This is a genomic window from Acinetobacter sp. C26M, from assembly GCF_023702675.1.
GTDB lineage: Bacteria > Pseudomonadota > Gammaproteobacteria > Pseudomonadales > Moraxellaceae > Acinetobacter.
On the sequence record NZ_CP098478.1, the window covers coordinates 2,189,362 to 2,247,032 of the forward strand.

At 40.1% G+C, this 57,671-nt stretch carries 54 protein-coding genes and 1 pseudogene (2 of these 55 only partly in view); 23 read left to right on the forward strand and 32 right to left on the reverse strand.

Annotation, left to right across the window (positions count from 1 at the left end; translation table 11 throughout):
* Positions 1-333: the 5' portion of an NAD-dependent epimerase/dehydratase family protein gene (locus tag NDN11_RS09990; RefSeq protein ID WP_251109518.1), read on the reverse strand. The gene continues 675 nt to the left of window position 1, outside the view; the window shows 333 of its 1,008 coding nt (coding positions 1-333); its start codon is at positions 331-333; its stop codon lies beyond the left edge, outside the window.
* A 67-nt stretch (positions 334-400) separates the two neighbouring features.
* Between NDN11_RS09990 and tusD the strand changes: the two genes are divergently transcribed.
* The 4 genes from tusD to NDN11_RS10010 are packed head-to-tail and all read left to right on the forward strand — an operon-like array spanning position 401 to position 1,801.
* A complete protein-coding gene (gene tusD / locus NDN11_RS09995; protein WP_251109519.1) occupies positions 401-769 on the forward strand; it encodes a sulfurtransferase complex subunit TusD in 369 nt (122 codons plus the stop codon).
* Between the two features lie 43 nt (positions 770-812).
* Positions 813-1,163 carry a hypothetical protein gene (locus NDN11_RS10000; RefSeq protein WP_167247485.1) on the forward strand — a complete coding sequence of 117 codons (351 nt, stop codon included), beginning with the start codon at positions 813-815 and terminating at the stop codon, positions 1,161-1,163.
* A 9-nt stretch (positions 1,164-1,172) separates the two neighbouring features.
* On the forward strand, positions 1,173-1,448 hold the full coding sequence (locus NDN11_RS10005; RefSeq protein WP_251109520.1) for a hypothetical protein: 276 nt from the start codon (positions 1,173-1,175) through the stop codon (positions 1,446-1,448).
* Between the two features lie 41 nt (positions 1,449-1,489).
* Positions 1,490-1,801: a TusE/DsrC/DsvC family sulfur relay protein gene (locus NDN11_RS10010; protein ID WP_167247489.1), complete on the forward strand. Its 312-nt coding sequence runs from the start codon at positions 1,490-1,492 to the stop codon at positions 1,799-1,801.
* Between the two features lie 9 nt (positions 1,802-1,810).
* On the opposite strand, the gene NDN11_RS10015 is transcribed toward NDN11_RS10010, so the two are convergent.
* Positions 1,811-2,674, reverse strand: coding sequence for a DMT family transporter (locus tag NDN11_RS10015; RefSeq protein WP_251109521.1), 864 nt, complete (start codon positions 2,672-2,674; stop codon positions 1,811-1,813).
* Positions 2,675-2,799: 125 nt separating this feature from the next.
* Here NDN11_RS10015 and NDN11_RS10020 point away from each other — a divergent pair, with 125 nt between their 5' ends.
* Complete coding sequence (locus NDN11_RS10020; protein ID WP_251109522.1) at positions 2,800-4,188, forward strand: aminotransferase-like domain-containing protein; 1,389 nt, start codon at positions 2,800-2,802, stop codon at positions 4,186-4,188.
* 10 nt (positions 4,189-4,198) lie between these two features.
* On the opposite strand, the gene NDN11_RS10025 is transcribed toward NDN11_RS10020, so the two are convergent.
* From NDN11_RS10025 to NDN11_RS10060, 8 genes are all read right to left on the reverse strand, one after another.
* Positions 4,199-4,681 (reverse strand): winged helix-turn-helix transcriptional regulator, encoded by a 483-nt coding sequence (locus NDN11_RS10025; RefSeq protein WP_005315815.1) that lies wholly within the window; start codon positions 4,679-4,681, stop codon positions 4,199-4,201.
* Positions 4,682-4,862: 181 nt separating this feature from the next.
* Positions 4,863-6,092, reverse strand: a complete 1,230-nt coding sequence (locus tag NDN11_RS10030; RefSeq protein ID WP_251109523.1) for a molybdopterin molybdotransferase MoeA — start codon at positions 6,090-6,092, stop codon at positions 4,863-4,865.
* Complete coding sequence (moaCB, locus tag NDN11_RS10035) at positions 6,092-7,015, reverse strand: bifunctional molybdenum cofactor biosynthesis protein MoaC/MoaB (RefSeq protein ID WP_251109524.1); 924 nt, start codon at positions 7,013-7,015, stop codon at positions 6,092-6,094. Before moaCB ends, NDN11_RS10030 begins: the two co-directional genes overlap by 1 nt.
* A gap of 17 nt (positions 7,016-7,032) precedes the next feature.
* The gene (locus tag NDN11_RS10040; RefSeq protein WP_251109525.1) at positions 7,033-7,572 is read right to left on the reverse strand and encodes a molybdenum cofactor biosynthesis protein MoaE; all 540 of its coding nucleotides are present in this window, start codon (positions 7,570-7,572) and stop codon (positions 7,033-7,035) included.
* Positions 7,573-7,574: 2 nt separating this feature from the next.
* The gene (locus NDN11_RS10045; RefSeq protein WP_251109526.1) at positions 7,575-7,826 is read right to left on the reverse strand and encodes a MoaD/ThiS family protein; all 252 of its coding nucleotides are present in this window, start codon (positions 7,824-7,826) and stop codon (positions 7,575-7,577) included.
* Positions 7,827-7,850: 24 nt separating this feature from the next.
* A complete protein-coding gene (moaA, locus tag NDN11_RS10050) occupies positions 7,851-8,882 on the reverse strand; it encodes a GTP 3',8-cyclase MoaA (RefSeq protein WP_251109527.1) in 1,032 nt (343 codons plus the stop codon).
* 292 nt (positions 8,883-9,174) lie between these two features.
* Positions 9,175-11,454: a molybdopterin-dependent oxidoreductase gene (locus NDN11_RS10055; RefSeq protein WP_251109528.1), complete on the reverse strand. Its 2,280-nt coding sequence runs from the start codon at positions 11,452-11,454 to the stop codon at positions 9,175-9,177.
* Positions 11,455-11,472: 18 nt separating this feature from the next.
* Positions 11,473-12,351, reverse strand: a complete 879-nt coding sequence (locus NDN11_RS10060; protein WP_251109529.1) for a MaoC family dehydratase — start codon at positions 12,349-12,351, stop codon at positions 11,473-11,475.
* 326 nt (positions 12,352-12,677) lie between these two features.
* Between NDN11_RS10060 and dsdA the strand changes: the two genes are divergently transcribed.
* Complete coding sequence (dsdA, locus tag NDN11_RS10065) at positions 12,678-14,003, forward strand: D-serine ammonia-lyase (protein WP_251109530.1); 1,326 nt, start codon at positions 12,678-12,680, stop codon at positions 14,001-14,003.
* Between the two features lie 73 nt (positions 14,004-14,076).
* On the opposite strand, the gene NDN11_RS10070 is transcribed toward dsdA, so the two are convergent.
* Positions 14,077-14,955 (reverse strand): LysR family transcriptional regulator, encoded by an 879-nt coding sequence (locus NDN11_RS10070; protein ID WP_251111531.1) that lies wholly within the window; start codon positions 14,953-14,955, stop codon positions 14,077-14,079.
* A gap of 102 nt (positions 14,956-15,057) precedes the next feature.
* Here NDN11_RS10070 and NDN11_RS18210 point away from each other — a divergent pair, with 102 nt between their 5' ends.
* Both NDN11_RS18210 and NDN11_RS10075 read left to right on the forward strand, forming a co-directional pair.
* Positions 15,058-15,183 (forward strand): hypothetical protein, encoded by a 126-nt coding sequence (locus tag NDN11_RS18210; protein WP_285292124.1) that lies wholly within the window; start codon positions 15,058-15,060, stop codon positions 15,181-15,183.
* Positions 15,184-15,202: 19 nt separating this feature from the next.
* A complete protein-coding gene (locus NDN11_RS10075) occupies positions 15,203-16,360 on the forward strand; it encodes a YbfB/YjiJ family MFS transporter (protein WP_251109531.1) in 1,158 nt (385 codons plus the stop codon).
* On the opposite strand, the gene NDN11_RS10080 is transcribed toward NDN11_RS10075, so the two are convergent.
* From NDN11_RS10080 to NDN11_RS10100, 5 genes are all read right to left on the reverse strand, one after another.
* Positions 16,357-16,983, reverse strand: coding sequence for an NTP transferase domain-containing protein (locus tag NDN11_RS10080; RefSeq protein WP_251109532.1), 627 nt, complete (start codon positions 16,981-16,983; stop codon positions 16,357-16,359). The genes NDN11_RS10075 and NDN11_RS10080 overlap by 4 nt on opposite strands.
* A complete protein-coding gene (locus NDN11_RS10085) occupies positions 16,980-19,760 on the reverse strand; it encodes a nitrate reductase (protein ID WP_251109533.1) in 2,781 nt (926 codons plus the stop codon). The genes NDN11_RS10080 and NDN11_RS10085 overlap by 4 nt, the downstream gene beginning before the upstream one ends.
* A 184-nt stretch (positions 19,761-19,944) precedes the next feature.
* Positions 19,945-21,564: a nitrite reductase small subunit NirD gene (gene nirD, locus NDN11_RS10090; protein ID WP_251109534.1), complete on the reverse strand. Its 1,620-nt coding sequence runs from the start codon at positions 21,562-21,564 to the stop codon at positions 19,945-19,947.
* Positions 21,565-21,575: 11 nt separating this feature from the next.
* A complete protein-coding gene (gene nirB / locus NDN11_RS10095; RefSeq protein WP_251109535.1) occupies positions 21,576-24,122 on the reverse strand; it encodes a nitrite reductase large subunit NirB in 2,547 nt (848 codons plus the stop codon).
* 28 nt (positions 24,123-24,150) lie between these two features.
* Entirely contained in the window at positions 24,151-25,503 is a 1,353-nt protein-coding gene (locus NDN11_RS10100; RefSeq protein WP_502801318.1) for an MFS transporter, read from the reverse strand.
* 531 nt (positions 25,504-26,034) lie between these two features.
* Between NDN11_RS10100 and NDN11_RS10105 the strand changes: the two genes are divergently transcribed.
* From NDN11_RS10105 to accC, 5 genes are all read left to right on the forward strand, one after another.
* Positions 26,035-26,625 (forward strand): ANTAR domain-containing response regulator, encoded by a 591-nt coding sequence (locus tag NDN11_RS10105; protein ID WP_004807526.1) that lies wholly within the window; start codon positions 26,035-26,037, stop codon positions 26,623-26,625.
* Positions 26,626-27,660: an ABC transporter substrate-binding protein gene (locus NDN11_RS10110; protein ID WP_251109537.1), complete on the forward strand. Its 1,035-nt coding sequence runs from the start codon at positions 26,626-26,628 to the stop codon at positions 27,658-27,660.
* 725 nt (positions 27,661-28,385) lie between these two features.
* Positions 28,386-28,835, forward strand: coding sequence for a type II 3-dehydroquinate dehydratase (gene aroQ / locus NDN11_RS10115; RefSeq protein ID WP_251109538.1), 450 nt, complete (start codon positions 28,386-28,388; stop codon positions 28,833-28,835).
* 26 nt (positions 28,836-28,861) lie between these two features.
* Positions 28,862-29,281 carry an acetyl-CoA carboxylase biotin carboxyl carrier protein gene (gene accB / locus NDN11_RS10120; protein WP_167247525.1) on the forward strand — a complete coding sequence of 140 codons (420 nt, stop codon included), beginning with the start codon at positions 28,862-28,864 and terminating at the stop codon, positions 29,279-29,281.
* Between the two features lie 17 nt (positions 29,282-29,298).
* Positions 29,299-30,663, forward strand: coding sequence for an acetyl-CoA carboxylase biotin carboxylase subunit (accC, locus tag NDN11_RS10125; protein ID WP_167247527.1), 1,365 nt, complete (start codon positions 29,299-29,301; stop codon positions 30,661-30,663).
* A gap of 52 nt (positions 30,664-30,715) precedes the next feature.
* Here the strand turns inward: accC and NDN11_RS10130 are convergent, their stop codons facing one another.
* Positions 30,716-31,195 (reverse strand): hypothetical protein, encoded by a 480-nt coding sequence (locus NDN11_RS10130; protein WP_167247529.1) that lies wholly within the window; start codon positions 31,193-31,195, stop codon positions 30,716-30,718.
* Positions 31,196-31,399: 204 nt separating this feature from the next.
* On the opposite strand from NDN11_RS10130, the gene NDN11_RS10135 reads away from it, so the two are divergent.
* On the forward strand, positions 31,400-32,890 hold the full coding sequence (locus NDN11_RS10135; protein WP_251109539.1) for an amidase: 1,491 nt from the start codon (positions 31,400-31,402) through the stop codon (positions 32,888-32,890).
* Position 32,891: 1 nt separating this feature from the next.
* On the opposite strand, the gene NDN11_RS10140 is transcribed toward NDN11_RS10135, so the two are convergent.
* Together NDN11_RS10140 and NDN11_RS10145 are read right to left on the reverse strand one after the other, a co-directional pair.
* Entirely contained in the window at positions 32,892-34,064 is a 1,173-nt protein-coding gene (locus NDN11_RS10140) for an MFS transporter (protein ID WP_251109540.1), read from the reverse strand.
* Between the two features lie 170 nt (positions 34,065-34,234).
* Positions 34,235-35,623: an amino acid permease gene (locus tag NDN11_RS10145; protein WP_251109541.1), complete on the reverse strand. Its 1,389-nt coding sequence runs from the start codon at positions 35,621-35,623 to the stop codon at positions 34,235-34,237.
* Positions 35,624-35,979: 356 nt separating this feature from the next.
* On the opposite strand from NDN11_RS10145, the gene fahA reads away from it, so the two are divergent.
* The 4 genes from fahA to NDN11_RS10165 all read left to right on the forward strand — a co-directional run bounded on the left by fahA (position 35,980) and on the right by NDN11_RS10165 (position 39,533).
* Positions 35,980-37,284 (forward strand): fumarylacetoacetase, encoded by a 1,305-nt coding sequence (gene fahA, locus NDN11_RS10150; RefSeq protein ID WP_251109542.1) that lies wholly within the window; start codon positions 35,980-35,982, stop codon positions 37,282-37,284.
* Positions 37,271-37,903 (forward strand): maleylacetoacetate isomerase, encoded by a 633-nt coding sequence (maiA, locus tag NDN11_RS10155; RefSeq protein ID WP_251109543.1) that lies wholly within the window; start codon positions 37,271-37,273, stop codon positions 37,901-37,903. Before fahA ends, maiA begins: the two co-directional genes overlap by 14 nt.
* A gap of 19 nt (positions 37,904-37,922) precedes the next feature.
* Entirely contained in the window at positions 37,923-38,471 is a 549-nt protein-coding gene (locus NDN11_RS10160) for a VOC family protein (protein WP_251109544.1), read from the forward strand.
* Between the two features lie 282 nt (positions 38,472-38,753).
* The gene (locus tag NDN11_RS10165) at positions 38,754-39,533 is read left to right on the forward strand and encodes an IclR family transcriptional regulator (protein ID WP_167247538.1); all 780 of its coding nucleotides are present in this window, start codon (positions 38,754-38,756) and stop codon (positions 39,531-39,533) included.
* Between the two features lie 68 nt (positions 39,534-39,601).
* Here NDN11_RS10165 and hppD read toward each other — a convergent pair whose 3' ends face one another.
* Positions 39,602-40,657, reverse strand: a complete 1,056-nt coding sequence (gene hppD / locus NDN11_RS10170) for a 4-hydroxyphenylpyruvate dioxygenase (RefSeq protein WP_005189102.1) — start codon at positions 40,655-40,657, stop codon at positions 39,602-39,604.
* 467 nt (positions 40,658-41,124) lie between these two features.
* On the opposite strand from hppD, the gene NDN11_RS10175 reads away from it, so the two are divergent.
* Both NDN11_RS10175 and NDN11_RS10180 read left to right on the forward strand, forming a co-directional pair.
* Positions 41,125-41,358 carry a hypothetical protein gene (locus NDN11_RS10175; RefSeq protein ID WP_004653215.1) on the forward strand — a complete coding sequence of 78 codons (234 nt, stop codon included), beginning with the start codon at positions 41,125-41,127 and terminating at the stop codon, positions 41,356-41,358.
* Positions 41,359-41,467: 109 nt separating this feature from the next.
* Positions 41,468-43,138 (forward strand): FMN-binding glutamate synthase family protein, encoded by a 1,671-nt coding sequence (locus NDN11_RS10180; protein ID WP_167247540.1) that lies wholly within the window; start codon positions 41,468-41,470, stop codon positions 43,136-43,138.
* 51 nt (positions 43,139-43,189) lie between these two features.
* Here the strand turns inward: NDN11_RS10180 and NDN11_RS10185 are convergent, their stop codons facing one another.
* The 8 genes from NDN11_RS10185 to NDN11_RS10220 form a co-directional block, all read right to left on the reverse strand.
* Positions 43,190-43,771 carry a hypothetical protein gene (locus NDN11_RS10185; protein ID WP_502801373.1) on the reverse strand — a complete coding sequence of 194 codons (582 nt, stop codon included), beginning with the start codon at positions 43,769-43,771 and terminating at the stop codon, positions 43,190-43,192.
* A gap of 71 nt (positions 43,772-43,842) precedes the next feature.
* On the reverse strand, positions 43,843-44,571 hold the full coding sequence (locus tag NDN11_RS10190; protein WP_251109546.1) for a hypothetical protein: 729 nt from the start codon (positions 44,569-44,571) through the stop codon (positions 43,843-43,845).
* A gap of 49 nt (positions 44,572-44,620) precedes the next feature.
* On the reverse strand, positions 44,621-45,139 hold the full coding sequence (locus NDN11_RS10195; protein WP_167247546.1) for a DUF4124 domain-containing protein: 519 nt from the start codon (positions 45,137-45,139) through the stop codon (positions 44,621-44,623).
* A gap of 84 nt (positions 45,140-45,223) precedes the next feature.
* On the reverse strand, positions 45,224-46,252 hold the full coding sequence (locus NDN11_RS10200; RefSeq protein ID WP_167247548.1) for an alpha/beta hydrolase: 1,029 nt from the start codon (positions 46,250-46,252) through the stop codon (positions 45,224-45,226).
* Positions 46,252-47,388, reverse strand: coding sequence for a YdcF family protein (locus NDN11_RS10205; RefSeq protein WP_167247550.1), 1,137 nt, complete (start codon positions 47,386-47,388; stop codon positions 46,252-46,254). Before NDN11_RS10205 ends, NDN11_RS10200 begins: the two co-directional genes overlap by 1 nt.
* 8 nt (positions 47,389-47,396) lie before the next feature.
* On the reverse strand, positions 47,397-48,431 hold the full coding sequence (murB, locus tag NDN11_RS10210; protein ID WP_251109547.1) for a UDP-N-acetylmuramate dehydrogenase: 1,035 nt from the start codon (positions 48,429-48,431) through the stop codon (positions 47,397-47,399).
* A gap of 13 nt (positions 48,432-48,444) precedes the next feature.
* Entirely contained in the window at positions 48,445-48,954 is a 510-nt protein-coding gene (locus tag NDN11_RS10215; RefSeq protein ID WP_251109548.1) for a low molecular weight protein-tyrosine-phosphatase, read from the reverse strand.
* Positions 48,955-49,318: 364 nt separating this feature from the next.
* Positions 49,319-50,266, reverse strand: a complete 948-nt coding sequence (locus NDN11_RS10220; RefSeq protein ID WP_251109549.1) for a bifunctional helix-turn-helix transcriptional regulator/GNAT family N-acetyltransferase — start codon at positions 50,264-50,266, stop codon at positions 49,319-49,321.
* 672 nt (positions 50,267-50,938) lie between these two features.
* On the opposite strand from NDN11_RS10220, the gene NDN11_RS10225 reads away from it, so the two are divergent.
* Positions 50,939-52,000, forward strand: a complete 1,062-nt coding sequence (locus tag NDN11_RS10225) for a NucA/NucB deoxyribonuclease domain-containing protein (protein WP_251109550.1) — start codon at positions 50,939-50,941, stop codon at positions 51,998-52,000.
* 53 nt (positions 52,001-52,053) lie between these two features.
* Positions 52,054-53,460, forward strand: a complete 1,407-nt coding sequence (locus NDN11_RS10230) for a molybdopterin-binding domain-containing protein (RefSeq protein ID WP_251109551.1) — start codon at positions 52,054-52,056, stop codon at positions 53,458-53,460.
* A 53-nt stretch (positions 53,461-53,513) separates the two neighbouring features.
* On the opposite strand, the pseudogene NDN11_RS10235 reads toward NDN11_RS10230, so the two are convergent.
* The 4 genes and pseudogenes from NDN11_RS10235 to NDN11_RS10250 all read right to left on the reverse strand — a co-directional run.
* Positions 53,514-53,868: pseudogene (locus NDN11_RS10235) on the reverse strand (TonB-dependent siderophore receptor); the annotation flags it as partial.
* A gap of 137 nt (positions 53,869-54,005) precedes the next feature.
* Positions 54,006-54,863: a class A beta-lactamase gene (gene bla / locus NDN11_RS10240; protein ID WP_353050837.1), complete on the reverse strand. Its 858-nt coding sequence runs from the start codon at positions 54,861-54,863 to the stop codon at positions 54,006-54,008.
* 357 nt (positions 54,864-55,220) lie between these two features.
* A complete protein-coding gene (locus NDN11_RS10245) occupies positions 55,221-55,682 on the reverse strand; it encodes a hypothetical protein (RefSeq protein ID WP_167247560.1) in 462 nt (153 codons plus the stop codon).
* 230 nt (positions 55,683-55,912) lie between these two features.
* Positions 55,913-56,113: a hypothetical protein gene (locus NDN11_RS10250; protein WP_167247561.1), complete on the reverse strand. Its 201-nt coding sequence runs from the start codon at positions 56,111-56,113 to the stop codon at positions 55,913-55,915.
* A gap of 652 nt (positions 56,114-56,765) precedes the next feature.
* On the opposite strand from NDN11_RS10250, the gene NDN11_RS10255 reads away from it, so the two are divergent.
* Positions 56,766-57,671, forward strand: the 5' portion of a protein-coding gene (locus NDN11_RS10255; RefSeq protein WP_167247563.1) for an iron-containing alcohol dehydrogenase. The gene runs 255 nt beyond the window's last position; 906 of the gene's 1,161 nt are visible here — the first part of the coding sequence; the start codon lies at positions 56,766-56,768; its stop codon lies beyond the right edge, outside the window.

Genomic DNA, 57,671 nt, shown 5'->3' on the forward strand with positions numbered 1-57,671 from the left:
TTGCATCGCCCTTAACAGGCTCATGATACTACTCACATTATCATTATAATATTCGAGCGGTTTTAAAGCAGACTCTTCTAAAGATTTAAAACTAGCAGTATGGATTACAGTGTCGATTGAATATTGTTCAAAAACTTTATTTAAAGCGGGTGTATTTCGAACATCAAGTTTTGCAAATGGGATATACATCCCTGAGATATATTCTAAACGTTCTAAAGTTTGTAAGGTTGAATTGGCTAAATTATCCACAATGACGATTTCTTGCCCATGAGCCAAAAGGCTCAAAGCAATATGTGAACCAATAAAGCCTAAACCACCTGTCAGCAAAATCATTGTATAATTACCTTCCTTTATATCTGTCCATCATTTTTTTGCCAACTATGACCATAGTGAATATTCAATGAGCACACTATTACTAATAACTTCTTCGCCTACTTCAATTGTGGCTTGGCATGCTTTTGGTTTAGCTCAAGCTTTACAAAAAAGGCATGAAGAAATTCGTGTCTTCTTTTACCAAGATGGTGTTCAGGTTGCGAATGATTTACAGTGGTTTCCCGATGATCAACGCAACCTAAAACAAGAATGGCAAAAGCTCGGCATTCGACTCCCTGTCTGTGTCAGTGCAGCCCTTGCTCGGGGCATCACTGATGCGGACAATGCAAAACGTCATTCACTTCAACACTACAACTTAGCCAGTGGCTTTGAACTTGTCGGTCTCGGAGAGCTTGCTGACGCAGTACAAAGCTGTTCTCGTTTAATTCAATTTTAATTAAAGTTCTTTACTAGAGTGTTGCTTTGAAAAGGTAAATTGTGTGAAATCTGTACTCGTCATTCTAACCCAACCTAACTTAACAAGTTTGCAAATCAATGAAAGCTTGTCCGCAACTATGGTTTTAGCAACCTTTGGTATTTCTGTCAAAGTATTATTAAAATGTGCTGCAATTAACTTATTGGAAAATAAATTAGAATTTAATCAACTTTTACACGAATTTAAAATTGCAGCCAATATGGTTGAAAGTTTTGAGTTCTATGATTTAACCCCAATTTTAATTGAGTCTAAGAATCAAGAGCTTAGTATAATTAAAAATACAGATCAGGAACTTGAATTTATTGATCTCTGTCCTGAGTTTATCCAATCATTTGATCATATACTGTACTGGTAAGGCGACCTCATGCAAGCGACAACACTGTTCCTCGTGCAATCTAATGCTGACGAAATCTGGTCGGATTTAATTAAAATGGCACAATCTGATGACTGTATTGTGATTATGGGTAATGCAGCGGTGCTCGTGCCTATATCAATTACAGAGACTTACCATAACATTTACTGTTTAAGTAATGAGTACAACCTGCTTAATGACGAAGCTAAAACTCAAATTCAGGCGATCGATTATGCACAGTTTGCTGATTTGATCCTCAAATTCAAACGTTGTATTTCTTTGAAGTAAAATCATTTCGATTCATTTTCTAAAATTTTTTAGGCTATTTTATGCAGTTAGAGTTAGACCAAGACGGCCATTTAATTGATTACACCATCTGGAATCAAGACGTTGCACAAGAATTAGCCGAGTCTTTAGATGTGCAGTTAACCGATTGGCATTTTGAGATTCTTTATGCAGTACGTCAGTTTTATCAACAGTTTGGACATTCACCTGCAACACGTCCGCTGATTAAGTTTTTAATGAAAACCGTTAGTCCTGAGATTGATAATGCAGTATTGCAGCAAAAATTTAATACAGGTTTAGTCGCTCGACATTTAAGTCGCTTGGCTGGCGTCCCTAAACCTGCTAATTGCTTATAATGATTTGCACTATGCAAATTTTTTAGCACATGCGACACAGGCAATCACTGCGATGGTCACAACAAACATCGCAGCACTAACCTGTTCATGCAATAGCACAGCGGCAATGACAAGACCAAAAATCGGCTGTAGAAGCTGTAATTGTCCAACTGTTGCAATTCCCCCTTGTGCCAAACCCTTATACCAAAAGAAAAAACCAATCAGCATACTAAACAAAGAAACGTAAGCTAATCCAAGTTTTGCTGATGTTGAAATTTGTGTAAAGCTCACAGGCATATACAGATATGAAATGAGTAGCATAATCGGCAACGTAATAATCAAAGCCCAGCAAATTACTTGCCAGCCACCTAAATGCTTAGATAATTTTCCACCCTCGGCATAACCAAAACCACAGAATACGATTGCCAATAGCATGAAAATGTCACCATAGTTAAATGCCCAACTCCCCGTTTGGACTAACATATAACCAAAAACCAGTGAAGCGCCTAAAACTGCAAATAGCCAAAATACTAGATTTGGTCTTTCCCTACCTCTTAATACACCAAAAATAGCAGTTGCCAAAGGCAATAAACCGACAAAGACAATCGTATGTGCAGCACTGACGTACTGAAGTGCTAATGCTGTAAATAACGGAAAGCCAACCACGACCCCAATCGCAACATAAAATAATGGCAACCAATCTTTTCTTTCAGGAAGTTGCTGACGTGATAATAAGATCAATGCCAAACCAAGAAGACCCGCAATTGCGGCACGAGCAGCAGTTAAAAAGGTAGGGCTGAAATCCATAACCGCAACGCGCGTGGCTGGTAGTGAACCAGCAAAAATAATCACACCGATCAGACCATTCATCCAGCCACGACTTAAAGTTTTCATTTAAATTCTCCGAATCTATATGAAGAATTTAAACTGTGATATGGTTTAAGCACCATACACAGTACAGTACAATTCCAAATAACTGTATTGGCTTATTTACCCATACAGTTTAAAGGTAGATCGTGATGAAAAGTACAAAAATTGATTTCGTGATACAGCACATTCATGAACAAATCAAAACTCGTTCATTGCTACCAGGCTCTCGCCTACCTTCAGTTCGTGCTTTAGCTACCGTACTTCACTTATCAGTTTCAACTATTGTTGAAGCTTATGAACGTCTTGCCTCTCAAGGGATTATTGAAGCGAAGACTGGTTCGGGCTTTTTTGTTGCAGGACCGCTTGCACCCTTGTCTATCTCTGAAATCCATCCAAAAATTGATCGAAGCATCGATCCCTTATGGATTTCAAGACAAGCCTTGGAAGCAAAACAAGGTGTTCTAAAACCGGGATGTGGTTGGTTACCTGATGACTGGCTGCCACATGAAAATATTCGCAAAGCGATTCGTAAACTATCCAAAGCTTCTCCAAACATTTTGACTGATTACTCAACACCCTTAGGTCTAGCACCTTTACGTGAATTACTTTCAAGAAGAATCTTAAGCAAAGGCATTGAAGCGCGTCCAAATCAGATCTTATTGACCGATTCAGGTACGCAGGCCATCGATTTAATTTGTCGCTATTTCCTTAAACCAAATGATGTGGTTTTGGTTGATGACCCCTGTTATTTCAACTTTCATGCCCTACTCAAAGTTCATCAGATACAAATCATCGGCGTGCCTTATACATCAACTGGACCTGATCTTGAAGCATTTTCACAGGCGATCCAAAACTACAATCCACGTCTCTACATTACCAACTCAGGCATTCATAACCCGACTGGTGCTGTGTTAACGGCATCAACAGCTTATCAGGTGTTAAAACTGGTTGAGCAATCCAATTTGATCGTGATTGAAGATGATATTTTTGCAGATTTAGAATTGCATAATGCTCCACGTCTCGCAGCTTTGGATGGTTTATCTCGTGTCATTCATATCGGCAGTTTTTCTAAAACTTTGTCTGGCTCAGTCCGTACAGGCTATATTGCAACCAAAACGGAATGGATTGAGGATTTAACGGATATCAAAATTGCGACTTGCTTTGGAGGGAGTAATTTATCTTCAGAAATTTTATATGCCGCTTTAACAGATGGAAATTATCGTAAATACCTAGAAGAATTGAAGGTACGTTTATCTAAAGCTATGGATGCAACAATCAAACAACTTGAGAAACTGGAAATCAAAATCTGGGTTAAACCCACTGCAGGGATATTTGTATGGTGTGAATTACCACATCACTTTGATACAGCACGTATTGCACAGCGCTGCTTAGACAATGGCGTGATTTTGGCTCCAGGAAATGCATTTAGCCAAAGCCAGAATTTCAAAAACTTTATTCGTTTTAATGTTGCACAATCACTACAACCCAAAGTTTTTGAGGTTCTGTCTCATGCCATTCAACAAGAGACAGAACGATAAAATTTATAAATCAGGCACTTTGCTTTTTTTGCTCTATAAATGCGAAATAACCAGGCCCCGCCGCGACACGAACATCTTTGGCTTTAATCGGTTCATCACACTCAGAACACACCACTTTGGGGTTGATTTTCCGACCACAACTTTTATGGGTAAATTCAACAGGTTTACCCAGTCCCATATCCATCCATTTATCGGCCCATTGCACCATTGAGAGAATGATTGGATAGAGATCTAAACCTTTATCTGTGAGTTGATATTCAAAGCGCTCTTGACGATCAACATACGGTACTTTAGTCAAAATTCCATGCTCAACCAAACGTTTTAAACGCTCTGAAAGTACATGGCGTGTAAGCCCTAAACTACGCTGAAAATCATCAAAGCGGCGTATACCCATAAATGCATTACGTAAGATGAGCATTGTCCAACGATCACCTAATACAGAAAGCGTCCTCGCCACTGAACATGGCTGGTCGCCAATTTCGTCCCATTTCATTATTATCACCTAATCATTTTTTTAAAGTTTTATTTGAAAGACATCTATGTCTTGAACCGTCTTGTTTAGAAACTAAACAATATAAAATATACACTAAACCACCTTATCCATCAGATGCAATATTGGTACTTGGCTAAAAATACCAATATTCAGCAATTTTACATAAACTCATCAAAACAATTTAGTTGTAAATGAATAGCCCTGAAAGGATTTGCCCTGCTTCCAATTTCGTATTGGCTGGGATACGTATCAGACTATTTGCTTGCATTAAGTTGCTCAGCATATGCGATTGTTGTTTCGCCAAGCTTTGTAACTTGAGCTGCCCTTGATCAAAATAAGCATGCATTCTTAAAAAACGTTCCCGCGCATCCGATTTTAAATCATGTGTTAGTACACCGCTCAACCATTGCAAGGGTTGACGCTGGTTCTGCATGGCATCTAACAATGCTTTGCCATAGACTTGCATACACACATATACAGCGGCAGGATTACCAGGTAATCCTAACAAATAGCAACGATGATCATGCTGTGTATATTCGGCAAAGAAAAGTGGCTTTCCTGGTTTTTGCTTCACTTTCCAGAAAATTTGTTCGAAGCCTGTTTCAAAGGCACACGGACGAACAAAATCATAATCGCCAACAGAAACACCACCCGTGGTAATAATCAGATCATATTGTTGTTTTAAGCGATCAAAACACTGCGTTACCACTGCAGCTTCATCTGCAATATGTAAGATTCCTGCATCTACTCCATAGTCTTGCAACCAAGCTTTCAGTAATGGGCCATTGGCATCAAAAACTTTCCCTGCCTGCAAGTCTTCAGGGGTTTCAGCAACTTCATCCCCTGTAATGACCACAACCACTTTAGGTGCTGGAAAAACATCAATACTTTGTACACCTGCCATACTCAGTGCGGCCAGTGCACCAATATTGATTCGTTGTCCAACATCCGCCAATTGCTGACCACGTTGCACTTCCTCACCAACAAAACGGATATCTGCTTGGGCTGAAATATGCTCAGTCAGTCGAATGGTTTGATTAGCTTCAACGACGACAATTTCTTGTCGAGCAACATGCGTTGTTCCTTCAGGTACTTTCCCACCAGTAAAGATACGAATGGCTTGCCCGTCTTTAAGCAGATACTCAGATTCACTCCCCGCTTTAATTTCACCAACGACATCAAAGACAGCATCTTGCAGATGATCAGCAGCACTATTCAGCGCATAACCATCGACTGCACTTTGCGAGAAGCTCGGTAGATCCACATTGGAACAGACAGCTTTGGCTAAATAGCGATTAAGACTATTGGCTAAGGCCAATGTCTCAACTTTTAAAGCTTTCGGTTGGGTTTGCACCAACGCTAATGCCTCATCAATACTGATCAAACCTTTTTCAGCACCACATCCTGACATTATTCATAACCTCCCGGATGTGGTAAGTCCCGACATACATCAAAAATATGAACCAAGGCTGGTAGGATTGCCGCCATTGATTCGCTCGCCCCGCCACGGCTTCCCGGTAGAGTCACCAACAAAGAGCGATCAATAAAGCCTGCAACACCACGCGACATCGCTGCATATGGGGTTCGTTTTTGTCCAAAAGAACGTGCCGCTTCCATTAAGCCGTCGAGTTTGCGTTCTAATAATGGTTCTAGGGTATCCACAGTGATATCACGCTTACCAATACCCGTACCTCCGACCGTCATAATACATGCATAAGATTTGGTCAGCTCTAACACTAAATCTTTAAGCTGATCTGCTTCATCAGGCACAATTTGATAATGAATCGGATCAAAGCCTGCTTCCGTCAAGGTATCCACCACAGACTTACCTGCAGTATCGGGTTTACGACCCGCTGCAACTGTATCTGACAGTACAATTACAGCCGCTGAAACAGGTTGGCGTAAAGTCCGTTTAAAGTGTGATTTCCCACCCTTTTTCTTCAGTAATTTACATTGATCTAAACACAGCTCTTCTGGCTCACAATGCGGTTTAAGCATGTCATATAACGTTAAGCCCGCTAGGCTCGCAGCCGTTAGAGCTTCCATTTCCACGCCTGTTGGGCCAATGGTTTCAACTGTGGTCAGAATTACCACATGGTCATCATGCAGTTCATAATCAACATCAGCGCGGTAGATCGGTAATGGATGGCAGAGTGGAATCAGTTCATCGGTACGTTTAGCTGCCAAAATACCTGCGATACGTGCAGTTTTTAAGGCATCACCTTTTTCGGTATTACCGTCTCGCAATAACTGAATGCAATGTGCGGGTGCATGTAAAATCGCTTGCGCTTCTGCAACACGATAACTTTCGGGTTTCATCCCAACATTTTTCATTTTAACTTCCTGACGCTTTATTCGTGTGTATGCTCATGGCTACAATTTTCATGATGATGCTCGGGTAGATCCCTCTTTAATAAAGGGGGACTTAGGGGAATTTTCGCTTTAACATTATCGGTTTGATCTTTGCGAATACAGCAACCCTCGACATATTGACTGGTACCATCCATAAAAAACTCTTCTTTCCAGATCGGTACTTCATGTTTGACCCGCTCCACCGCTTCTTCACAGGCTTGAAAGGCTTCACGGCGATGTGCTGCATAGGCAATCGCGATAATCGCGGTTTCACTGACATCCAAATAGCCAATCCGATGCATGACACGTACATAAGAAACCTGATATTTATCTTTGATTTCCTGTTCAATTGCGCGAATCATCTTTTCTGCGACAGGCGTATAAGAGGTATATTTCAGTGCTTTAACCGCTTTCCCTTCGTGGTGATTACGGACAGTTCCAATAAAAATATCAACCCCACCACATTCAGGAAAAGATTGAATCGGATCAAAGCGATCGAGGCTTAAAGCCTGATCTTGAATACGGGCAAATTCACGCATGTTTACCCTCCCGCCACTGGCGATAACAAGACCAAAGTACAGGATCTATCTAATGCGGTTTGACGTGTCACAATATCCTCACCAATTGCACAGGCACATTTTTCCATCGCGAGGTTAGCATCTGGATAAAGACTCGTAATATGTGATAGTACATCTTTGACCATTTGATCTTTTGCAAACTCAAATGCTAGTGCTTGGGGCAATAACCGTTCAATTGCGCCAAAGGCTTCTATTTTTATCTCAATGGTTTGCATATCGTCTCCAAACAACTTTGCTCTCTAACCACCAAGCATGTGCATACTAATTTTACGTGCTTGCTGATGTTGTATTGCATGATAACCCTGCGCCTTATTCCAAATATAAGGCTTAATTTTTTGATCAAGTTGATGAAATGCTAACGGTTTGAGTTCAGCTTTTTGTTTGATTGCCTGTTGTAGATCAGGTTTTATATTTAGACCTTGTCTTGCAAATAAACAATTATATAACTCACCTTGGGCCGTCAGTCGAATTCGATCACAGTCCCCACAAAATGAATGGGTAATGGTTGAAATAATACCGAGTTTATATTGGCCATCAAGCTGATAAAGGCGCGCAGGTTCATGCTGTTGTTCTAAGACCTGAATGTCATAATGCGCTGAGAGATGCTTTAAGATTTCCGCTTCACTGACCACGGCTTGATCTGTCCAGTGCTGATCACCATCCAACGGCATAAACTCAATAAAACGCAACGGAATATTATGCTGTTTGGCCCATTTCACCATCGGTACAATTTGGTCATCATTCTGACCTTGCATCAATACACAATTAATTTTGAACGGCAGACCAACTTTTGTTGCGGCTTCAATACCGGCAAATACAGGGGCAAGCTCTTTTTTTGTGAGTTGTTTAAATTGAAGCGGATCAAGACTATCCAGACTAATATTGAGGTCGTCCAAACCTGCCTGCTTCAATGGCTCAGCATACCTCGCCAAATAATGAGCATTGGTTGTGATTGAAATACGTTTCAGCCCCAAAGCTCTTAAACTGTGTAAATCACGAATAAAATGCACCACACCTTGGCGCATCAAAGGCTCACCACCCGTGATACGAATATTCTCAATGCCCTGTCCAACCATATATTGACAGAAAATAAACAGTGCCTCGAAACTGAGTAGATCTTGTTTTTTCATCCATTCGGGATGTTCAGGCATACAGTAAATGCATTTGAAATTGCAACGGTCTGTCACGGAAATCCGTAACTTACGCTTAATACGACCATACTGATCTTGTAAGATCGGTATACTCGTGTCGTCTATTTCATGCTTCATCATATGCACTCATATTGTGAATCTTTGAACTGGGTTTAGCACAAGTTCTGTGCGTCCTTGTTTGACTCATCACAGTGAATTGTTTTTATTACAGCAATAATTATTCCAGTTTTAGCCTATCAGTGTTGCCGATGCTGCTTATTCATTCAAACCAGCAACTCTTTCAATCTATAAACAAAAATAGGTTTTGTCCTGAGTATTTTTGTTCAAATTACTTTGCACCATCCCATGGCATGTTTTATTTAATATGCAATAAAATGGTGCAAATATCTAATTAAATCAACTCACCGATCGTCTAAATACTCAAGCGTTCCAATCGAACGGGTACATATTTATGATATGGCGTCTTTGATAAGGGATCACAATGCTGGGTAGAGGTCAGACGATTCAATTGCGGCCCAATCGGCTCGCCTCCGCGATAACGTAAGCCATAACCATGTGGTAAAGACACCACGCCCTTGCGCATTCCTTCATCCAGTTCAACTGTGACCTGAATCTTGCCATGCTCAGAAATACATTGCAGCGTATGACCTGTTTCAACGCCAAAACTCAATGCATCATCAGGATTCATTCTCAAGCGTCCTTCGGCATCAACTTTACGCCATGCAGGATCACGATAAATTTGATTAGCGTTATAACTACGACGTTCACCCGCAAGCAAAATGAAGGGATATGCAGCGTTTAAAGTCAATGATTGCTGTTTTAACTGCGCTAATTCGATAAACATCTCAGGAATCGCCAACCGAATTTTTTTGTCTTTATAGGCTATCAAGCTCCACACATCAGCATAATCATGTTGCGACAACACCACACCTGAACGTTGCTGCAAAATGGTCTGGAATAATTTCACACCCAGATTAAATCGATTACCTTCGTATCCTGCTTGCTTAACTGCTTTATAGTGCTGAGCTGCATATTGCATACACAATGGAAGCAATAATGCGGTAGAGGCGGCATCATTTGGCAAAGTCTTACCCAAGGTACGATATACAATGGATGCCGCATAGGGAATTAACTTTTTATTTTTCGCAAAATTTGCACCAAGTGCAGCAAAATAAGCGAGATAAGCTGTATGTGCAGAATCTTTTTCTGCAATTTTACTCAATATCGGAAACTGTTTCGGCATCACTTGCATAGCTTCAAGCAAGCGTGTGTAGATCTCGGCCTCAGGTAAACTATTGCCTTGGGCTTTAAAAAGTGGATGGCGTAAGTGGAAACCATTTTTAGGAAATTCCAAATTAAACCCCGTGAATTCCCACTTTTCAAATTGACTATGTGCAGGTAAAACATAATGCGCTAAACGTGCTGTTTCAGTCATTGCCACATCGACCACCACCAATAACTCAAGCGACTGGAATGCTTGCTCATATGCAGCTGTATCTGGATAAGTAAGTAAAGGATTACAGCTGTCCACAAACACCGCACGAACCCGTTTCTCACCTGCTTTTAGTATTTCATCGGGCAAGATATTCGGTGGAAAGAAACCAGAAATCGGGAACATTTTATGAAAAACCGTACGGCGATACTTTGGGTTACGCTCATCAGTGTTGGTCAAAATCGGAATAAACATGGTATGTAGATTATTGCCACCCTGTTTACCAAAGTTTCCTGTCAGCAAATATAAAAGCTTTTCCAAATAACCATTTAAAGTCGTGTTTAAGGTGTGTTGAATACCAAGGTCAATCCGGACACAAGCACGTTTCGCTTGAGCAAAATCGCGGATAATCTGGTAAATCAGTTCAACTGAAACATCGGCTTTCTTGATATATTCGTCAATTGGAACAGCCAAGAAAGCTTGTTTAACCTGATCGAAACCATGCGTATGCTGCTGAATAAATTGCTGATCGTATAACCCTTCTTGCAGCATGATCGCAATCATGGCGGACATCAGATAAGCATCGGTACCTGGCTTTAATTGCACATGAATATCAGCCTGTTTAGCCGTTTCCGTCACCCTTGGATCAAATACCACCATGGTTCGATTTGGATCTTTTTTAATATGTTTTAAGGTATCTCTTGCATTTGGAATGCCATGCGCTTGAAAGGGATTGGTTCCGATAAACAGCACATAATCTGCATATTCCACATCTTCAGTGGTATGACAGGATTGGCTGCCAAACAAACGTCCATTGACCCAGAAATCACCTGTTTTTTCCTGTGCCAAAGAGTTGTAGGCATAGAAGCTTTTCATGGCGTAGAGCAACTGACGGCCATAGGCTGCGCCCAAGTGATTGCCCTGTCCACCACCACCAACCGATGCAAATGCTGTTCCACCATGGGTATTTCGAATCTGTACAAGCTGCTCAGCAATTTCCTGAATGGCTTGATCCCAACTAATCTCTTGATAGGAACCATCTGACTGACGTTTTAACGGTGAAGTTAAACGATCTGCATGTTGTTGGTAATGCTGCAAACGTGCGGCTTTTTGACAGATATAACCTTGCGAGAAAGGATGATCATCATCGCCTTTAATTTTCTTGAACTGATTATCTTCAATTTCTACACTGAGTCCACAATTACGTGAGCATAGAATACAAGCGGTTACATCCTGTTTGATTGCTGTGGCAGTCGTCATTTTTCTCACCTTATTATTTTATGAATATTGACCCATTAAACAGATTTGCCCTGCCGAACCAACAACACGGACATACTTTTGCATCTGCTCAGTACAGGTTTCCACTCGATTATGTTCTGAAGGAAGTTTGACTGGTTTTAGGAATCGAATATCGATTTGCTGTATTGTTTCAGGCAACAATTCAAAGCTACGTGCAAACACACCAAAGCCATGCAGCACTTTTTGACCAAAGTTTGATAGTTTGGCTAATGGTGTAATCCAATGAATCGGATTAAAGTCGCCTGTTAATAAGGCAAATTTCAAACCATCATCTGCTGTCGCAGACCATTCACCTAAATGCTGCCAAGTTTTTTGGTCTACGGTTTCTGTACGTTTAGTTTTTTCAAAATGCGGCAGAATAAATGCCATATGCAGCACTGTTTCGACTAATTCAGGTTGTGTAATGGTACCCGTAGTAATTTGCACAGAAACCCGTGCTAATCCATTACGTTCATCTACATTGGCGATCTTGGCTTGGATGAGCAGCTTTTGTTCTCGTGGAAGCTTGCCATGAACCTTGAGACTTACGCCTTGATTGATGACTTGACTCAATGGATAGTTGGTTTGTAACAGCAAACGTGTTGCAAATGACAGCCCCCATTGCGACACCATATGCGGTGGAATTGAAGTTTGATATTTACTTGCTTCTGCACCACTCCAACGTACATAGTGGTCTATCAATTCAAGGCTTGGTGGGTCAATCACTTCATTAATCGGTGCTAACGACTGCCAATCGACCTGTTGCGTGCGCTTATGCTTTTTGAGACTACGCAAACCAATTTTCCCAAGCCCTGTTAAAGTGGCCTGATGTTCAAATAAAAATTGCAATGGAATCTGCTGATAACGAATCGCAAACATATGAAACTCCTGTTTCTTTTATTTTTCTCAGTTTTCAAACCATAGTTGGGTTAATTCTAGTCCTGATCAGACAAGCCTGATATGGTTAAAAATCAAATAAGTTCCAAAATAGAACTCATTTTAATAAAGGTCAAGTGTACTGGTCAGAAATTAACAAAAGTTAATCTCCAGTCAAATAATATCATTCACTAAAAGTCTGCATTAAAAACGTGAAAAATCATTGTTCTTGGTTTAATCTCAAGCTTACTGGAAGACTTATCCAAATGCATAAAACGCTTTGGACAATTCGCTGTTATTGGTGCATTTAAAATTTCATGAGAAACCGAATGGATTCGAATCAAATTCAAAATCTTGTTACACACTATCCCATTGTTAAAGACTTAATTGAACTTAAAGAGACGATCTGGTTTAACCCGTCATTCACTACACTTGAGCAAGGTTTGCCCTATGTTGGGCTGACACAAGCCGATATTGATGATGCTCGGGACCGTTTGCAGCGTTTTGCCCCCTATCTTATGGCTGTTTTTCCAGAAACGGTTGCGAGCAATGGCATTATCGAATCAGAGCTGATTGATATTCCGAATATGCAGCAACGTCTGGAGACTCACTATAATCAAAAAATTGCTGGAAAGTTATGGCTTAAAAAAGACAGCCATCTCCCTATTTCGGGTTCAATTAAGGCGCGTGGTGGTATCTATGAGGTCCTTTACCGAGCTGAACAACTTGCACTACAAGCCAATCTGCTCAATTTCCACGACGATTATGCCAAACTGAACAGTCCAGAATTTAGAGAATTTTTTAGGCAATACAGCATTGCGGTCGGCTCAACGGGTAATCTTGGACTCTCCATTGGCATCATGAGTGCAAAGTTGGGCTTTGATGTGACCGTGCATATGTCAGCCGATGCACGGCAATGGAAGAAAGATAAGTTACGTGCTCATGGCGTAACCGTGATTGAGTACGAACAAGACTATGGTGTTGCAGTAGAAGCTGGTCGAAAAGCAGCATCAGAGAATCCAAATTGTTTTTTTATTGATGACGAAAACTCTCAAACCCTGTTCTTAGGCTATGCGGTTGCAGGTGAACGTTTAAAGAAACAATTGGATCAACACCATATTATTGTGGATCAAGCACATCCATTATTTGTTTATTTGCCTTGTGGTGTCGGTGGCGGTCCTGGTGGCGTTGCATTTGGCCTAAAAATGGCATTTGGCGATCATGTACATTGTATCTTTGCCGAGCCCACTCATTCCCCATGTATGTTACTGGGTGTAGCTACTGGCCTACATGATGAAATTTCAGTTCAGGACATTGGCATTGATAATATTACTGCGGCAGATGGTCTCGCAGTGGGACGTGCTTCGGGCTTTGTTGGTCGTGCCATGCAACGATTATTAGATGGTTTTTATACATTGGATGACGCAACCATGTATCGCTTGCTCGGAATGCTCAACCAATCTGAAAACCTGAAACTTGAACCTTCTGCGCTCGCAGGTATGTTAGGGCCAATTTTAATCAGCAAAGATCAAGCTTATATAGATTTACATCAATTCACTGAACAGCAGTTACAGCATGCCAATCATATTGTGTGGGCAACAGGTGGTGGGATGGTTCCCGCAGACGAAATGCAGAATTATCTAGCAAAAGCATGAGTATGCTTTCGTTAGAAACAGAGAAGTTCTGTCTTCTCTGTTGCTAAACCAGTATTTCCTCTGTTTGCTCAACCTACCGAATCATACTTTTCACAAGCTCAACAAAATGATGCATGTTGGTAGCCCATGTGCTCATATCACGATGCGCGATCAGATAAGTATTGATTTGCGCTGTAGCTGAGTTGATGGGATGAATCTTCACACTTTGGGAAAAATGGGACTGCTGTACATAGCTGATCGGCAAAATAGCAAGGCCAACATCTAGACTGACACAACTGATAATGCCATCTAGACTGCCCATTTCAATCACATTGGCTGCGGGTAAATGATGGGCAGATAAGAACTGATCAATGGCTTTGCGGTAACTACAACCTTGCTTAAAAGCAATAAATTTCTTTTGAATCAGATCGTCATTTGTAAGTCGTTCAGGCACATGCTGTGAAGAAATAAGTACCAATTGCTCAGTCCAGACATGTAAATTAAACATCCCATCAATCGGTGCATGATGTGCTACAAATGCACAATCCAGCTTGGATGCATGGACTAAATCAATCAAATCTCGTGTGGGTGCTGTCGATAAAGCAAAAGAAAAATCTGGGCTGTGCTTTTGTAAATCGCGGAACAACGATGGTAGTCGTACCGCAGCCGTGGTTTCCATACTCCCGATCTCTAAAGGGAAATTGGCTGTAAGTCGACTATGGGAAAATGTATCTAACAACTCTTTTTGTAGATGCAACATTTTTTCAGCATAACCATACAGTTGCACCCCAGCCCTGGTAGGTTGAATTGGATTCTGCCGATGTAGTAATTCAGCATTCAGTTCTGTTTCCAGTTTTTTGATATGGCTGGTGACATTGGATTGTACAGTATAGAGTGCTTTTGCCGCCTCGGAAAAACTGCCTAACTTCACCACCATCATAAATATTTCTAAAGTTTTAATCTGCATTGCTATCACTATTAGAGATAGTTAGTATCAATTCAAATCATTTTACATGATTAGTAGTGCTTGTTTAAATACCTATTCATTTCTCACCACCCAAATATGGTTTAAACAATGTCTGGTATTAAGCTGTTATTTTTAATTAGTATTTTAAGTGTCATCAGCTATGCACTCTATGTATTTGACTACAAATTTCTTGCCAAAGCACAGCCTCTCGCACACATGAGTCATAGCGATTAATTGTTGGGGCGAACAGGTCATGACTGAGTCAGCAAAAAACAGTAACAGCGTCCTACAATCAGCAATCAGTGCAGCCTTGATTATGGCAATTGGCATGGGTTTCGGACGCTTTGCATTTACTGCGGTCTACCCGCATATGATTGATGAAGGCATCATCAATCTACAGCATGCCAGTTTGGCTGCTTCTGCAAACTATGCGGGCTATCTGTTGGGTGCTTTATTTACGATCAAGATGAAATCCCAGCAAAGTTATCTCGGTAGTATTATTGCCACTGTAGGTACCGTACTTTGTCTGATCCTGCTCAGTTGTATTAATAGCATTGGCCTGATCATATTGATTCGTGGTTTGGCTGGGATTTTTAGTGCTTTTGCCATGGTATCCGCCTCGTTATGGCTACTCGAACAACAGAAACAACCGCAACAAGCCCCCATTTTATATGCAGGGGTTGGTCTTGGTATCTCCCTCTCTGCCGAGCTTTTGGTTTTCGGCACGCATCTGAGTTGGCACAGCAAAATACTGTGGTTATTGCTCGGACTATCCAGTGTGATCCTTGGCTGTATTGCAATGTTTGGTTTATCACAGGCTCAACCGAATACTGATCCAGCTCATAAGATATCGAGCGCAAATAGCAAGACTCCTCATGCCTACGCTCTGATTCTGATTTATGCCTTGGCGGGTTTTGGCTACATTATTACTGCAACCTATTTACCATTATTAGTCAAAAACGCCCTGCCCAATATTGATGCTGCACAGATTTGGGCAATCTTTGGTCTAGGTGCCATCCCTTCCTGTTTTTTCTGGCATCGTATCCACCAAAACTTGGGTACACAAATCGCTTTATCTTCTAATTTAGGATTACAGGCTTTTGGTGTTGTATTGCCGATCCTTCTGCCAACCGCTTTGGGTTATCTATTGAGTGCATTACTGGTGGGTGGAACCTTTATGGGAACTGTGACCATTGCTATGCCAGTAGCACAGCGTATCGCTCGCCAAGCACAAAATAATTTAATTGCCATCATGACTGTGGTCTATGGCTTGGGTCAGATCATTGGTCCAATCGTAGCGAATGCCCTATTTACGATCTATCTTACGCTCAATAGCGCACTGATTACCGCAGCTACAGCATTATTGATTGCAACAGTGATTAGCCTAAAATCAACTGCGTCGATCCATTAACCAGAAATAGATTGCTTAAAAACCTTCATCTGCTGGTATTGTTGTAGTTCATCTAATGAGTTAATGCTATGACAAAACAGGCTTTGCTTTTGAAATGTCACCGTCTGTGCATCCAATTGTTTAAAACAATTGCGCAAACTCAATTTGTTCTCAACGATCGCCTGCTCCAACACCAATAAACTTTCTCGCTTAAGTAAACAAAAGGGATATAAGGCATCACCATTGATATTCACGTAGGCAACCTGTGCCTGTGGTTGCTTTTGTAAAGCTCGATGTAGTTTTACTAAAACATGATGAGGAAGATATGTAACATCGCAAGGAATGAATAATACATAATCTGTTTGGACATGCGACCACGCACTTTTCATCCCCATTAAGGGGCCTAAAAAACCATTTTGATCATCTGCATAGCATTGAATATCAGGCTCAATCTGTTTGTATATCGAGTTATCACGGTGACTATTCACCCAAATGTGTTGCACCTGAGTTTTAAAACTTTCACATATTTTTGATAATTGAATCTGATCATCAAACTGTTGCAACAGTTTGTTGGTACCATTCATACGACGCGCTTGCCCTCCCGCCAAGATCACCAGATCTGTAGCGGGATATTGTATATTCATGCTTCTGCCTCCAATTGACAGGTTTTAATCAAGCCACGAATCTCAGGTAAACAAGAACCACAATTACCACCAGCTTTTAAACAAGCCGTGACTTGTTTTTCATGGGTGATATTTTGCGTTTTAATGGCTTCGATAATCTTATTTTTACCCACTTTAAAACAACTACAAACCAATGGTCCATCGTTATTTGCAGCAGACATCGGCATCCCTGCCAACAAAGCTTTACGATGTAAGGCACTTAATCGTTCACGTTTAAACAGACTCGCCACCCAATCCCGATTTGGCAATAAATCGACAGGTGCAATATATAAACTGGCAATCAGAATACCGTCTTTTAAAATCACACTATGGCTGAGCTGTGATGAAATATCTTCAAGACTTAACCATTCATAGGTTTCATCCACAAAAGGCAAGAAGCTTTTCAGATTCTTTTGGGTCTCATCAATACTATGACGATCGGCAATTTCATAACGCATCGCTTTTGCGGTTTTGATCTTGGTCCACCATGCACAACTTTGTAAAGATGTTTTGATATGATGTTCAAAACCTTCACGTACATAGAGTACTCCTTGCCAAGTGGTATGAAATGGCTGAATTGCAACTGGGGTATGTTTAAACTCTGGTTCACCTGAGATTGCATCCACTACAGGATTGACCACTTTTCCTATTCGCGCATCAGAAGCGACTTGTTCAGTCCAATGAATCGGGGCGAAGATTTGGCCACGGCGCACACCTTGTGCCAAAGTCACCCGCAACACACAACGGCCCCATTGTGAACGCACTTCCACCAAAGCTTTATCACGAATACCAAATTTTAATGCATCATTCGGATGGATCTCGCAAAATGGCTCAGCTCGATGTGTGGTGAGGTTAGCTGATAAACCGGTACGGGTCATGGTATGCCATTGGTCGCGAATACGCCCTGTATTCAATACCAATGGATAGTCTTCCGATATCTGATGTACAGGATCAATCGCAACGGTTGGAATCAACTTGGCTTTTTTGTTTTTATGACTAAAACTGCCACGATCAAATAACTGTTCAACAGCCATACTTTGCCCTTTCTCCCACACAGGCCATTGGGTTGGGCGTAAATGGTTATATTCATCCAGACTTAAATTCATTAAGCCTTTTAGGTTGAAATAACGGAAGTTTTCGACCTGATCACGTTGATCAACACTGGCATTTTGATAGGCCGATAAAGCCGCATGTTCATTAAAAATGTCACAGGTATTGCTAAAATCAAAGCCATGGAAGCCCAGTTTTTTCGCAACTTCGGCCACCGCCCACCAATCCGCTTTGGCTTGCTTTGGTGGAGTTAAAAATGCACGTTGCCGTGAAATACGGCGCTCAGAATTGGTAACTGTTCCATCTTTTTCACCCCAACCCAATGCAGGTAACAATACGTCGGCATAGGCTGTGGTATCAGTATCGGCACAAATATCGGAGACCACGACAAATTCACATTTTTCCAAGGCACGTTTGACTTGATCAGCATCGGGTAAGCTCACCACAGGGTTAGTTGCCATAATCCAGATCGCTTTGATTTTGCCGCTTTCTACCGCTTGGAATAAATCTACTGCTTTTAAGCCTGCTTGCTTGGCAATCACAGGACTGTTCCAAAAACTTTGGACTAAATTTTGATGCGAAGGATTGTCCAAATCCAGATGTGCAGCCAACATATTTGCCAATCCGCCCACCTCACGACCGCCCATGGCATTAGGTTGACCCGTCATTGAAAATGGCGCTGCACCTAATTTGCCAATTTTTCCAGTGAGCAAGTGACAGTTGATAATACTATTGGCTTTATTCACGCCTTGAGAAGACTGATTAACCCCCATCGAAAACAAAGTGATCACTTTTTCTGTTTGAGCAAACTTATCAAAAAACAGTTGTAATTTTTCTGCAGAAATTCCTGTACGTTTCACCAAAGCATTAAAATCTTGCTCGCTTTCACTGGCTGTTAGAAGTGCTGCTAAACCTTCGGTATAGGTCTCCACAAAATGATGGTCGATATAGTCATGATGGTAGAGATGCTGAAACAGACCATTAAATAAAGCTACATCCTGACCAGGTAAGATCGGCAAATGTAAATCTGCTTGCTCGCAGGTACTGGTAAAACGAGGATCGACCACCACCACAAATAAATCTGGATTCTTACTCTTGGCTTGCATGATACGTTGATACAGTACGGGATGACACCATGCCGTATTAGAACCAACCAGAACCACCATATCGGTATGTTCAAAGTCTTCATAACTGGCAGGTACAATATCCTCACCAAAAGCACGTTTGTGTGCCGCAACCGCAGATGACATACATAAGCGTGAATTGGTATCTATATTGGCAGTGCCTAAATAGCCTTTTACGAACTTATTCACCACATAATAATCTTCTGTCAGCAACTGACCTGAGACATAAAAAGCAACACTGTCTGCGCCATATTGGTCAATACACGCTTGAAACTGGTCTGCAATTTTCTCAATCGCCTGATCCCATGTCGTCACTTGACGATGGTTTTTACGGCCAAACATTGGATGCAACACACGGGTTTCCAAGCCTAAAGTATCGGCTAAGTTACTGCCTTTAATGCAGAGTCGTCCAAAGTTTGAAGGATGATCCAGATCTCCCGCGACTTTTACCGTCGTGCCATGCGTTTTATGTTGGACACTAACATCAACGCCACAACCCACGCCACAATAGGGACATGTTGTTTTTGTAATGATTGTTTCTGCTTGATCGGAGCGACTGTGTTCTAAATTTTGAATACTGTTCATGACTGCCCCTTTGAATCCCACCCAGCCTCCCTTTATCAAGGGAGGAGTACCGCGAATTCATATCTTAAATATAATTGAAAAACAGTCCCTCTTTCATTTAGAGAAGGAAGCCACGAACCATCGTCATTGCTTAAATTCGTGGCATTCCCCCGCTTTCATAAAGAGGGGGTTAGGGGGAGATTCATCACCCTGCCTTTTTCATTGCAAAATCCTTACCAAATAACAGCTTGTTTCTAAAGGTAGAAACAGGTGTTTGATCTGCAATCAACTCGGCATACCACATCCCATCTTCGGTATCGCCAAACAGAACCGCACCAATCACTTTGTCTTTTTGGATAATGATACGTTTATAAATTTGACGCTTGTCATCATTGAGGATGATGTCTTCATAATCTTCTTTCGGTTCAAAGTTACCAGCAGAGAATACATCCACACCGCTGACTTTTAACTGTGTTGGCACGGTTGGCGATTTAAAAGTTAAGCTGCCATGCTCAGCCAAATGCGTTGCACAGATAAAAGCTTGTCCCCATAACGGCTCAACCAAGCCAAAGGTTTGATTACGATGTTCGATGCATTCACCTACCGCATAGATACTTGGGTCAAAGGTTTGCATGGTGTCATTGACCAAGATGCCTCGATTGCAACGTAGTCCTGCACTTTGAGCTAATGCAATATTCGGGCGAATCCCAACAGCAAAAATCACTAAATCTGCATCTAAGACCGTTCCATCTTTAAGGCGGACTTGACTGACATGCCCGTCTTCGCCAATCAATGCTTCGGTATTGGCTTCGGTAATGATATTGATCCCTTTTTGCTCAATACTATGGCGCAACATACGGCTGGCACGCCCATCCAACTGACGTTCCATAATTCGATCCATCAGGTGTAGAACCGTCACATTCATGCCTCGTTGTTTCAAGCCATACGCCGCTTCCAGACCCAATAAACCGCCACCAATCACCACCGCATTCTTCTTGCTTTCGCAATATTTGATCATGGTGTTGACATCATAAATATCACGGAAGCTGATCACGCCTTTTAAATCCACGCCTTGTACAGGTGGAATAAATGGTGATGAACCTGTGGCAATGATCAAGCGGTCATAATCAACACTTTCACCTTTCTCGGTATGTACCACTTTACGGGTACGATCAATCTTGATTGCAGGGTCATCGGCAATAAATTTGATGCCTTTGTCGCTATACCATGCATGTGGATGCAACATGATGTCATCAATGGTTTTTTCACCTGAAAGTACTGGCGACAACATAATACGGTTGTAATTACCCCACGGTTCCTCACCAATCACGGTGACGTCATAGCGATCTGGTGCCATATCCAGTAGGTCCTCTAGGCAACGCATGCCCGCCAACCCATTGCCAATCAGCACCAGTTTCAGCTTTTCTTGAGCAGCGCCATTGTTGGTAATATAGGTTTTTTGCGGAACAGACCCGACCCAAACACGACCATTTTCAATTTTGGTTGGAAAAACCAAGAGCTTTTGATCTTTATCTTCCAAACAACGACCCGTCGCTAAACTAAAATGTTGTTTATAAATCGGCGATGCAATCACACGCTCACCTTGTAAATCGCCAATGATGCCGCGACACATCACATTGGCTTGGCTGAACGGATCTTTATTGCTGAGTGCATAAATGCGCTTTTCGTGACCGACACGAAACAGTGCAACCGATTGACCTTCGATCAGTGCGCCCACACCCGTATTTGGTGTGATGTCATCCAGCGCGCAGACTTCCACCCATTGATTTTCTGGCAGCATATCGATGTTCTTTAAACTGGTCATTTGAGTTCTCCTTATGCTTCAACCATTGGGATACGATCGACTGAACGTTCAGCGTCATTCAAAGGGCGAATCTGATCACGCACTTGGGTAAATTGAATATGCGGATCAGCCTGCTGTTCTGCACTGGCATTGATATAGGTTTGGAAACGTTTACGAATCTCAGGGTCTTCAACCGCAGTACGCCATTCATCTTGATAAGTGCCAATCACATGACTCATACGGCTTTCAAGCTCTTCAGCCAGTCCTAAGGAATCATCGACAATCACTGATTTGAGATAATCCAAACCACCTTCCATATTGTCACGCCATACGCTGGTACGTTGTAAACGATCTGCAGTTTGGATATAGAACATAAAGAAACGGTCGATATAACGAATCAGTGTTTCGGTATCAAGGTCAGAAGCCAATAATTCTGCATGACGTGGTTTCATGCCACCATTCCCACAGACATATAGGTTCCAGCCTTTTTCAGTTGCAATCACTCCAACATCTTTACCTTGGGCTTCGGCACATTCGCGGGTACAGCCCGACACCGCCATTTTCAATTTATGTGGCGAACGTAAGCCTTTATAGCGATTCTCAAGTTCAATCGCTAAACCAACAGAATCATCCACGCCATAACGGCACCATGTACTACCGACACATGATTTCACGGTACGTAATGATTTACCGTAAGCATGACCTGATTCAAAACCTGCTGCGTTGAGTTCTTCCCAAATAAATGGTAACTGATGAATTTGTGCACCAAATAAATCGACACGTTGCCCACCGGTAATTTTGGTATATAGGTTATATTTTTTGGCAATTTGACCAACAGCAATTAAGCCATCTGGTGTGACTTCACCACCTGCCATACGCGGCACAACCGAGTAAGAACCATCTTTTTGAATGTTGCCCAAGTAGTAATCGTTACTGTCTTGTAGACCCGCATGGCTTGGTTCAAGCACGAAATCATTCCAACACGATGCCAAAATATTGGCTGCCATTGGTTTACAAATATCACAGCCTAAACCGTGACCGTGTTGATGAATCAAATCATCAAAAGTTTTGATTTCATTGACACGCACCAGGTGATAAATCTCTTGGCGTGAGTATGGGAAGTGTTCACAGACATGGTTATTCACCGTTACGCCTTGGCGTTGCAGTTCAGACTTCAACACTTGCGTGACTAATGGTGCACAACCACCACAGGCTGTCGCTGCTTTGGTACATTTCTTCAAAGCACCGAGTGAGGTTGAACCATCACAAATCGCTTGGCAAATATCGGCTTTGGACACGTTATTACAGGAACAAATGGTTGCGCTATCAGGCAATAAATCAACACCGCTCCCACCTGCCTTCGCACCTGAATCGGCAAAACCCGGCATGATCAAGCTTTCTGGCGTTTCTGGTAGTGCCAGACCATTCAACATCATTTGTAGCAGGTCATTATATTCTTTAGCATCACCAACGAGTACAGCGCCAAGCAATTTGGTTTTGTCTGCATCGACCACGATCTTTTTATAAACCAAGCTATCTTCATCAGCATAAAAATAGCTAAGTGAGTTTGGTGTCATGCCATGCGCATCACCAACAGATGCCACATCAACCCCCATCAACTTCAACTTGGTGCTCATATCTGCACCCGCGAAACAATGCGTTTCTTCAGCTAAGATATGTTTTGCAGCGATCCGTGCCATGTCATAGCCCGGTGCGACCAGACCATAGATTTTGTTATCCCACAGCGCACATTCACCAATTGCATAGATATGCTCATCTGAGGTTTGGCAGTAATCATTAATTTTAATCCCGCCACGCTCACCCAACGCTAAACCACTCACACGTGCTAATTCATCACGTGGACGAATCCCCGCTGAGAATAAAATGATATCTGTTTCCAACTCGCTACCATCCGCAAACTTCATGATGTGCGTTGTGCTATCACCGGCTTCAATACATTGCGTAGCTTTTTGGGTATGGACTTTTACCCCAAGATTTTCAATTTTACGGCGCAATACCTTGCCACCAAGATCATCAATCTGTACCGCCATCAAACGTGGAGCAAATTCCACCACATGGGTTTCCAAGTTTAAATCACGTAATGCTTTGGCAGCTTCCAGCCCCAATAGGCCACCACCAATCACCACACCTGTTTTGGCATTTAAGCTTGCAGCACGAATGGCATCTAAATCTTCAATGGTCCGATATACAAAACAGTTTTCACGATCATTGCCTGAGATTGGCGGAACAAAAGCATACGACCCTGTCGCCAATACCAATTTGTCATAATGAATGATATCGCCAAAATTGGTGGTCACCGTTTGCTCAGCTGCATTAATCTCCACCGCTTTGGTGTTGAGTCTTAAATCAATACCGTGCGCGTCTGCAAAATCAAAACGAGCCAGTGATAAGTCTTTTGCTGTTTTACCAGAGAAGTATTCCGTCAAATGTACGCGGTCATAGGCAATACGTGGTTCTTCTGCAAGAATGGTAATTTCTAATTCATCATCAGCTTTCTCTAAGATGGCTTCGATGAATTTATGCCCCACCATACCGTGACCAATCATCACTAATTTCATTGTGTTTCTCCTAAAATCGAATCTTTGATTAAGCTGCGCTGCTTTGTTCTGAGCTACGTTCCAACATGGCTTGTTCAAACAGCTGTTGTTCTTTTTGTTTATGCTCTACCGAGAATCGGATCAGCATCACCGAGCTTGCAGCAATCACCACCAAGCCGCCTAAAACCATTAAACAAGTTTGAAAATCGACCATTCCTTTCAGCAAGAATCCTGCTGCGACTGCACCGACATTGCCGCCTGCACCAATAATGCCAGCCACACCACCAAGCGCTTCACGGTCAATAAAAGGAACCAAGGCATAAGTCGCACCACATGCCATATGGGTAAACAATGCGAAGATGGTCATACTAAGGATTGCGAATACCGCGCTGTTCATATGCGCGAATAACATCAGGAATAGACCTTCACCCAAGATCAACAGAAACAAGATTTTAGTGCGGCCATCCAAGCCTTTTTTCAGTGCGACTTTGTCTGAAACAATACCGCCAAGCGCACGAGCAAACAGTGCCAGCAAACCAAAAACACCAGCTGCCAGTCCTGCTTCTTTTAAACCAAAATTAAAGTGCTCAACGTAGTACATCGCGATGATGTTATGCATGAAGATTTCAATGCCGAAACATGCCGCATAAGAGCAGAATAGAATCCAGACACGATAGTTGCGTGCTGCATGCATTAAGATTGCCAAGCCACCCTTTTTATCACTGCCAACCACGATGCCTTGTGCACGAAGTTCTTTGAAATCACCTTGTGGGCAGTCTTGAGTCAACTTCCAATAAAGCACACCAACAATCAGCATCATCACACCAGGAACAAGCAATGCAATTCTCCACCCCATAGCTTGTTCAACACCGAACATCACCAAGGCAGACAACAGTAAAGGCATCAAAGCTTGTGTTGCACCGCCACCTGCATTCCCCCAACCCGCTGAAGCGGCATTGGCGGTACCAACAACATTTGGCGCAAACATAATGCTGGTATGGTATTGCGTAATCACAAAGCTGGCGCCAATTGCACCAATCAACAAGCGGAAGAACAGGAAGGATTCATAACTATTTGCAGCAGCAACACCAAATACAGGAATGCTGCCCAGCAATAACAATGCAGTATAAGTTTTACGTGGACCGTATTTGTCGCACAATGGACCAACCATTAATCGGACCAAAATGGTGATTGCCACTGCAGCAATATTGATATTGGCGATCTGATCTTTGGTGAGATGGAACTCGCCTGCGATCACTGGCATTAACGGTGCACAAGCAAACCAAGCAAAGAAGCAAACGAAGAAAGCAAGCCAGCTCATGTGGAATGCCCGCATCGCTGGTGCGGAAAAGTTGAATAACTTAATTGATGTGGCTTTTTTCGCCGATAAATCTAAAGACATTGCCATCTCCCATACTGAACGTATCTTGTGTTGTTAATACATCACGCTGTATCAACAAACCGATCAGATCGGACATCGTTGGCCGTCTTACAATTTTGCAAGTCATCTTTGACTCAATGAATAGTTAGCAAATGCTGTGCCAAGTTCCCAACACAACCACACCAATAAAACATTAGTCATTGTTTTATATTTATTTTATTAAATTATCCTTTGTTTTTAATGAATACCAATTCGGTTGAAGAGAGCAAGTTCAGTACAACGACCTGTTTTAAAGCATAATTCGCACTGCTTCAAAACAACTCTTTTTACGCACTTAAAAAGTGCATCTTTCATTCTGGAGGATATAATTCAAATTTTTCATTTCTTCTACTTGGTCACAGCGATACAATAAAGCGCATAAACAATACGCCCTATGGAGCGATTGCACCGAATAAGAAATCAAAATAGCTTCACTGGCACTAATTTTGCTTCAAAAACAATACGCACAGCACTTTATATCTGTGCATAACCCCATCGTTTGACCTAAATACTATGCCGAAACTCAAGATCGCACTTATTGATGACGACCAGGCTCGGGCTGAATACATAAAAACCTGTTTGATTGAACATGACTTTGATGTAGTGGCTTGTTTTACCCTCGATCATCTCAATATTTTTAAACTCGAACATCTTCAAGCCGATGTGATTCTGCTTGATATGGATCATCCACATCGCGATGTGATCGAAAGTTGTGTCAGCAACTTTGATCTACCTACGGTACTTTTTACCAAGAACACCGATAAAGATATGATTAAACAAGCCATTGATGCAGGGATTACCGCCTATATCGTGGATGGTATAGACCCAAGCCGCCTACACACTATTTTAGATATTTCGATTGAGCAGTATAAAAAGCATAAAAAACTCGAATGTGACCTAAAAGATGCCAAGACTAAACTTGCAGATCGTAAAGACGTCGAAAAAGCCAAAGTGTTGCTGATGCAACTACATGGCTTAACCGAAGATACCGCGTTTCAATTACTCAGAAAAAATGCCATGAGCCATCGCATGACCATTGGAGAAATGGCACGGCGCCTACTCGATGCCCAACAACTTTTAAATAATCAGCTAAAGGATGAATAGATGAGCCATTTAGTCGAATTAGCAAAAGTAGAGAAAACCGAATTACAACTGGGCTATATTCCTTTACTTGATTGTGTCGCATTACTCTGGGCAAAACAGCGTGGTTTTTTTGAAGAAGTCGGTTTAAATGTCAATTTAGTCAAGGAAGCATCTTGGGCCAGCTTACGTGATCGTTTAGCTTTTGGCTTACTCGATGCTGCACATTGCCTATCTGCGATGCTCCCAGCAGCAGCGGTCGGAACGGATCAAATTGGCATTCCACTACAAACCCCTCTCGTGCTGAGCGAAAATCGAGCCTTTATTAGCTTAAGCCAAAAGCTCTGCTATGCACTTGATATTCAAAAACATGACAGCGCAGAAAGTTCAGCACAGAAGCTGACAGATTATATCCACCAACATCAAAACGTCTCTTTGGCGCATGTGTTTCAACATTCAATTCATCACTATTGCTTAAGAGAATGGCTCGCTTTGGCTGACCCTAGACTGGCGCAAACTATTCAAATGAAAACGCTACCGCCACCTTATATGGTTGAAGCGATTAGTAACCATCTCATAGATGGGTTTTGTGTCGGAGAACCTTGGAATACTCAAGCCGAGTTACAAGGCCTAAGCCGAATTGTCTGTTCAAGTCAGCACATTATCCCGAATGTTGCCGACAAAGTCTTAGCCGTTACACAGGAATGGGCGCAACAACATCCCCACAGCTTGATTGCCTTAACCAGCGCCATTCTCAAAGCGCAACAAGAATTACGTCAACTCGAAGATTTTGCACCTGTATGGCAACTTCTGATTGAATTTGATGTGATTCAATTCCATTGTTCACCAGATGTTCATGTTGAAAAGTACTACACCATCCAGAATATCATTCGTAATTTTGTACAGAACAGTGCTGAACCGAAAGCCCAAGACTTTGAATGGCTATTTCAACAAATGCATAAATGGAATACTGTAGAATTCGAACAAGACACCTATCTGATTCAAGCACAGAATTGCCTATTGCTTGAAGTGCATAAAGCTGCTGCGAATAAACTATAAAAAGGATAAAAAAAAAGCTGTCTTTAAATATCAAGACAGCTTTTGAAAGACCCAAAAGGGATTACGCCAATCAAAAGTAACCCCTTAAGTAGTCACTATCATATTGAAAGCAGAGATATCTTTTTCGGACATTTTTATGTCATTAACTGCCATCTAGAATGCGCTTTTTTATCATTTCTGCCAACTGAATAAGCAATAGCAATGTTCAATCTATAATCATCTTGCATCGTAATAACCAAGTGCTTTGCAATGTCACTAAATAAGTAAGCTTCATCACAACACATTCAATATTCATATTTTAGCAACTGAGAGTTTAACATCTTCATAAATAATAATTTAAATACATAAAAACAATATGTTAGTATTAAACCAACATCCTGTTAGATCTCATATAAATATACATTCGTTAGTTCTTTTCTAAGGATTTAAGTCGCTCTAAAATACGAAAATCCAAGCAGATTGACTGCAGAGTTACACAAATCCCATGAACGAAATGGGGTAATTCAGTTTAGAATGTTTAAAAATAAAATTACGCTAAATTTTGTCATATTTTAACATTGCCAATTCCTTGCAAAGTTTTCATTATATGCACCATGCTTGGTATGCAAATTTCTTCATCGATTAAAACAAATTATAAAAAAATTGTAGAATTTTGTGCCATAATAAGCAAACTTTGCAGACATCTTGCAAAAAACTTTTGCAAATTTAGAATTGGAGCAGGCTGAATGAGCTCAACCATTTTGGTAATTCATGGACCGAATTTGAACTTGCTAGGAAAACGCGAACCAGAGGTATATGGTTATCTCACTTTGGATGATATTAACCAGCAACTCACTGCTCAAGCTAAACAAGCATCTCTTACACTAGATTCTTTTCAGAGCAACTGGGAAGGTGCGATTGTCGATCGTATCCATCAAGCACAAAACGAGGGTGTGAAATTCATCATTATCAACCCTGCTGCCTTGACCCATACTTCAGTTGCTTTACGCGATGCCTTACTGGGTGTTGCCATCCCATTTATTGAGGTTCATTTGTCAAATGTTCACGCTCGTGAATCATTCCGTCATCACTCATATTTATCAGATAAAGCCATTGGCGTAATTTGTGGCTTAGGTGCAAAGGGTTATTCCTTCGCACTCGATTACGCTATCGAAAAAATTCAATCTTCTAACTAATTTAAACACATTAGGAATGCTCACTCATGGATATCCGTAAAATCAAGAAACTCATCGATTTGATGATTGAATCTGACTTACAAGCGATTGAAGTTAAGGAAGGCGACCAATCCATCTCATTAACTCGTCCTACCCCTGTTTATGCAGCAACGGCTGTAGCAGCGGCTCCAACAGCTACTGCTCCAGCACCAGCAGCAAAAACACCACGTGGTGCAGTTGAATCATCACCAATGGTTGGTGTGTTCTATGCAGCGCCAAGCCCTGGTGAAGCACCATTTGTAAATGTAGGTCAAACAGTTTCTGCGGGTGAAACACTAGGGATCATTGAAGCAATGAAAATCATGAACCCGATTGAAGCAACTAAGAGCGGTGTTATTGAAGAAATTCTAGTGAAAAATGGTGAAGTGATCCAATTCGGTCAACCACTTTTCCGCTACCGTGCTTAATCAGTTTGGGGATTCCTATGTTGCAAAAAGTATTGATTGCAAACCGTGGCGAAATCGCTTTACGAATTACTCGGGCTTGTAAAACTCTTGGCATTAAAACAGTTGGTATCTATTCAGATGCTGATAAAGACTTAATGCACTTACGCTTCGTTGATGAAGCAGTGTGTATCGGACCGGGTGCAAGTAGTGAAAGCTATTTAAATATTCCTGCAATTATTACTGCTGCAGAAATCACAGGTGCGGATGCAATCCATCCTGGTTATGGTTTCTTGTCCGAGAATGCGGAATTTGCTGAAATTGTAGAAAGTTCTGGCTTTATTTTTATTGGCCCTCGCCCTGAACATATTCGCCTTATGGGGAATAAAGTATCAGCGATTATTGCCATGAAAAAATCAGGTGTACCAACGGTACCTGGCTGTGACCATGCCGTAACGATTAATAATGCGCTTGCTGAAGCAAAAGAAATTGGCTTTCCATTGATTGTCAAAGCTGCTTCTGGTGGTGGCGGTCGTGGTATGCGTATTGTAGAACGCGTCGACACCCTACTTGAATCTGTTCAAGCAGCTCAACGCGATGCTGAAATGTGGTTCGGTGACGATACCGTTTATATGGAACGTTTCTTACAGAAGCCTCGCCATGTTGAAGTACAGGTGCTCGGTGATGGTAATGGTCATGCAATTCACCTCTATGATCGTGACTGTTCTTTACAACGTCGCCATCAAAAGGTATTAGAAGAAGCACCTGCCCCAAACCTACCTGAACAAGCACGTGCAGATATTCTAGAAGCATGTGTCAATGCATGTAAGTTAATGCAGTATCGTGGTGCAGGGACATTTGAATTCTTATTTGAAGATGGTGAATTCTTCTTCATTGAAATGAATACCCGTGTGCAAGTTGAGCATCCTGTCACTGAAATGGTGACTGGGGTTGATATCATTGAACAGCAACTTCGTATTGCGGCTGGTTTAGGTCTTGAGCTTGAACAAGAGCAAATTGAAGTTAAAGGCCATGCGATTGAATGCCGTATCAATGCAGAAGATCCAACTACTTTCTTGCCATCTCCAGGTAAAATTGAAAGTTTCTATGCCCCAGGTGGTGCAGGTATCCGTTTGGATTCACACATCTATCAGGGCTATAACATCCCGCCTTACTATGACTCAATGATTGCAAAATTGATTTCTCATGGTAAAGACCGTGAAACATCGTTAGCGCGCATGCGCCAAGCTTTAGACGAAATGATTTTAACTGGTGTTAAAACCAATATTCCTTTGCATAAAGATCTCATTTTGCAGGATAAAAAGTTCTGTGGACAAGCAATGGATATTCATTATCTGGAAAAACATTTATTGAAACAGCTTGAACCACAAGCTGAAAAAGCCTAAATAAAAAAGCCTCTTACTCAAGAGGCTTTTTTATGTCTAACTCAATCTTATATCAAGGTAAAACACGACGTAAGGTCGCAAAACACTTATCACCTTTCTCACTGGCACAAAAATCGATAGTCGAATCATTCGCCCATTTCACAAAATATTGAGAAACTTCACCCGTTTGATCTTGCTTTTGGCCAGAACAATCCGCTTCATTGTTATCATATTTGATTTGTAAAATCAGCGCTGGTAAACGCTCTTTATGATCTTCGGAAGGTTGGTAGTCATATAAACCATACGACCACTCTTGCCCGCTTTTAATCACCACATCACTAGAGCCACGGAAATTATAATACTCCACACATTTTTTATTATTGGGAATTTCCATTCCCCATAGCCCCATAATTTCAGGTCTTGTGGTCACACGAATTGCATTCGCTTTTGCTATTTGTTGCGGTGTTACCTTTGCTTTGTCATTTACGACCGTCTCTGCCATAGTCCATGTTGAGCAAGCCCATAATAATCCAATAATATAAATATTTTTCATAGATTTAATTAAGTCGTCATCTAAAACGGTCATAGGCTTAAATTAGCATATTTTTTGATAAAAACATGCATTCATAACCATATAAACACAATATTTTTACCATGTAATTTAATTGCTTGTTATGGCATTTTTTCAGGTATGCTATTTTGCGATTTGTGCTTAATTATTTACTTTATAAAGATTTTTGCTTTAGGGATAAAAGCCATGAAATTTTCAGAATATGTACAGTACGATGGTTTGGGGTTAGCCAAGTTAGTCCAAAACAAAGAGGTTCAGCCTTCAGAGCTACTTGAAATTGCATTAGAACGGAGCAATCAGGTTAATCCAAAGCTAAATGCCATCATTATTCCAATGTATGAGCAAGCGAAACAACGTGCTCAACAAACACTATCAGGTCCATTTGCAGGTGTTCCATTTCTCGTCAAAGATTTATTTCAAGAATATCAAGGCGTGCCTACCTCTTATGGTAGCCAAGCATTAAAGAAAATCAATTACACGCCAGATTTTAATGCTGAAATTGTCAATCGCTGGGAACAAACTGGTATTGTCACTTTTGGACGAACCAACACACCTGAATTTGGCATTAAAGGGATTACTGAGCCTGATGCTTGGGGGACCTGTCGTAATCCTTGGAATTTAAAGCATAACAGCGGTGGGTCTTCTGGTGGTGCTGCTTCGGCAGTTGCAGGCGGATTAGTCCCTATTGCAGGTGCTGGTGATGGCGGTGGATCAATTCGCATCCCTGCTTCTTATTGCGGTTTATTCGGACTCAAACCGAGTCGTGGACGTACGCCATGGGGGCCACAATTTAGCGAAGCTATGCACGGCGCCGCCATGCAGCATGTACTCAGCAAAACCATTCGGGATAGTGCAGCTATGCTCGATGCAGTACAAGGCCCTGAACAAACTTCATTATTTCGTATTGAAGCCCCTGCACAGAATTACTTGGATGTTATTCAGCAAGCACCCAAAAAACTCAGAATCGCCTTTAATACCCAATCACCAATTGGTACCAAGATTTCTAAAGACGCGATCCAAGCGGTACAACAAACCGCTAAACTTTTGGAGTCATTGGGACATATTGTGGTTGAAGATCGCCCAAAAATAGATGGCTTAGCGCTGGCAAAAGATTTTGTCACCACTTGGTTTAGCCAGTTCTCTTATATGCAGGCACAAATCAAGCAAATGGCGGGCGCAACAGATCATGATTTTGAACTGGATTCGATTGCTTTGGCCGCCTTTGGTGCGAAAACGACCGCGACAGAATATATTCACACGCTCAATAATTGGGGACTGTACAGCACCCAAATGAATATTTTCTTTGAAAAATATGACTTATACCTTACCCCAACCACGGCCTCAGTCGCGCCAAAAAATGGTGAAGTCGCTACACCTGCCTGGCAGAAACCAATTTTAAAAGGCTTGTTAAAAGTTGGAAAAGCGCATTATCTGGCTCAAGGCAAACTGGTTGAAAAAATGGTACAGGACAATTTAAGCTGGGTGCCATTTACCCAATTAGCCAATGTAACGGGCCTACCTGCCATGTCTGTACCATTGTACTGGAATAAACACGGCATGCCACTGGGTAGTCAATTTATTGCACCTTTTGGACGTGAGGATCGATTATTGCAACTGGCCGCTCAATTGGAACAAACACAACCGTGGCTGCAACAATATAAGCATATCCAAATTTAACTTAAGCCTTGGCTGCTGTTTCCACTTGATTCGGCAGCCATAGCACCAGTAATAAACCAAACAAGACCACCACACTGGCGCAGAAGAAAATTGTTGCACCTGAAAAGATCTGCCAATAATGCCCTGCCAATAAACTTCCAGATGCCACCCCTAAGCCCCACATGGTGCTATACAAAGCCTGTCCTCGACCTTGCTGCTCTGGTGTAAAGTTTTGGAAAATCACTTTCATGGCAATCAGATGGAATAGGCCAAAGCTAAAAGCATGTAAGCATTGAGCAAGCAACTGTCCAATATAATTGGTTTCTAAGATACCAACCAAGAACCAACGTAAACTGGTCAACACTAAGCAAATCACCACCAGTGTCCGCCATGAAAAGCGAGTAAAGAATAGCTTTTGTGCCACAGCAAACATCACAATTTCAGCAATCACCCCCATCGCCCATAAGCTGCCAATTTGTGTGGTGCTAAAACCAATCTCTTTGAGGAAGTTACTATAAAAACTATAAAATGGTGCCAGAGAAAATAGCAAAATAAATTCAATGCTGAAAAATGCCGCGACGATGGGTCGTTTTAAAATCGGCAGCAGCGGTTCAAGCGTTTTCTGTGAACTTGGTGCATGTTCTGGTTCTTTAATACTAAATGACCAGAGAAAAGCAAGAAATGAAACAGAGAGCAGTAAAATCGGCAACATTGAGATTGGAATAACCTCCAACAAAGCCCCTATTACGAATACACCGACGATAAACCCTACTGAACCCCATTTACGCACTTTGCCATAAAGTTCAGCACGTTTTTCTCCAAGCCAGAATAAGGTCACGCCTTCAAACTGCGCTAGGATAGCATTTTGAAAGAAGCTAAAAATCAACATCAGTAAAGCCACTGATTGGAAGCTATTCGGGATTACGAAGATGGCAAACCAGATACAGGCTTCCATCCATGTCGCAACACGCACCAAAAGCATTCGCTTTCCTGATTTATCGGCAATCCAACCCCAAATCAGCGGTGCAAAAAAACGCGTGATAATGGCAATTGAAGAAAGAATGCCGATCTCTTGGTAATTGAACCCCTGATCTTGTAGATACAGGTTCCAATACGGCATAAATGTTCCGACTATGGCATAGTAGAAAAAGTAGAAGCCACCCAATCGTGTTTGGATACTTAATGATTGAAGCAATTCAAATGCCTTTTACAGGTGTGAGATAACAACAATAGAGAATTGATTGACCTAAAAGAATTTTAGCTTATTTCATCCAACAATTCGCCTAGTATCATCATAAATAATAAAAACACCTATCCACAAAAAAGGGCTGAATTTTCAGCCCTTTTAAAATATCACTTTACAACTTACGCATCTGTATTCAACGCTACACTCGGTTGAGCATTTCTCAACTTACGTTGCTTTACATAATACGCCAGCATCAAACAGAGAATCCAACCCGGAATCATCATGACTGCGATACGCATATCCGCAGTCAATGACATCACCACGAGAATACCTAACATAAAGATGATGCAAAGATAATTACTGAATGGATAAGCAATACTTGGGAACTTAGTGGTTAGCCCTTGTGCTTGCATGGCTTTACGAAACTTTAAATGCGTCCATGAAATCACCACCCAGTTAATCACAATGGCTGCAACCACCAGCATCATCAACAAACCAAATGCTTTATCTGGGAAGACATAGTTTAACAATACACACAGTACCGTAACAAATGCCGAAACATAAACAGCATTGGTCGGAATACCACGTTTGTTGATTTTCTTAAGGAACTTAGGTGCATTACCTTGTTGAGCCAAGCCTAAAAGCATACGGCTACTGCAATAGCTAGTTCCGTTATAAACAGATACAGCAGCAGTCAAGATCACAAAGTTCAGCATAGTCGCAACGCCTTGGCTATCCAATGAGGCAAAGACCATCACGAATGGGCTACCACCTTGTGCCATTTGGTTCCAAGGGAACAGCGCGAATAAGATGAAAAGCGTTGCAATATAGAAAATCAAAATACGGTAGATAATTTGATTGACCGCTTTTGGTAAGGTTTTATCAGGATCACGTGCTTCTGCCGCAGTAATACCAAATAATTCAATTCCACCAAAAGCAAAGATGATCACCGCCATTGCCATGACCAGACCTTCTACACCAAATGGAAAGAATCCACCCAACGCCCAAAGGTTACTGATACCCGCTTGTGGCCCTGCCGTTCCTGTTGCAAGTAAATACGAACCAAAACCAATCATGGCCAAGATTGCTAAAATTTTGATGATGGAGAACCAAAACTCCATTTCACCAAAAAATTTGACATGCAAAAGGTTGATACCGTTAATTAAGATAAAAAAGGCCAATGCTGAAACCCACGTCGGGATTTCTGGCCACCAGTATTGTATATATAAGCCGATCGCACTCAACTCTGCCATACAGACCAGCACATTGAGTACCCAGTAGTTCCAACCAGACATAAAGCCTGCGAAAGAACCCCAGTATTTATAAGCAAAATGGCTGAATGAACCACTGACTGGCTCTTGTACCACCATCTCACCTAACTGCCGCATCATTAAAAATGCAATAAGCCCTGCAATCGCATAACCCAAGATGACCGAAGGGCCAGCCAGCTTAATCGATTGTGAGATACCTAGAAACAGACCTGTGCCAATCGCACCACCTAGCGCAATAAGCTGGATATGCCGATTGCTTAAACCTGGGTTCAGGTTTCCTTGCTCCTGTTTTGACATATGATTATTCTCATCCGTGTCGCGTAATTTTTCTGTCTAAAATTACGTATATCATAAGTTAATCATAAATGCCTATATCTAATCCGAAAAATAATTAATTCACTTTTCGAATAACCGCGCATATAAACAGAAAATTCAATAAATAACAAATATTATGAATAATGTAATTAAATTATGTATTGCGTAATTAATTATTTTCAGTATCATAGAAATTAAGACGCAGGGATTTTTGCTCTAAGCAAACTACAATTGGCAGATAAAAATCTAAATATCATTTTATCTTTCAAATACTTAATCAAAACACTCCCTAAACAACCAGATTAGACCAACAGAATTAAAGACAAGGAAAGCGAATCATGGCCCATCATTTAACTTCTTTTCTTGAGATTGATGCCCAATCAGATTTCACAATACATAATTTGCCATACGGTATTTTTAGCGAGACTGCACAAGCTGACAAACGCGTTGGCGTTGCAATTGGTGAATGGGTGCTTGACCTTGCTGCATTAGAGCAAAAAGGCTTATTACAGCTCACGACAGCAAACTGCTTTAATCAGCCAACACTGAATAAATTTATTGAAACTGGCAAACAGAATTGGCATACGGTTCGCAGTAATTTACAAAGCTTATTGTCTGCGGAAAATCCGACCTTACGTGATAATGCCGATTTACGTCAGCAAGTGCTGTTTAAACAAGAAGATGTGGTTTTACATTTACCGATTCATGTTCCTGGCTATACCGACTTCTATTCATCGAAAGAACATGCCACCAATGTCGGCACTATGTTTAGAGATCCTAAAAATGCGCTATTGCCGAACTGGAGCGAATTGCCTGTCGGCTATAACGGTCGTGCCAGTTCTGTGATTGTAAGCGGTAAAGACATTGTGCGCCCTTCAGGCCAAATCAAATTACCCAATGAAGAACGCCCTGTATTCTCAGCGACACGTAAACTCGACTTTGAACTCGAGACTGCTTTTGTCGTGGGTAAAGCAACTGAATTGGGCGAGCCGATTGCCATTGAAAATGCATGGGAACATATCTTTGGCATGGTGTTACTGAATGACTGGTCAGCGCGTGATATTCAACAATGGGAATATGTCCCTTTAGGCCCTTTTAACGCCAAAACTTTCGCCAGTGCCATTTCACCTTGGGTGGTGACCATGGAAGCGCTTGAGCCATTTAAAGTTAAAGGTCCAGAGCAACAGCCAAAACCATTGAGCTATCTACAAGAAAACACTGCTAATAGCTATGACATTCACCTCAGTGTTGAAGTGCAAACACCTCAATCAAAACAAGCCGATGTGATTTGCCAAACCAACTTTAAATATATGTATTGGTCAATGTCACAGCAACTGACTCACCACACCATTGCAGGCTGCAATGTACAAGTCGGCGATTTAATGGGTTCAGGCACGATTTCAGGCCCAACTGAAGATTCTTATGGCAGCTTACTGGAACTAACTTGGAATACCACCAAACCGCTCAACCTTTCCAACGGCGAAAAGCGTGGCTTCTTGGAAGATGGTGACCGTGTTGTGATGAAAGGCTACTGTGAAAAAGATGGAATTCGCGTGGGCTTTGGCGAAGTTGCCAATACCATTTTACCAGCACGTCACTTCCGTTTTAATCAACAAAAGGACGAGCGCTATGAAACTGTATAGTTACTTTCGTAGCTCTGCAGCTTATCGGGTACGTATTGCACTCAACCTGAAAGCATTGCCCTATGAAACTGAAGCAGTGCATCTCGTTAAAAATGAGCAGCAACTGGCAAGTTATCGTACCCTCAATCCAAGTCAGCTGGTGCCAACTTTGCTTGACCAAGATCAGACCTTTACCCAGTCGCTCAGCATTTTGGAATATCTGGAAGAACGTTATCCAGCCAAAGCGCTGTTACCCAAAGATCTGATTGAACGTGCCAAAGTCCGTGCCTTTGCACAAAGTATTACCTGTGACATTCATCCGATCAATAACTTGAGAGTGTTGAAGTACCTGCAAAACGATCTTGCGATCAGTAATGAGCAAAAAACACTGTGGTACCGACATTGGATTTTAGAAGGCTTTCACAGCTTAGAAATGCAATTACAGCATTCCAATGGGCAATTCTGTTTTGGCTCACAGCCGACTTTTGCAGACTGCTGTTTGATTCCTCAAGTCTACAACGCCAAGCGCTTTAAAATTGATTTAAGTGCATTTCCCAAGATTGAGTCGATCTACCAACATTGCTTAACCCTTCCTGCATTTTTGAATGCGACCCCAGAACAACAACCAGATTGGGAATAGAGATAAAAGGAGTTTTATCATGAGCTTTGCAATTAAAAAAATTCATCATGTGGCTTATCGCTGTAAAGATGCTAAAGAAACCGTCGAATGGTACAAAAAAATGCTGCATATGGATTTCATTCTGGCATTTGCAGAAGACCATGTGCCATCTACCAAAGCCTTTGACCCTTATATGCATTTGTTTTTAGATGCGGGCCAAGGCAATGTATTGGCATTTTTTGAACTGCCGACTCAACCCGATATGGGCCGTGATGAAAACACACCGCAATGGGTACAACATATTGCTTTTGAAGTAGAAGATTTAGATGCGCTGATGGCAGCAAAAGCACATCTCGAAGCGAATGATGTGAAGGTATTAGGTGTCACCAACCATGGTATCTTCCATTCGATTTACTTCTTCGATCCCAATGGTCATCGTTTAGAATTGACCTATAATGATGCCCATGCCGATGCCAAGATTGCACGAATTACCGAAGAAATGAAATTAGAAATGCTGGATGAGTGGAGTCGTACCAAACGTGCACCACACCATACTCATTTCTTACACGAAGATGAACTCGGCGCATAAATCCAGTTCCATGAAATTGGCATTAGCGTTGTAAAATGCTAATGCCTTTTTTTATGGTCTAAATTTAAAGCATTTTGTATATTTTTAAGGCATAGTAGGCTCTGCAAAATAGCGTGCAATCTCTCTAAAAACAATTGTATGCTTATACAATTCACCGATTTAATTCATTTAAAAAGATGATTTCTATTTTGCCAACTGCTCAGGCATTATGTGCTGGATGTAAATTATCCATAATTGACAGCAACAAACACTGCGTAAAACGTGCAGCTTAAGGGTTATTGAATGATTGAAGAAAAGTTATCTGGTGGGGTTCAATCACTTGAGGTCGGTTTAGCCGTACTGAATGCCCTTTTAGAACACAACAAGCCCATTATTTTAAAAGATCTATCCAGCAAACTGGATATGCATCCTGCCAAGGTACACCGTTATCTGGTTAGCCTGATTCGTATGAATTATGCCAAGCAGCTTACCGATGGTCAGTATGCCTTAGGCGATCAAGCATGGCGTTTAGGGCTAAACTGTATCCAGCATACAGATGTATTACAGTTGGTTCAGCACCTGATTTATGAATTACAAAACAAGATTGGCTGTGGCATACAAATCAGTAAATGGTCACCCAAAGGACCTTTAGTGGTTCAATCGATTGAATCCAACCATCCGATTTCGATTGTGACCAAGGTTGGGTCGATCATGCCGTTGGTCAATTCCGCAGCGGGTCGTGTGTTTGCCTCTTATATGCCTGAAGCCGTGATTAAACCTCTGATGCAAGCGGAATGGGAAAAAGCAGCGAACAATCACTACCCGATTAAACCGACCGATTGGGACGAATTTCTGCTACTCAAAGAAAATGTTCTGCAACATGGTATGTCGATAGCTCAAGGTGATCTTCTGGTCGGAATTAATGCGGTTGGCCTACCGATCTTTAATGCGCATCACTCAATGGAATTTTGTATTGTCGCATTGGACAGTGAAATGTTTTTCTCAGTGCATGAAGGCAGCGATAACTTAGAACTATTTAAACGTGAAGTTGCAGCAATCAACCAATATATTCAAACCCGTTAATGATTGATCCATACAAAAAAGCCAAGAAGCGAACTTCTTGGCTTTTTTATTTCAAGCTTTGAGTGGGATTATTTTGCTTCTAATACACCACGGCGGATCTGGTCACGTTCGATTGATTCAAACAATGCCTTGAAGTTCCCTTCACCAAAACCATCGTCATCTTTACGTTGAATAAATTCAAAGAACACAGGCCCAAGCATATTTTGCGAGAAAATCTGTAATAACAGCTTTTTCTGACCATCTTTGGTATTGCCATCCAACAAGATACCGCGTTTTTGCAATTCTTCCGTTGGCTCACCATGATTAGGCAAACGCTCTTTCAACATTTCATAATAAGTTTCAGGTGGTGCTGTCATAAACTGCATGCCGATCCCTTTTAACTTGTCCCATGTTGAAAGCAAGTCATCGGTAATAAAGGCAATATGCTGAATACCTTCACCATTGAAATCTGCCAAAAACTCTGCAATTTGACCGTTACCCTTGTCTGAGTCTTCATTCAATGGAATACGAATCATGCCATCTGGTGCAGTCAAGGCTTTAGAAGTTAAACCTGTATATTCGCCTTTGATGTCAAAGTAGCGGATTTCTTGGAAGTTAAAGATTTTTTCGTAGAAGTTCGCCCAATACTCCATACGTCCTTTATAGACGTTATGGGTCAAATGGTCGATTTCGTTCAGGCCTGCACCTTTTGGATTTCTGTCTGCATCATCAAAGAAAACGAAGTCATTTTCATAGATATCACGGTCAACAAGGAAAATTGGCATGCCACCAATCCCTTTAATCGCAGGGATATTTAGTTCCATTGGCCCAGCTTGTGAATACATTGGCTCTGCACCAAGCTCCACTGCTTTGCTAAATGCTTTGGCTGCATCGCGGGTTCTAAAACCCATTGCACAGGCTGAAGGACCATGTTCTTTAAAGAAGAATGAAGCATAAGATTCAGGCTGGTAGTTCAAGATAATGTTGATATTACCCTGACGCCATAAATAAACTTTTTTAGACTTATGCTTTGCGACTTTAGAAAAACCGATGGTCTCAAAGATCTGATCTAATCCGTTTTCCGTCGAAACAAATTCAATAAAAGCAAAACCACATAGTTCTAATGGGTTATCTAAAATGTCCATCTAGTTTCCCTTATTTAGATAAATTCATCCGTTTAATGCTCTGTATAGGTCTTATTCTTCAATTGCTTAATCGCTATCTAAAAGCATCAACCTATACATGCGTTATCAGAAAAGGCGACAGGTGTTTTTATAAGTATGTAAAAGCATCCGTGTTAAAGCCCTTTCCGTCCATAAGTCAGCCAAATGAAGAAATCATGATTCTTGATCTTGGCTCTCAGCTATAAATTCATGCTACAAGAAAGTCTAAATTTATGCAATACATAATTAAATTATGTTATGTGTAATTTTATTATTGTTTGGCTCTGCCAATAAAGGTCGCTATTAAAGAATAATTGGCGATATCTCTAAATCAGACCATGGTCTCAAGCTGATATGAATAAATGTATTTGAGTAGACTGCCTGTCTTATTTCCTTAACAAAGTTCGATTAGCTTAAGCCTATGAGCTAAGCAGGCGAATGAGATAGATATGACGCAAACTTCGATTTTAGAACAGTTAACTCAACTCATTGAAAGCTATAGTCATGAGCATAGTGGTAGACCACAAAAGATTTTGATTGGTTATAAAGCCTATTATGACTTGATGGGAAATTCGAGTTTTGCTACTGAGGTCACTGACTCGGCTTTGAATCCCAATAAAAGAAAGTATAAAAAGATTAAGATCAAAGTCACCAAAGATGACTATCAGCTTGAACTAGAATAGTATCTCTCACGAAAGAGAATAATTCTCATATCTAACAATTCATTACTTGAGCTTGTGTTCGCTTCTTGGCATCGTTTGTCAGTTGCTTCATTATGGGAATCTCCTGCCGATGGCTAGTCCAGCGCAAGCTATAAGACATAAATTACTTAACACCTTCTTTTCAAGACATTCTGTTTGGTTTCTTTGTATTTTTACTGCTTTAACAATTACTTGGTTTAAATTTACCTATACCCCACATACAATTTATTATTTTATATCCGATACACTTTTAAACGGTCTTTGGTTAGTTACAGGATTACTCAGTATTGTTGGCCTACGCGATCTGTTGCAAAAGAAACATGCCATATTAAGAAACTATCCAATTTTGGGACATTTCCGTTTTCTTTTCGAAGATGTTCGCCCTGAAATTCGTCAATATTTCATAGAATCAGATCAGGATGCACTGCCTTTTTCGCGTATGCAACGTAGTTTGGTTTATCAACGTGCAAAAAATGAAAATGCAGATAAGCCCTTTGGTTCAATCATAGATGTCTATGATCCAAACTATCGCTTCATTGTGCATTCCATTGCCCCATGCCCTCCTGCTAATCCAGAATCTTTCCGTGTTCTGATTGGTAATGCACAATGTAGCCAACCCTATAGTGCATCGATCATGAATATCTCTGCAATGAGTTTTGGTAGTCTAAGTGCAAATGCAATTCGTGCATTGAACAAAGGTGCGCATTTAGGTAACTTCTACCACGATACAGGTGAAGGCAGTCTAAGCCCCTACCATTTAGAACATGGCGGCGATATTGTCTGGCAAATTGCCAGTGGTTATTTTGGTTGCCGCACAGCCGAAGGCTTATTCGATCCAGATAAGTTTGCACAGCAAGCCAAAAATCCGAATATTAAAATGATTGAGGTCAAGCTTTCACAAGGGGCAAAACCAGGTCACGGCGGTATTTTACCCAAGCATAAAATCACTGAAGAAATTGCTCGTATCCGCGGGATCTCAAGAGATCATGACTGTGTTTCCCCATCCAAGCACCCAAGTTTTAACACACCAATTGAAATGATGCATTTCATCCAAAAGCTGAGAGAACTTTCAGGTGGTAAACCTGTCGGATTTAAACTCTGTATTGGTCAGCCATGGCAATTTATGAGCATTGTCAAAGCCATGCTAGAAACGAGAATTGTGCCTGACTTTGTGGTGGTGGATGGCTCTGAAGGCGGAACTGGCGCAGCACCGATCGAGTTTAGCGACTATATTGGCACACCACTCAGAGAGGGATTGCGCTTTGTGCACAATACGCTTGTTGGTGCAGGACTACGCAATCAAGTCAAAATTGGTGCCAGTGGAAAAATGATCAGTGCCTTTGATATTGCTAGCACCTTTGCCTTAGGCGCAGACTGGGTTAACTCTGCACGCGGCTTTATGTTTGCAGTAGGGTGTATCCAAGCACAAAGCTGTCATACCAACCAGTGTCCTGTTGGTGTTGCGACGCAGGATAAAGATCGCCAAAAAGCCATCGATGTGCCAAGTAAGGCTGAACGTGTGTTTAATTTCCACAAAAACACCTTGCACGCCTTATCTGAAATGATTGCAGCAGCGGGTTTGCATCATCCATCTGACATTAAAGCACATCATTTAGCACAGCGTATGAATGATCGTGAAATCAAAAACTATGCACAGATCCACTTCTTCTTAAAAGAAAATGAATTACTGCACAGCGATTTAAATGATGATGAGAATTTCTATTATCGCATGTGGAAAATGGCGGACGCCAATCAATTTTAATGACTAAAAAGCCACCGCAAGGTGGCTTTTCTTTGGTCAAATATCTAAAAGTTAGCGACTAACCAATCGATAAATACCAAAAATAGCAACCATTAAAATCACTAGAAATTTGAGATAAGAGGTCCAATTATATTGCGAACCTTTACCCTGCCAGACCTGTACCTCAACAGACTGAAATTGAATATTTGTGGCTTCCGTCAATTCGGCATGAACACCATAATTCATACCGTTATTTTGTTCACTGACTGAGAATGGATCCGAACTAATGACCAGTAATAAAGGCTGATTTAAATCATAGGAATGTTTATCATCACTTTGAAAAACCTCAGGATGATAGCCATTAGAGGATTCACTCTGCACACCTCCAATCCATTTTAACTCGACTTTGCCCTGTTGCTGCGCAGTTCCTTTCGCGACAATAACAAAACGATATGGATTTTTGCTGGGATCAGCTTGAAAACTAATGCCTATATTCGGTCTTTTAAAAGTATCCTTTGGTTTTTCAATAACAGCTTTATTCAATGCATCAATTTCACTCGAGGTTAAAAGAACTGAATTAACTAAGCTTTCCCCGTATTCACCAACTTTAGGCTCGTGGGCAACTTTTCCACACGCAGCTAAACTAAGCGTCATGAAGAATAGAAATGTGGATTTAACCAATTGGTTTCTTAAATTTATATACATTTTTCGATCAAAACCTTCATTTAAAAAACACTCACCGAAATATGTCTATTTAACATCCAACGAATCACTGGCGCTTGTTGATCTAAAGGTAGAGACAAAATATATTCGAAAGTTCGAATGACTACTTCACACTGTTTATTTTTGTCTTGCGCAGTTTCTCCAGCATTGAGTAAGTCTGCATCCTGACCATAATCTTGTCGTAATTTGTCTGCAATCTGCGCCCATGCTTGTGGAGTTTGCATACGATCGATGGAAGAATGAGTTCCTTGATGGGTTAGCATATATGTTAATGCAGCTACAGTTTGCTGCTGTGTAGCTGAACTCAGTAGTGCCCTTCGCTCATCCATATTTGTTTTACCATATAACGGGAAAGCAATCGGAAAACAATTCCCTTTACGCTTAGCATCATACAACTGTTGTAAATATGCCTTTGTCCATAATTTTTGCCCCTCATCATCTGCCTGTTTTTCCACAATATCACGCAGTTTCCACCACAATGTGCTACTTACGGCAGCAAGCATTTCTTCAGGCTGCACTGACGCATTTGCAGTTTGCTGTAGAGTTTCATAATCCTTGGGCAAGTGTTGCTTTAAGGGTTGCAATAAAGCAATTTGATTTAAAGCCTGTTGTCGTTGTTCAATTGGATTATGATTAATGGACTGATCTGCTGTTACATCGCGATGAGAACAACGATTTAACAAGAAAAAAGTTGCAAAAATGACCCCAATTACAATAAATGCTGCTTTCACTACTGATTACCATCTTTTAATATTTATCAATCAATGTCTTAAAAAACATCTACCTTTTGAATGGACAAGTCGGGCTGGTCTGGGTCAACAATGTATTGGTGGCTGCATTACAACTCACATATACACTGCCGTCGTCTGTACAAACTCTTGCCGCATAAAATCGACTGTTATTTTCCACTAGCTGAGACCGACGATCAGAATAACGAGCAAATCTCTGCAAAGCCATAATACGTTGTTTACATTCATGAAATTCAACAATTGTTCTTTGAAACTCCGATTGTCTCGTTTCTGTTCGGGTTTTATTATTTGCTAAGTCCTGTGTATAAGCGTTTTTTTCATAAGACATCCCTTGCTGCCTTTGCTGTTCCATAGAACGACAATCACCCGAAAAGCCATCAGCAACTGAGCCTGTACATGCTGTCCTTTGTGCCGTCTTGGTTGCGCATGGTCTGCTTTGATATGTTGTTCCTTGATTGGTTACGCACTTATATAACTCTTGTGCGAAAACAGGAAAAGAAAAACATAACAATATAAAGACACAAAAACCCCTTAATGTACCTTCTTTCATTATTACCCCAAACATCTAATTTATTGATATTTTTTTTAAAATCTGAAAAATTCTATCATTTAAATAGTAAGGAAAAAAGTAAAATTAATAGTAATGATGATTTGGTTTAGCATGCAGGAAAGCTGGAATTAAACCCGTCAATGCAGCACGAATATCTGCTCGTTCATTAATCAATTGATGCGAGCCTTCCTCCAGCATTAACAAAGTCTGCAATCTAAACTTACGGCGAATATACTCAATATTATAACGCCAATCTACGGTTTGATCTAAAGCACCTTGTGCGAGCCACACAGGAATACGACATGCAGGTCGTTGTTCCATTTCTAGCATCCATTTTGACATGGCCAGAATCCAGTCCATACCCATCATACGGGGTTGCAAAGGATCTTTTAAACGAACAAACCGAAGAAACTCTGGATTATGGTTATTACGGCGGAAATGTCGTGGTACTTGGCTCTTGATCCGACGGATTATGCCCAGACCAACCGAATTATGCCACCATGCCGTTTTTGCGGGTCGGATCAATGGAGACAACAGCAATACACGGTCAACAATAGGATCTTCTCTACGTTCTGCAAATTCAAGTAAATGATGCATCCAAATTGCACCACCTGTACTTTGCCCAATGCCTAACCACGGCTTCGGTAATTGTTTCGCACCGCGCACGGCATCATAAACGGAATGTAACACTTGCTGATAATGATCAAAATTCTGAATACTGGCTGGTGAGCCATTGCTTAAACCATGTCCAGGCAGATCGTAAGTGACGATACTAAAGCCTTGATCTAGAATTTCTTTAATAATGGGCTGATAAATACCACTATGTTCCAAATAGCCATGTAGCAAACACACTGTACCTTGGACTTTTTGTTGTTTGGGTTGAAATACTTGTACATGTACGCGGAACAATGGCATTTCGACATAACCCTGCCAATGTTCACAGTCCAATAAATGTAAGCCATATAACTTACGATAGGCTTGCAATGGCTTGGATAGCTCAGTGACGCCAGATAAATCCAAAGGTTCAAGCACCTGTGGTGTTGTCTCTCGATTTGGTACAGGTAAATCCAGTTGTTTTAAAATTGTCGGATTTAAAAATGGAAGATCGGACATTATGGTATCTCTCGACAATCACTTGAGCCAAATAACATATCACGTATCGTTGCCAACATTTCGTAGTTCGCACGACGGCTATGATCATAGTTTTGTTCACTTGGACGCCATTCGGTTAACTTTGTTGGCATCGGCGCAACCACAGGAATCGTTTCAATTCCATTTAAAGCAAACAAACGTCGTGTCCGAGGCATGTGGTATTCATCTGTAATGAGGATCACTGTTGGAGCACCACCTTTCTTTTGTAGTAATAAAGAACTGAATCGAGAGTTTTCACAAGTATTCATGCTGCGATTCTCAAGTAGTTTCGCTTCAACACCGCGCTCTTTTAACCATGCTTGCATATAAGGCGCTTCAACACCACTCAGTACGATAGGTAATGCATATTTCTTCTCAACTTGTAATGTCTTTTCTAAACGCAAGCGAGTGTAATTATTCACGACAATATCTTTGCCATTGGCACCCAACGTTAATCCACCACCCAATACAACAATTGCATTGGGTTGGGAAATACTTTGCTGCTCAACCACATTATCTTTGTTCTTTTTTAACTCGATCAAATCTTTGTCAGTCTGATCCTTGTCATCCTCATTCACGGGTAACGCGATTGGATAAGTTTCTAAGAACGCAATATATTTCCCCATCAGTGCCTGATTATCGGGTGTATTCCATCGCAGAAAATCTAAAGGTGTATTCATTACAACAGCTGAACTTTCTTGATCTTGTTCCGGTTGTTGTTCACTCATTAATGGAATACTAGGTTGCTTTTTTTCATCTTGGTTTTCTTTTTCCTGCTCTTCGGCAATCAGCTCTTGAAGTAGCTTATAACGCGCTTGAATTAACCTTAAATCTTCTGGTTTTTCAGATTGGAAGGTTTTTTCCATGAGCTTAAGATAAGCTTGTCGAGCAATCCACAAGTTCGAACCTGGTTCTAAGGTCTCATGTTCACTCAATGCAGCAGGTCGTTGACTTTGTGCAGCGACTTCATTGACATCAACAGGGACAAAACGATTCAATCCTTTTACAACCAGTTGTGAATAAAAAGGCGAATATAAAAAAAGCATAAAGCAGCCCAGTAGTACGAATAATATAGTAATTATCCTTACTAAACTGACCATCCAATGCACTGTCGCCATAGATTTCTTCATCCAAGATGAGCTTGAATTAACCCTTGCTCACTATATAACACAGGTTCAGGTTCCAATTGAATACTAAACTTTTGTTTTACATCACTTTGTACGGCTTGATAGGTATTTCGTACATCCGTTAGTGTTGCATCAGCATAATTAACCAATACCAAAGCCTGTTTATGGAACATGCCAACTGAACCCAACTGTTTACCTTTCCAACCTGCTTGATCGATTAACCAACCTGCAGCCACTTTAACATTGCTATTTGTCTGCGGATAATGTGGAATGTTTGGAAATTGTTGAGTAATTTTGTCAAACTCTGTTTGTGTCAAAATTGGATTCTTAAAAAAACTACCAACATTTGGAAACTCTTTGGGATTTGGTAATTTACTCTGGCGAATATGAATCACCTGATTTTGTAAGTTCTCTGCGGTCAGTTCATCACCCACTGCTTGCTTAAGATCACCATAATTCAGTTTCAAATCAGCTTGTTTGAGAAGCTTAAAAGTCACACTGGTAATAATGTAACGATTAGGCTGATCTTTAAAAATACTGTGACGATACGCAAAATGGCAATCTTGTGCTGCAATCGAAGTAAACTGCTTAAGTTCACGATCGTAAACTTGCACAGATTCAATAAACTCACCGGCTTCAACGCCATAAGCGCCAATATTCTGTACAGGCGAAGCGCCCACCAAACCTGGAATTAAAGCAAGATTTTGCAATCCGAACCATTGCTGTTGAGTGCTATATAAAACAAAATCATGCCATACTTGCCCAGCACCTACTTTAACGGTAATAGTATTTTCATCTTCAGAAAGTATTTCAATGCCCTGAATATTTAAATGCATCACCAAGGCTTGTATTTGCTGTGGCAATAAAACATTACTGCCTCCCGAGAGTACTAAAACGTTTAAATGCTGCTGTTCCGCTAATGCTAATGCCGTAATGACGTCATCTGGATGATTGATTTGCACATAATGTGAAGCAATCGCATTCAAATTTAATGTATTTAAGTTTTTAAGCTGAACCTGCGCTTGTAGCTGCATATTAAATTAAATCCTATTGCCCTGCTTTCATTTGCTTTTTAAAAATATCAACCCATGCTTGGCTGCTGGATTCACACTGATCGAGTACTCGATCAAAACCATCTGCACCACCATAGTATGGATCTGGTACGGCTTGCTGTTTAAACTGATGATCATGCTCACTCATCAATGCCAACTTGGCACGAATTTGATGTGTACCAAACTGTTGCACCGCCTGTGACATGAGTATCTGGATATCATCAAAATTCTCATGATCCATCGCTAAAATGAGATCAAACTTGATGAAATCTTCTAAAATAATCTGTCTGGCACGTAAATCAGATAAATCATATCCACGCTGTGCAGCATGTTTTTGGCTACGTAGATCAGGTGCTTTATTGGGATGGTAATTGCTGGTACCAGCAGAGTCGACCATAATATTTAGGCCATGTACGTCACAATAATGCCTGAGAATCGCTTCTGCTGTTGGAGAGCGACAAATATTCCCTAAACAGACACATAACACCTTATATTCTGTTGTCATCAGGAAAACATTCCAACATTTTGTTTTATAAGTAAATTAAAATATTGCATGCAAAATTCCTGCAAAATAAACGCAAAACGATTAAATGTCATTATGCCTGAATTGACCTTTCTGACATCAGCTATTTTGTCAAAAATTGCTTTGATTTGAAAGGAAATAGTGTTTGTCTCTTTTGAATATTCTGTATGAATATGTACTTTTTTGGAATTAACAATATGTGCCACCTACATACAAGCTGATAAAGAAACTTAATTTTTAAAGATCAATTGTATAAGGCTCAAATGTAAAAAACCGCTTAAATAAACGGTTCTTACATATGAAGTTCTTGACCAGTGAAGCTTTTCTTTGATCAAGGCTTTTACATTTAACTCTTGATTCGGGTGAATTTCTGCTCCAACATTTTTTTACCCCATTGGTTCCCGTCCCATTCATGAGCCAATGTAAATCCAAAAATTTCATATAAATTTCTTGCTGCGTTAAGACCACTAAAAGTCCATAGCTGAACAGCAGAAAAAGATTTTTCATCACAGAATCCAATTGCTTGATCTAAAAGTCTTTTTCCAACTCCTTGACCTCTGCATTCATCACTTAAAATAAACCATCTAAGATGAGCTTCATTATTTCCTAGGTCTTCGCCATCAATCGCAACAGATCCGACTATTTTATTGTTTCGAATTGCTAACCATATATGATTAGATGGGTTAGACATACGGACTGAAAATTCAGCCAAATCCTTTGCTACTCTTGCTTCAAAAAAGTATCCAAAATCAAAATTTTCAGAATAATAGGTACCGTGCATTTCGGCAATTCGACCAATCATTCCTGCGCGATAGCCACTTACTATTTCAATATCACTATGAATCACATCATTTTTATTATTTCGACAATTAATTAAAGATTGAGCATACGCTGTCAAACCTTGAGCGATCTCTTTCTGTTTATATTTATTTATCTTTTCAATAGCCTGAACAACTCTCAACTCCCCGTACTGATTAATTTTCTTAACAGTATCTCTTCCCTTTAAAGTCAGTCTTAAAGTCTTAGATCGAGCATCTGTCACGTCTTGCTCTTCAACAATTTCACCGTTCTTAATTAACTTAACTAGCATTCTGCTAATACTAGACTTTTCAAGCCCAAGAATTTCCCCCAACTGAACAGCTGTTATAAAATTTCTATTTTCAAGCTCAAGAAGTGTATGGACTGCTGATGGAGAATAATTTGTTGCAGCAAGAGTTGTATTCAGGAAACCGAGCTCCCGCACCATGATTCTTGAAGAGCAACGAATTTCATCAATTATTTTTTGGTCTAACACGAGAATACGCCTCAAAATATAGTTGCATAATACAACCATATTTTCAAAAAAGCAGTCAAGTATTTTTAGTTTTACATTTAAATTCTATCTGTTAGATGATTCATCAAATTAACAAAATATCCGAGCATTTGAATGATCTTACTCGGTGTATTTAGCTAACGGCAAAACAACAAAATTCGATTTTGATCATTGCTCTTTATATGGTTGGAAGAATTATCCATTTCAAGCAGTACCCCAATTCCCCATGCACAAATTCCGATCACAATGTACTAAGTATGGATAAGTTATGACTTATACATATTTTTAAATTAACAGTTCCTATTAAGTACCAGTTTCTTAATCTCAACCTGAAATAAGTTTTCTACTAACGAATAGTTGAGCGCATAAAAAATATTTTTGTTAAGTTATTTAAAATAATAATCAACTATTACATAGATTAAATTAACTAAATATAAACCAATAAAATGTCAAATAAATACATGAAATATAATATAGTTTTAATATTTCAAAAACAAAATCAAGATTAAAAATAAAACAAACAATAAAATTAAGTATTTAATTTAAATAATTTATTTTACATTTAATATTTTTTGTTTATCATTATTTTCGATTCCAAGGTAACTTTAACAACTTATTTTGGAATTTATTTTTAATTAAAATATCGGAAATTTCATGTTAAATATAACAAAATATATAATGGCTTTAGCTACTGTATTTACAGTAATAGATAGTTATGCAGCCAGTGCTTTAGATGTATCACCAATTTGTAAAACAGTCGGTAAAGATCTTGATAGCTTTATAAGCAGAGGTTCACACTGTCTAGTATCAGATCAACGTGAAATTGCTCTAACTGATGCACAAGGCCTAAATGTAGGTACTGCCAAAGTTACGGCTTATGTATATTCCAATAATCCTAAAAATGCATTAACTTGGACTTATAAATATAAATTGCGTACACAAATTATTGGAAAACCAGGTGAATCTTTAAAAATACGTCCAGAATTGTATTGTTATGATTGTTCGGTAAAAACCGTATACGGTAATCCAATTAATTTAGTCAATGGCTTATCAGCAGAATCAAGCACAACATTTACTCCTTCCAGCTCTTCTCTCGCTGTATCGAATCCATTGTTTTTATCTCCAAATGTTAGTTTTCAGGTTGTAAAAGCAAAAGAATCTTTTGATAATGCGGCTAATTTTGATCCAGGTCTTTATAATCCTAGTGTACGTTGTGATATTGGTAAGGCTAAAGCAAATACAAAGGGATGTGTCTATCCTACTGCACCAGCTATCATGACTACAATTAAGCTTACTGATCCAGACGTAGATGAATCTGCAAAGCATATCAAAGAAGCATTTTTAGCAGGAAAAGAAGGTGAGTTTATTCCTAGCGCTCCAAACTCTTTATTTAGAACATCGAATTCTAGACCTTTAAATCGCCTTAGGGATGCAGGTGACCGCAAAAAAAATCGTGAAATATCTGTAAAAAGTTGTAAAGCAAAATATGGTCCAACTGTTGGCTCGAAATGTTTCTTTACAGGTGATTCGGATGAAGTTGCAACTGATTGTGATTGTGATGAATTCCCTTTTGCCGCGACAAAACAAGGTGGCGTAAATGCTTCTGTGAAAAAAATTGATGCCTCTGATAATCGGAGGGCTGGTGCTCGTTTAGGTGCTTTTTTTAATGAGGAAAGAGTGCTAGATGATGATGAATTCTTTTTAAAAGTTGATTGATTATTAATTAAAAAAGGTAACTCCAATCAGAGTTACCTCTTGGACTTATACTTATGCATAAACTTCCTGTCCCTGAAGATCTTCCATATGATCTGACTACAATTTACTATCGCCTTTTTATGCAGCTTCCTCTAGGTGAGTTAAAGGATACTGTAGATTTAGAAGCAGCGCTGAATCAAGTGAATGCTCGTGATGTTCACGCCTTACAGGACTATCCAACCAATAATCTATCAGCTTATATAGGTTGGGCTATTAATTCAGAGTCAACTCAAAATGCAAGTAAACAGCGACCTGTATTCATCAATTCCCTATACTGCTGGGGACAACAACTCTATCGTTCATTAAACCCTTATAAACTAGATCTGAGCGGTAAAAATCTACTTAGAATTCCACAATATACAAAATTACCTGAATCTATTGATGCCATTATTCCAGAAGACGATAAGCGTTTAGATATTTCTGATTACGATAATAAAAAAATTACAGCGCCAATATCTGCAATGCAAGGCGTTATCCAGAAAGGAAGTGTAATTAAACAAGGTAATCTGATTCTAGCTAAAAATGAGAAAATCTCACCAGAGAAATTGATTGCTCTAAGACGGGCTGGAATTAAAGAGCTAACAATTTATAGAGATCCACGAATTCTTGTTGTGAGTATGCATACCTTTGATAGTGAGCATACGTTTTGTGAAGAAAGTTTGTATGTTAAAGACTTATTGAAATCATGGGGCTATAAGCATATCGAGATAAAACTGCTTAAGCCGCAGCGTTATGATTCTGCATTTAATAGTCTTAAGAAGGAAAAAGATCCTGCTTTAGATGATAAATTAACAACAAACTGGGAGGATTATAATCAATTTTTTGAAGATCATATTCCTAATTTTGATGTGATGATTCTATGTTCTCATAAAGACATTGGTGGTTCATTATTTTCAATTGGTAGACTTACCGCCTTTGATCCTGGCAGTATGACCTCAAATTTCCAAACACGCTCTATCCCAGCGAATGAACTGAGCATCATTAGAAGTATGCCTAGAACACTCCCGATGCGTGAAACGGTTCAATTGTATGATGATCAAGGTAACCATAAAGGCTCAAAAGTCATCACGACAGAAGATAAGACAACGATCATTAATTTACCTGGTGATATACAAGATATTTCCCTACTCATGCATTTCATGGTGAAATATATTTTAAATAAACATGATCCCGATTTTCTCAACAAAATATTTATAAAAGGTCGTACTAAACAAAAAATTGAGACTGATCAAAATAAAAGAAAATTGTTATGGGGTAAATATCAATTGCAAGATGATGGTCAATATTCATTAGAGATCGTTGAACAACAACACACATATCAGGTAGAGCCTTTTCTCAAGGCTAATTGCATTGTGATTGTCCCATTTGCTGAGCAACCAATTCAATCAAATGACGAGATTTATTTCATGAAGATTGACTAATTTTTAAGTTCAGGAATCAGCTAAAAAGAAGCCCACAAATCGTGGGCTAATCTTTTAACAACTTCAATATGATCATAGATATCTAAATCAAGATCTCCTATACCCCAATTGGCGCTCATCGGTACGCGAGCTTGAAACCTCTGTAATATTATTGGTTAAATCTTGAAATGAAACGATATTTCGACCATCCAGATCCTCTCGAGTAAAAACCTTGACCGATTGAGGAGTATCACGAAGCGATAAATTTTGTTTTGTTGATGTATTGGTGCTTTTTACTGCATAGCTTTCGGAGCCTTCTGTTACAGCAGGATTTTTCTGCTGCTTTAATTCTTTGTTACACGGCAGCAAAACTTCTGAACAAAAGCCAATATGAATAACTATCTTTATTAATGAGTAATGAAGAATCATTATTTTTTTAACTTACATAATAAATAAGAAAAATCGAATTTGGATATTTAAGCATCTTTCAAGTTCTCAATATTTTATTATCGTAATAAATAGCCCGCTAATGAGGGCTATCTATCTGATCTAATGAATAACCGTCTTTATTTAATCAAATGTTCTTTTACAATATGATCACTTAAAAGCTTAATTACTTCTGAACGTTCATCTAGAGAAGTTTCACTCTTTCTCACATAAATACTAATAAATACAGGCGCATGACTTTCCGACCATACCATTGATGTTAAACCTCTAATGCCATAATCACTGGCACCTGTACGATCTGCAATTTTCCATCCTTTAGGTAACGCAGCTCTTAACATATTATCTGCAACTTTGTTCCCTATCATCCATTCTTTTAATTGTTCTTTTGAGCTTGTAGATAGCACATTGCCCACCAATAATTTTTTCATACTGGTATTCATAGCATTGGGGCTAGTTGTATCTCGGATATCACCTTCGGGATTAATGACTAGATCAGGTTCATATCTATCAGATCTTGTAACTTTATCACCAATTGAACGCATAAATGAGGTGAGACCTACAGGTCCTCCACCTGCCTCTATAGCAAAATTTGCTGCTGTATTATCACTATATGCAGTTGTAATTTCGCATGCTTGTTTGATCGTCAGTTTTTTATTTACATAATCTTTGACAACTGGCGAATAAGTAACAAGGTCTTTTTGCTGAATCGTTTTTGAATGATCTAAGCTAAGTTTTTTAGCATCGACTTTTGCTAAAACATTCGCACAAGCAAGCGCTTTTACCGTGCTATCTAATGGAAAGCGTTTATCTCCATTGATCGAAATCAACTTATCATCCATATCCAATATAGATACACCAATCTGCCACCCCTTATCAGATAGTGTTTTGATCTGATCTTCTAGAGTAGCAGCCATGGTAGCTGACACCGAAGAACCAAACAAAACCACAGCCATGGCAGATTTCAATAACGATTTCATATTGCATCCATATATTAAAAATTTAAAAAAATAAGCGCAGCCAAGTATATATCTAAAAATAAAATTACGAATTAAATCAAACATTTTAGCAACCAATAAAATACTTAAATGCATTCAAGAATAACGCCACAATTAAAGGGCTTTTACACATTTACCAACATGAATATTGTTGTTCATCGTATGTGCCATACGATTAGGAAAAAAGAACAAAATACGGAGGATAGCAAGTCCACCTAGCACTTGACTGCCACCTTTATTTCAACGTGAAAATTGATCAGCAGCATCAATAATGGAGATTTTTTTGCCATTAAATATAAAAGCCCATCTTTCAATGAGCTTTAGTCATTAACTATGTTGTTATTCCCCAATTGGGATTGAAAATTTAAGTTGATTATTTCTCTGATCCAATGGTACCGGATTATGCTTCGCAATTCTTTGCTGGTAGTCTTTTTCAGACATTAAACCTCTATTTTTTGCCTTTAAAATTGAGTTGAACTGTTGCTCATGCCCTTGTGCATTCAAAGCATCGAAATGTCTATGTTCCAAATAATATTGAGACCTATCATGTGGACTCATATTGGATGTATGTTGTTGTGCTACATGCGCTTGCTCTAATTCATAATTGCGTTGATCGATACGATCTTGTTCTTGTTGCTTCATCGACTCAAAGAAATCAAATTGCTCGCTACTTTTGATCTCTTTCTGAGGCCCTTCATTATTTAGAATTAAAAGTGATTTATCCTTGTTGAAGATATCATCTGCACTATACACCGAACCACAAACTACCGTACTTATAAGAAGAATTACTATTTTTTTCACCAAAAACACTCAACATAAAACAAAATAAAGACAAGTGTATATTTTATTATTTCTTCACAATTATTTCAAATTAAATATTAAAAACAAAAACTTATGATTAATTAATAAAATCATAACTCCTCTTCTCGACTATTAATGATATGACTATTTTGGAGTTTTTTTACTTCACAAATAAACTAAATACCCAATAACAAAAACCTCCCGAAGGAGGTTTTAATTTCTTGATTTGATTAAAGATCCGTACCTATAAACACGCTAGAAATAAAGAATTCCGCATCTTCATCATCAGTTGAATCAAACTCTACTTCAAGGTGAATCACTTCAGCGCCTGTCTTTTCTTTGAACGCTGCAAATTTCTTCTCAAGGAAATCCGAAATCTCATTTTCTAATGTTGCTCGTTCTTCGCGATATTGTTCTATTGCTTCTTTCATGATGAGTTCCTAAGAAATTGAATAACCATAAAAGCAAAATATTGTGAAAATAACAAGACAACAGAAAGCTCATCTTACGATGAGTTTCAAATTCTCTTCTTTGTTCTAGATATCAACTCTATAAATGCCTGACTTTCCCTCACAACTTCATAAACTGCATGGAGAAATTGATTTACTTAGCGCCTATCTAAAGGATCACCCTAATTAATAACCATCCAATCACCAATAGCCTTATCAGCTACTTTTTATTTATCTATGAGATTGAGCCTTCTGCAAATCTTAGGACCTTGGAGAAGAGCATAAATCGAGGATGGAATCATCTGGAACAATGTCGATTGTTGCTATTACACTACTTTTCCCAGAGGTGAGATAAAAATTGGCTGCAAAACTATAGCTTCAGCTATTGTTTTCGTTATGTTCTAAAAGTACTATTTTTGCGATAATTTTAGGTGAAATAACACCATTAAATATTATAATTTCAATAGGATGAATAGACGAAAAGACCTGATATCTTATAGGGCATTTGGGACGGCATAATCACTTCAAAGCTACACTTTTGAACGGCGTCTTATGCTAATTTACTGAAACAGTAAAACCCATAGTTACTTGATATAAAAATATTGTATTTATTGTGAAAAATAAGGATGTATGTATGAACCCGTTTCAATTTCAAACTGTTCCCAACATCATTGCGGGACTCGGTTCGATACAAGAACTTAAAAATGTTTTAACACAACAAAAGTACCATAAAGCCTTGCTGGTAACAGATGCAGGTATGATCCAGCATCAACTACATCTACCTATCTTAGAAATTTTAGCTCAGATTGAGCTTGAGCATATTATTTATTCAGACATTCAAGCTGACCCACCAGAGCATATTGTGCTTGAGGCTGTTGATTTTGCTAAACAAGAACGGATTGATGTGATTATCGGGTTTGGTGGTGGCAGTTCAATGGATGTGGCAAAAATTATCGCGCTACTCGCTCATCCAGAACAGCAACAAAACTTAAGTGAAATCTATGGCGTAAATCAAGCCAGAGCACCACGTTTACCCTTGATTCTCATCCCCACAACAGCAGGGACAGGTTCTGAGGTTACACCTATATCGATTGTCACCACAGGTGCAACCACAAAAATGGGGATTGTTTCACCCCTTTTATATGCCGACGTTGCCATTTTAGATGCGACATTCACTCAGGGCCTACCTGCACACATCACTGCTGCAACAGGTATCGATGCTATGGTACATGCCATTGAAGCCTATACTTCAAGCATTAAAAAGAACTTTTATGCGGATATGTTAGCCAAAAATGCGCTGAAATTATTAAATCATAACTTAGCCAAAGTCTTGAAAAATGGCGCTGATCTAGAAGCTCGCCAAAATATGTTGGTTGGTTCAATGCTTGCAGGTCAAGCATTTGCCAATGCTCCTGTAGCGGCTGTGCATGCACTCGCCTATCCTCTTGGCGGACATTTTCACCTTTCCCATGGTCATACCAATGCTCTGGTGCTAGTCGAAGTTTTAAAATTTAATGCACCTCAAGCCAAACAATACTAT

Coding starts and splice junctions, on each gene's coding strand:
- tusD (WP_251109519.1), top strand. CDS start 401: ATGAGCACACTATTACTAATAACTTCTTCGCCTACTTCAATTGTGGCT.
- NDN11_RS10005 (WP_251109520.1), top strand. CDS start 1,173: ATGCAAGCGACAACACTGTTCCTCGTGCAATCTAATGCTGACGAAATC.
- NDN11_RS10010 (WP_167247489.1), top strand. CDS start 1,490: ATGCAGTTAGAGTTAGACCAAGACGGCCATTTAATTGATTACACCATC.
- NDN11_RS10015 (WP_251109521.1), bottom strand. CDS start 2,674: ATGAAAACTTTAAGTCGTGGCTGGATGAATGGTCTGATCGGTGTGATT.
- NDN11_RS10020 (WP_251109522.1), top strand. CDS start 2,800: ATGAAAAGTACAAAAATTGATTTCGTGATACAGCACATTCATGAACAA.
- NDN11_RS10025 (WP_005315815.1), bottom strand. CDS start 4,681: ATGAAATGGGACGAAATTGGCGACCAGCCATGTTCAGTGGCGAGGACG.
- NDN11_RS10030 (WP_251109523.1), bottom strand. CDS start 6,092: ATGTCAGGATGTGGTGCTGAAAAAGGTTTGATCAGTATTGATGAGGCA.
- moaCB (WP_251109524.1), bottom strand. CDS start 7,015: ATGAAAAATGTTGGGATGAAACCCGAAAGTTATCGTGTTGCAGAAGCG.
- NDN11_RS10040 (WP_251109525.1), bottom strand. CDS start 7,572: ATGCGTGAATTTGCCCGTATTCAAGATCAGGCTTTAAGCCTCGATCGC.
- NDN11_RS10045 (WP_251109526.1), bottom strand. CDS start 7,826: ATGCAAACCATTGAGATAAAAATAGAAGCCTTTGGCGCAATTGAACGG.
- moaA (WP_251109527.1), bottom strand. CDS start 8,882: ATGATGAAGCATGAAATAGACGACACGAGTATACCGATCTTACAAGAT.
- NDN11_RS10055 (WP_251109528.1), bottom strand. CDS start 11,454: ATGACGACTGCCACAGCAATCAAACAGGATGTAACCGCTTGTATTCTA.
- NDN11_RS10060 (WP_251109529.1), bottom strand. CDS start 12,351: ATGTTTGCGATTCGTTATCAGCAGATTCCATTGCAATTTTTATTTGAA.
- dsdA (WP_251109530.1), top strand. CDS start 12,678: ATGGATTCGAATCAAATTCAAAATCTTGTTACACACTATCCCATTGTT.
- NDN11_RS18210 (WP_285292124.1), top strand. CDS start 15,058: ATGTCTGGTATTAAGCTGTTATTTTTAATTAGTATTTTAAGTGTCATC.
- NDN11_RS10075 (WP_251109531.1), top strand. CDS start 15,203: ATGACTGAGTCAGCAAAAAACAGTAACAGCGTCCTACAATCAGCAATC.
- NDN11_RS10080 (WP_251109532.1), bottom strand. CDS start 16,983: ATGAATATACAATATCCCGCTACAGATCTGGTGATCTTGGCGGGAGGG.
- NDN11_RS10085 (WP_251109533.1), bottom strand. CDS start 19,760: ATGAACAGTATTCAAAATTTAGAACACAGTCGCTCCGATCAAGCAGAA.
- nirD (WP_251109534.1), bottom strand. CDS start 21,564: ATGACCAGTTTAAAGAACATCGATATGCTGCCAGAAAATCAATGGGTG.
- nirB (WP_251109535.1), bottom strand. CDS start 24,122: ATGAAATTAGTGATGATTGGTCACGGTATGGTGGGGCATAAATTCATC.
- NDN11_RS10100 (WP_502801318.1), bottom strand. CDS start 25,503: ATGTCTTTAGATTTATCGGCGAAAAAAGCCACATCAATTAAGTTATTC.
- NDN11_RS10105 (WP_004807526.1), top strand. CDS start 26,035: ATGCCGAAACTCAAGATCGCACTTATTGATGACGACCAGGCTCGGGCT.
- NDN11_RS10110 (WP_251109537.1), top strand. CDS start 26,626: ATGAGCCATTTAGTCGAATTAGCAAAAGTAGAGAAAACCGAATTACAA.
- aroQ (WP_251109538.1), top strand. CDS start 28,386: ATGAGCTCAACCATTTTGGTAATTCATGGACCGAATTTGAACTTGCTA.
- accB (WP_167247525.1), top strand. CDS start 28,862: ATGGATATCCGTAAAATCAAGAAACTCATCGATTTGATGATTGAATCT.
- accC (WP_167247527.1), top strand. CDS start 29,299: ATGTTGCAAAAAGTATTGATTGCAAACCGTGGCGAAATCGCTTTACGA.
- NDN11_RS10130 (WP_167247529.1), bottom strand. CDS start 31,195: ATGAAAAATATTTATATTATTGGATTATTATGGGCTTGCTCAACATGG.
- NDN11_RS10135 (WP_251109539.1), top strand. CDS start 31,400: ATGAAATTTTCAGAATATGTACAGTACGATGGTTTGGGGTTAGCCAAG.
- NDN11_RS10145 (WP_251109541.1), bottom strand. CDS start 35,623: ATGTCAAAACAGGAGCAAGGAAACCTGAACCCAGGTTTAAGCAATCGG.
- fahA (WP_251109542.1), top strand. CDS start 35,980: ATGGCCCATCATTTAACTTCTTTTCTTGAGATTGATGCCCAATCAGAT.
- maiA (WP_251109543.1), top strand. CDS start 37,271: ATGAAACTGTATAGTTACTTTCGTAGCTCTGCAGCTTATCGGGTACGT.
- NDN11_RS10160 (WP_251109544.1), top strand. CDS start 37,923: ATGAGCTTTGCAATTAAAAAAATTCATCATGTGGCTTATCGCTGTAAA.
- NDN11_RS10165 (WP_167247538.1), top strand. CDS start 38,754: ATGATTGAAGAAAAGTTATCTGGTGGGGTTCAATCACTTGAGGTCGGT.
- hppD (WP_005189102.1), bottom strand. CDS start 40,657: ATGGACATTTTAGATAACCCATTAGAACTATGTGGTTTTGCTTTTATT.
- NDN11_RS10175 (WP_004653215.1), top strand. CDS start 41,125: ATGACGCAAACTTCGATTTTAGAACAGTTAACTCAACTCATTGAAAGC.
- NDN11_RS10180 (WP_167247540.1), top strand. CDS start 41,468: ATGGCTAGTCCAGCGCAAGCTATAAGACATAAATTACTTAACACCTTC.
- NDN11_RS10185 (WP_502801373.1), bottom strand. CDS start 43,771: ATGACGCTTAGTTTAGCTGCGTGTGGAAAAGTTGCCCACGAGCCTAAA.
- NDN11_RS10195 (WP_167247546.1), bottom strand. CDS start 45,139: ATGAAAGAAGGTACATTAAGGGGTTTTTGTGTCTTTATATTGTTATGT.
- NDN11_RS10200 (WP_167247548.1), bottom strand. CDS start 46,252: ATGTCCGATCTTCCATTTTTAAATCCGACAATTTTAAAACAACTGGAT.
- NDN11_RS10205 (WP_167247550.1), bottom strand. CDS start 47,388: ATGGCGACAGTGCATTGGATGGTCAGTTTAGTAAGGATAATTACTATA.
- murB (WP_251109547.1), bottom strand. CDS start 48,431: ATGCAGCTACAAGCGCAGGTTCAGCTTAAAAACTTAAATACATTAAAT.
- NDN11_RS10215 (WP_251109548.1), bottom strand. CDS start 48,954: ATGACAACAGAATATAAGGTGTTATGTGTCTGTTTAGGGAATATTTGT.
- NDN11_RS10225 (WP_251109550.1), top strand. CDS start 50,939: ATGTTAAATATAACAAAATATATAATGGCTTTAGCTACTGTATTTACA.
- NDN11_RS10230 (WP_251109551.1), top strand. CDS start 52,054: ATGCATAAACTTCCTGTCCCTGAAGATCTTCCATATGATCTGACTACA.
- bla (WP_353050837.1), bottom strand. CDS start 54,863: ATGAAATCGTTATTGAAATCTGCCATGGCTGTGGTTTTGTTTGGTTCT.
- NDN11_RS10250 (WP_167247561.1), bottom strand. CDS start 56,113: ATGAAAGAAGCAATAGAACAATATCGCGAAGAACGAGCAACATTAGAA.